The organism is Pseudomonas hormoni (assembly GCF_018502625.1).
GTDB lineage: Bacteria > Pseudomonadota > Gammaproteobacteria > Pseudomonadales > Pseudomonadaceae > Aquipseudomonas > Aquipseudomonas hormoni.
The window spans coordinates 5,912,444-5,969,055 of record NZ_CP075566.1 but is presented as its reverse complement, the minus strand read 5'-3'; the positions used below and the strand labels follow the sequence as shown (position 1 = coordinate 5,969,055).

Genomic DNA, 56,612 nt, shown 5'->3' with positions numbered 1-56,612 from the left:
TGCCGCACAGGCTTCGTCTTCACCGGCCTTGAACACTGCCAGTTCGTATTGCACAGAGCTGTTGCCCAACTTGCCCACCCGCAAACCGATCTCGATCCGGTCGGGGAAAGCGATGGAGGCAAAGTAATCACAAGCCGAACTCACGACAAAACCCACGACTTCGCCATCATGAATATCGAGGCCGCCGACTTCGATCAGATAGGTGTTCACCGCAGTGTCGAAAAAGCTGTAGTAGGTGACGTTGTTGACGTGACCGTAGGCATCGTTGTCGTGCCAGCGAGTGGTGATGGGCTGGAAGTGCGGGTAGTCGGTGCGTTGGGGCATCGGGTTGGACATCAATGTCGGTTCCTTGAGTTGGGTTGCGAGTTTAAGGCGAAAACCGCGTTATCGTTCATCGCGAGCAAGTCGAATCGTCGCACCGCCGCTCCCACATTGAATCTCGGCCGAACGCGAAATAAGTGTTCGACGAAGATCAACTGTGGGAGCGAGCCTGCTCGCGATGGCGTCATTAGAGACGCTACAAATCAGCAAACCCTTTACCCACCACCGCCAACTCCCCAATCAACCGCGCCGGCTGCCAGTGATCACCCTGCCGGGTTTCAAGCGCCAACAACCGCTGATGAATGTCCGCCAACCCCTGCTGATCCGCCCAGGCCATCGGCCCGCCCTTGTCCGCGGGGAAGCCATAGCCGTTGAGGTACACCAGATCGATGTCATGCGCCGATTCGGCAATCCCTTCCTGAAGGATCTTCGCCCCCTCGTTGACCAGCGCCAGCAAACAGCGCTCCAGAATTTCCTCAGGTCCGATCTCGCGACGCTGGAAGCCCAATCCTTCGCTGACTGCCAGCACCAGCGCATCCACCTCCACATCGTGCTCAGCCTGGCGACTGCCCGCTTCGTAGTGGTAATAACCGTTGCCACTCTTCTGGCCGAAACGCCCCAGTTCGCACAGGCGGTTATCCACCTGGACCTGCGGCGCATCCTGCCCGACACCGGCCAGTTCCCGAGCGCGCCATTGCAGGTCGATGCCGACCACATCGAACATGCGAAACGGCCCCATGGCGAAACCGAAGCCCTGCAGCGCCGCATCCACCTGATAGGGATAAGCGCCCTCAAGCAGCATCTTGCGCGCTTCGAGCACATAGGTATTGAGCATGCGGTTGCCGATGAACCCCTCGCAATTGCCCGACACCACGCTGACCTTGCCCATGCGCTTGCCCAGTTCCAGCGCGGCATCCAGCACCGTCGGCGCAGTCTGTGCGCCACGAACGATTTCCAGCAATTTCATGATGTGCGCCGGGCTGAAGAAGTGCAGGCCCAGCACTTGTTGCGGACGGCGAGTGGCCGCGGCGATCGCGTCGATATCCAGCGCCGACGTGTTGCTGGCCAGAATGGCTTCCGGTTTGAGCAGGCCATCCAGTTCACGGAAGATTTTCTGCTTGAGCTCGAGGTTTTCGTACACCGCTTCAATCACCAGATCGACATCGCGGATCGCCGCGTAATCGGCAGCGGCTGTGATCCGTGCAATACGAGCATCCGCCTCGGCCTGATCGATCCGGCCCTGACGCACGTTGTGCGCGCAGGTCTCGGCCACGGCGACCAGCGCCTGCTCAAGCATCTGCGGATTGTTATCCACCCACTGCACCGGCACCCCGGCGTTGGCCAGGCACATGACAATGCCACGGCCCATGGTGCCCGCACCGATGACGGCGGCGCGCTGAATGTTGAATGGTGTCTGGCTCATGGTTGTTCTCTTGTTGGCGATCCAAAGACAGCCCTCACCATAGTCAGCCACCGGGCTTTTTTGAAATTTATTCCTGTGATGGGGGACATTCAGCGGATGGATCTACATCTGCCAAACGCTGGGGTCCCTGTGGGAGCGAGCTTGCTCGCGATTGCGGACTGACATTCAACATTGATGCTGAATGTGATGACTTCATCGCGAGCAGGCTCGCTCCCACAGAGGCCCGGTTCAACCTGAAAGATGTTGTTCAGCCCAACTCCGCACTTCGCCATACGGATAATCCTCCAGCGCCGCAAACCCCGGAATCGACCGTGCCTTGAGCTTGGTAAACAGCGGCACGCTGATCCCGCACAAAAACCGTGTCACGCGTTCGGCAGAAGGAACACTGCCCACGTGCTGCTCATGCTTGTGGATAAAATCACCGCACAGCGCCTCGAAGTTTTTATCCACAAGCGCCGGTAACTCCGGTGGTGCGGGCAGTCGGGCCACATGCCCATAACACACCGAACAATGCCCGCACTGCTGCGGCGCGTTTTCGTCGCCGAAATACTCGGCCAGGCGATAACCCAGGCAGTGCTCGGTGGCGAACAGATCCAGCATGGCGTGGATTCGCGCGATCTCGGTGCGTTCATGCTGGGTGAAATAAGCATGCAGTTCGGCACTCAGTGCCTGACTGTCGAAGTCCGTTTGCAACAGGCTGTAGACCTCGGTCATCTGCTTGCTTTCCAGCTCGACCCAGCCCTTCTCCTGGAAATAATCCAGTGCCTTGACCACGCGATCGCGCTCGGCTCGATGCTGCTGGTACAACGCATCGAAGTTAACCGTGGCCCAAGTCCGCGCCCGAGTGGACGTCTGGATGATTGCCGCCACGAAATCCTTGCGCTCACCCTCGAAGCGGGCCAGCAAGTCTTCCGGCTCCTGCAAATACTTGAAGCGGTACTCGGCGTAGTAAGCGTAACGCGGCGCGATGATTCCACGCAGTTCCAACTGCACTAACAAGGTTTTGAGCGGTAACTGACGAATGTTGCTCTGATCGGCCAACGGCCCCAGCAGAAACTCCCACTGCCCCTCAGGCGCAGTGGCTTGCAACTCGTCGAGCACATGACGAATGCCGTCCAGTTCCGGCGTGTCGCCGTAGACGAAGTTTTCCAGCACGTTGAGGCTGTCGCGGTTGGCCAATACCAGACAGTCAGACGGCTGACCGTCACGCCCGGCGCGACCGATTTCCTGACTGTAGTTTTCGGTGGATTTGGGCAGGTCGAAATGCACCACGTTGCGGATGTCACTCTTGTCGATGCCCATGCCAAACGCGATGGTCGCGACGATGCAATTGGACTGCCCGCCCATAAAGCGCTTTTGAATCGCTTCCCGTTGTTCATGGGGCAAACCGGCGTGATAGGCCTCGGCCTGAATGCCATTGCGAACCAAGTGTTCGGCGATGTGCTCGGCGGTTTTCTGCTGGGTGACGTAGACGATGCTCGGCTGGCCGGGACGTTCGCTCATCCATTCAACCAGGCGCCGGCGTTTGTCCTGACCGCGAACCGGCTCGACCAGCAAGTTGAGGTTCGGCCGATAGAAACCGGTGGTCACCACGTCTTCAGGGGCGATGGCGAATTTCGCCTCCATATCCGCGATCACTTTCGGGGTCGCGGTGGCGGTCAGCAACAACGCCTGAGGGATGTTGAACTGGCGCTGGTAGTCCGGGAGTTTGAGGTAGTCGGGGCGGAAGTTATGGCCCCACTCCGAGATGCAATGCGCCTCGTCCACCACCAGCAGCGAGATCGGCACCTGCTGCAAAAAATTGCGGAAGCGCTCGTTCTTCAGGCGTTCCACGGAAATCATCAGAATCTTCAACTCGCCGGACTTGGCGCGGGCCATCACATCGCTGGCGTCGTCGCGGCTCTGGGCCGAGTCGATACTGCCCGCCGCGATACCGTGTCGCTGCAGAAACGCCAACTGATCCTGCATCAATGCCAACAACGGCGAGACCACCAGCGTCAGGTGCGGCAGCAACACCGCCGACATCTGGTAACACAGGGACTTGCCTGAACCCGTGGGGAAAATCGCTGCCGCCGAGCGCCCGGCGAGCACCGCGCTGATCGCCGCCTCCTGGCCGGGCCGAAACTGTGGATAACCGAAAACCTGTTCCAGGGTGTTGTGCATAAGCTGTCACTCCGTTGACCGCTGCGAAGCCCAAAGCCTAGCCGGTGATCGCAGCGAGTCGAGAAAAGGTCGGGGGCAAAAACGATACGGAATGATACAGCGGATGGTGCGGGGGGATGGCAGGGTGAAGACAGTTGCTCCCACATTTGATCTTCAGTGAACCTGAATTTTGTGCACAACCGAGAACAAATGTGGGAGCGAGCCTGCTCGCGATGAGGCCAGCCCATTCACCACAATAATCATGAAACTACTCAGGGCACCAACACCGCCACCCGCAGCTGCTCATTCAACGCCTGCTCATGAAACACCTGGCTCTTGCTCGCCCACGCCGCATGGGCCGGGCTGATTTCACCGGTGAACGCCGCCGCCAACTGACGCAAATCAGCGACGCTTCGCACACGCGGGCAGAACGGTTCACCGTCGCAGTTTTGGCTGGCGTTGCGGTAGGTGGTCAGCAACCGATCCCAAAGCCCGTCACGCACCTGTCGCACAGACTTGAGTTTCACCGCCTGCACGCCCAGACGCTGTTTCAGACCCTGCTCATCCAGCGCTTCACTGGCCAACAGCGCCTTGCCGAACATCAACACCTCGGCGCGGGAGGCGGTGTCCATGTTCGCCTGAGTGGTGAGCGCGTCCGGCCAGCCAGTGCGGTCCATGTTGGCCAGCACCATCGAGTTACCCGCGTCGGCCGCGCCGGTCAAACGACAAGCACCCGCCCATAACAACAAAACCGAGGCCATACGTAGCCACTGCATACCTAATTCCCTTTAAGTGCTTAACCAGGCATTTTCGAAATGCCCTACAGATTCTGGCGCGCACGATACAGAGGTTTGCTGCGCTGCGCCTGACAAACACGTAGGAAATTTCACCTGTAAGGGTTTTGATCAAAAAATCTCGGGAAACGCGTAGGGCTAATACCCGAAGACCAGTAAATCCCCTACAAGCTGTGTCGATTGCGGCCGTATTGCCGCAACGCGTCGTCCGCTTCATAGTTTTCGGCGCGGCTGAAACAGTGTCGGCCTGCCAGACTTCCTACAGGACTGACCCAGATGCAAGACCGCTATCGCCCACTCAAAAGCCGCTACAGCGACACCCCGGTCCTGGTCATTGACACCGAGGCCGACCCGCACGAAATCCTCGACGCCGCCCGACAGCGCATCCGCGCCGCCAGCGACCTGCTCGAAACGCTGTACTGCCTGTGCTTCAAACAGGCGGACGCAAGCGACATTCCCAACATCGTCAACGCCCTCTACCTGCTGACCCAGGACGGCAACGAACTCCTCGACATCGCCCGCCAACGCCTCCCAAAAATCACCGCTGGTTAATGCCCACCACACATCCCTGTAGGAGCGAGGCTTGCCCGCGAAGAACGACAACGCGGTGTGCCTGGGAAGAAGTAAACGAAGAAATTCACTTGGGGATGAGTCCGTAGGCAACGCCCTATCAAAGCTTCATCCCGGTCCTACAACAGAAGACACCTTGTCGCCTATCGCCAACCGGCGGCTCGTATCTATAGTCGGACTGTCGCTGCCAAATCAGCGACTCGGGTTTGGTCACCTGAATTTGAGAGAAAACTTACGCATGCCCTTGTATGCTGCCGACTTCTTTTGTGTCGGCACGCTTTATGGCGGCTGTGTTTGGGACGCTTCCGCGTACCCGGGTTTTCTCTCCCTGGTTGACCAACCTGAACACAGTCCGCCACCCATCGTTTGGTCACGATGGCAGCGGTTCTCCAGATAAATAAAAGAGAACAACCAAATGAATAAACTTAATCCATTCCCCGATCGCTACCGCCCACTCAAAACCAACCTAACCGATACCCCGGCCCTGATCATCGACACTGAGGCCAACCCCCAAGACCTCCTCGAAGCCGCCCTCCAGCGTGTCCGAGCCTCCAGCGAACTGCTCCGAACCCTGCACTGCCAATGCTTCGAGCAAGGCGATCTCGAAGACATCCCCCACATCACCCACGCGCTCTGCCTGTTGGCCCAAGACGGCTGCGACCTGCTCAAAGTCGCCCAACAACGAATGATGGGCTGGAAAGCCCCCGCCTGACGTCGAGTGAACTGATCGTTCTCACGTTCTGCGTGAGAACGGTCAAACAGCGCTGAAAGCCGCCATCAAACACCGGAGACAACCATGAGCAAGTTTTTTGATGAGCTGATGGAAAGCGCTCAACAGATGGACGAGATCTTACTGGGTGAGCGTCAACCTTCCCGCGAATCCCACGTTGATGCGTTGCAAGCCAAACAAAATCGCAAGCATATCGATGTGACCCAGGCCAATAAGGGACAACGCACCATGAACCTCGCCCCCAACTTCCCCGACGACCACACCATGCACCTGCTCATGCAGCTGCTGCACGAAGAACTCGGCCTGCCCGAACGCAAAGCCATCAGCCTCACCACCTCGATCAACTTCGACTTAGGTTGCGATGGCGCTGATGCGCGGCATTTGATGGAAGCGCTAGAAGAACAGTTTGGGATCGACTTCATCGACTACGACGCTTATCGCTATTTCCAACCGGAAGGGTTTGATGTGTTTCAAAAGCGCCGGGCGAAGGGGCGCGGTGACAAAGTCCCGCTAACCATCGGAATGCTTTACCAAGCGATCAAAGTGCAACGGTGGGAGACACAGGAATTGGAAGCCATCTAGCCGAGCGCGTAAGTGCCATTATTCTGGTCGTTTAGTGCCTTTTCGACTGGAATAATGGCAGTTACGGTGTGCCTGACAGCCTGAATTGCACCTACAAAAAAGCCGCCCCAAAGGGCGGCTTTTTCATTACATCAAACCAGTCTTACAACTTCGGCCCAGCAGCCTTGATCGCGTCGCTCACTTCGAACTTCTTGAAGTTCTCAACAAACAACCCGGCCAGTGCTTTAGCGGCTTCATCATAAGCAGCCTTGTCGGCCCAGGTATTACGTGGGTTCAACAGGCCAGTCTCAACGCCCGGTACGGCCAGTGGCACGTCGAGGTTGATGGTGTCGAGGTGTTCGGTTTCAGCACCGATCAACGCGCCGCTCTGGATCGCTGCGATCACGCCGCGAGTGGTCGGGATGTTGAAGCGTTTGCCGACGCCGTAGCCGCCGCCGGTCCAGCCGGTGTTGACCAGGTAGACCTTGGAGCCGAAGCCGCGGATGCGTTTGATCAGCAGTTCTGCGTATTCGCCGGCCGGACGCGGGAAGAACGGTGCGCCGAAGCAGGTGGAGAAGGTCGACTTGATGCCGCTGCCGGACCCCATTTCGGTCGAGCCCACCAGTGCGGTGTAGCCGGACAGGAAGTGGTAGGCCGCTTGTTCTTCGCTGAGGATCGACACTGGCGGCAGAACGCCGGTCAGGTCGCAGGTCAGGAAGATCACAGCGTTTGGCTCGCCACCGAGGTTTTTCTCGGAACGCTTGGCAACGTGCTCCAGCGGGTAGGCGGCGCGGCTGTTCTGGGTCAGGCTGACATCGGCGTAGTCGGCGTGCTTGGCGTCGTCGATCACGACGTTTTCCAGGACTGCGCCGTGCTTGATGGCTTTCCAGATGACCGGCTCGTTCTTCTCGGACAGGTCGATGCACTTGGCGTAGCAGCCGCCTTCGATGTTGAAGACAACGCCTTCGCCCCAGCCGTGCTCGTCGTCACCGATCAGGTAACGGCTTTCGTCGGCGGACAGGGTGGTTTTACCGGTGCCGGACAGGCCGAAGAACAGGGTCACGTCGCCCGCTTCGCCGATGTTGGCGGCGCAGTGCATCGGCAGTACGTCGGAAGCCGGCAGCAGGAAGTTCTGCACCGAGAACATGGCTTTTTTCATCTCACCGGCGTAACGCATGCCGGCGATCAGCACTTTCTTCTGTGCGAAGTTGAGGATCACGCAACCGTCGGAGTTGGTGCCATCACGCTCTGGAACGCATTCGAAGTTGGCAACGTTGAGCACTTGCCACTCATCACGGCCAGCCGGGTTGTACTTTTCCGGGTTGATGAACAGGCAACGACCGAACAGGTTCTGCCAGGCAGTCTGGGTGGTCATCTTCACGGCCAGGTAGTGGTCTTCAGACGCACCTACATGCACGTGGGAAACGAAATGCTCTTGCGCGTTGTTGAACGCCTCAACGCGAGCCCACAGGGCATCGAACTTGTCGGCCGGGAACTTGCGGTTGATCGGGCCCCAGGCGATTGCGGCCTGGGTAGTCGGCTCTTCAACGATGAAACGATCGACTGGCGAGCGGCCGGTACGGTGACCGGTGCGAACAACCAGCGCGCCGGTATCGGCAAGCTCGCCTTCACCGCGATTCAGGGCTTCTTTAACCAGATCATCAACACTCAGATCGGTGTACACGGCGTTATTGGCTTGCGTCATGAGGTTCCCCGTCGGCCAGTGGCCGAGTGCTCCAAACGTTTTGTAGTAGAAAGTCGTGCACTACTACCGCGAAAAAAGTGGGCCGGATTATGCCAGAAAAGCCCAAAAAAAGTAGGGCCCTCCCGTCGTAACGGCGTTATTCCGGCACTATCCAGTGAATTTACCTGCGCTGAACCGTTTTAGTGACGGGTATCTGACGGCGTCTCGACACCCGCGCCAGCGAACAATTGACTGATATCGGCGGCATCGAACAGGTAACGCTGATTGCAGAACTGGCAATCGATCTCGATGTGGCCACCGTGTTCGATGACCAATGCCTGGGCATCTTCCTGACCCAAACTGACCAGTGCATTGGCAGATCGTTCGCGCGAGCAGCTGCAACGGAAGCGTAGCTTCTGCACATCAAACAGCCGAACCTGCTCTTCGTGGTAGAGGCGATGGAGCACGGTTTCGTTGTCCAGGCTGAGCAATTCATCGGCGGTCAGGGTGCTGGCGAGTGCAGTGACATGCTGCCAACTGGCGGCGCGTTCTTCTTCGTCTTTCAGACGGTCGGCGGGCAACTGCTGCAGCAACAGGCCACGGGCGCGACGGCCGTCGGCGTACAGCCAGAAACGCGTGCCCACCTGCTGGGACATGACGAAGTAATTAGTGAAGCACTCCGACAGGGTTTCGCCATCCAGGTCGACGATGCCCTGATAGCGCTGGCCTTGGGTCGGGTCGACGGTCAGCGCCAATACGCCGTTGGGCATCAGGTCGGCGAGGGTCGCGTCGGGGGCGATCTGGTCGGCCTCGTAACGGGCGAGGCCACGGATTTCGCGCTCACTGGAGCATTCGATCATCAGCAACGGCACCGGGCCGTCGGAGCGGGCCTGGAGAATCAGCAAACCATCGAACTTCAACGCGCCGACCAGCAACGACGCCGCGGCCATCAGTTCGCCGAGCAGTTGTTTTACCGGCTCCGGGTAAGCGTGTTTGGCGAGGACTTCGGCGTAGCTGCGCTCCAACGACACCAGTTCGCCGCGAGTGTCGCTGTCATCGAAGATGAAGCGTTGGGTGTAGTCGGTATCCGGTAGATCGGTCATAGGTCTGGGTATCTGAAGTGATGACAAAATAATTACAAAACTTGAAAATTGCGCCTCCGCGGCACTGTTTTGGTGCGCGATGTTCAGCCAAGGAGGCATTTTATGAACAATCCGGGTTTGTTCCAAGCAAGGTGGAACGCCCGCCGGTTGGCGTTCTGCAATGTTGTGCCTCTGGCACTGCTGGCCTTCTGGTTATGGCCTACGGGTCAGAGGCTGTGTGTGATTTTCGACGAGTGGCTGTTTCACCACCTCAATTCGCCGCTGGCGAATAACCCGATATGGCTGCACATCTGGGCAATTGCAAGTCTGCGACTGGTGATCTGGGGGCTGGCGTTGTTTGGGCTGCTGGGGAAATGCCTGTGGTTTCGCGGATGAGTGGTGCGGCTGCAAGCTAATGACTTGATGCCATCCCTGTGGCGAGGGAGCTTGCTCCCGCTCGGCTGCGCAGCAGCCGCAAATCCAGGCGACTGTGTTCTTGTTGTAAGAATGCGGTTGCCAGGATCAGGAGTCCTTCGCCTTGTAGCGCTAGCCCGGTCCAGCGGGAGCAAGCTCCCTCGCCACAAAAGCGATGACTACTCGTCGTTACTGCTCCCACGAAACTTAAACAAATCCCGCCGCTGTTTCTTGCTCGGCTTGCCATCGGTGCTCACGCCCAGCGAGCCGGCCTTGCGCATGGCGGCCGCCGCTTCGCGCTTGGCGATGCTGGCTTCGGTTTCGGCGTACAACGCCTGAGCCTCCGGCGCACCACGGCGCACAATCGATAGTGCCTGGACCACCACCGTGCGTTCCTCAAACCCTGCGCGAATCTGAAACTCGTCACCGATCCTCGGTTCCTTGCCCGGTTTGCAGCGCTCGCCCCGGCAATGCACCTTGCCGCTCTCAATAGCCGCTTTCGCCAAAGCGCGTGTTTTATAAAAACGCGCGGCCCACAACCATTTATCGAGACGGACCTTGTCGTCCTCTTCCTGTTTTTGTGCCACTTGAATTCCTCTTTCCGCCAATAGTCGGAACTGTACTACCGTTTCTGTCGGGCGCAAGAACCCGGCCCTCCAGATAGAATGTGATCAAGGCCGGCTCACCGGCATGGAGTGATCGAGTGACTATATTTCCGGCTTCATTGACCTCGCCTCAGGGCGGTTGCCAGGGCTGTCAGCAAAGTGAACCGCTGGGCTTCGATTTTGCCTTTGCCTACCAACCGATCGTCGACTTGCGGGATCAGTCGATTTTCGCCCACGAAGCCTTGGTACGCGGCGTGTCCGGGGAAGGAGCAATGTCTGTGCTTGAGCAGATTACAGAGGCGAATCGCTACCGCTTCGACCAGCTCTGCCGGACTCGAGCCATTGAGGGAGCGGCCCGTCTAAACATGCAGACACACTTGTCGATCAACTTCATGCCCAACGCTGTATACCGCCCGGAACTCTGTATTCGCAGCACGCTGGAGGCCGCGAAAACACACAACTTCCCCATCGACCGTCTGATTTTCGAAACCCTGGAAAGCGAGCACGTAGATAACTATCGCCATTTGACTAATATTCTGCGTGAATACCGCGAATTCGGCTTCAAGACCGCCATCGACGATTTCGGCGCGGGCTACTCGGGGCTCAATCTGCTGGCTGATTTCCAACCGGACCTGATCAAACTCGACATGGCACTGATCCGCGATGTTGACCGCGATCGTGTTCGTCAGGCTATCGTTCGGGGGATTGTCACAATCTGTGCGGAGTTGGACGTTACAGTCATCGCCGAAGGCATTGAAAGCGCTGGAGAACGGGATTTCCTGGCGGACTGTGGAATTTTTCTGATGCAGGGTTACTGGTTCGCCAAACCTGCATTCAAAGCGTTGGCTCAGGTATCGCCTGAAGCCTGGACGCGATAATCGCCGGTTTTTCCTATTGAAGACATTTGACCATTTGACCGTTATCGGTCTGCGCGAGTGGGTGGCGCTCCCGGATTTGGGAGTCGCGGGCCTGCGGGCAAAAATCGATACCGGGGCCAGCACCTCCAGCCTGCACGCCACCGACATCGAACCGTTCGAGCGCGAGGGCGAGAGCTGGGTGCGCTTCACCGCGCACCTGGGCACGGTCGTGCAACTGCGTCACCGCCGCTGCGAAGCACCGCTGGTGACGATGAAAACCATTAAAAGCTCCAACGGCCATGCGCAGAAACGCTACGTGGTCAGCACCACCCTGGCCCTCGGTGATCGGGTCTGGCGGGTCGAGTTCACCCTCGCCTGCCGCAAGTCCATGCGTTATCGCCTGTTACTCGGTTCCAAAGCCCTGATCGACGGCCAGCTGGTGGTCAATCCGGGCATTAAATATGTACAAGACAAGCCGGTGTTCCCGGTATCTACCTCTTCCACAGGTGTTGCATGAAGATCGCTGTGCTGTCGCGGAACCCGCGTCTGTATTCCACTCGTCGTCTGGTCGAAGCCGGTACCGAGCGTGGCCATGAAATGGTGGTGATCGACACCCTGCGCGCCTACATGAACATCGCCAGTCACAAGCCGCAGATCCACTACCGCGGCAAACCGCTGGAAGGTTTCGACGCGGTGATCCCGCGGATCGGTGCCTCGGTGACGTTCTATGGCTGCGCGGTGTTGCGCCAGTTCGAAATGATGGGGGTGTTTCCGCTCAACGAATCGGTGGCCATTGCCCGGTCGAGGGACAAACTGCGTTCGCTGCAATTGCTGTCACGCCGTGGAATCGGTTTGCCGGTCACCGGATTTGCGCATTCCCCGGACGACATTCCCGACCTGATCGACATGGTCAACGGCGCACCGCTGGTGATCAAGGTGCTGGAAGGCACTCAGGGCATCGGCGTGGTGCTGTGTGAAACCGCGACAGCGGCGGAATCGGTGATCGAGGCGTTCATGGGCCTCAAGCAGAACATCATGGTTCAGGAATACATCAAGGAAGCCGGCGGTGCGGACATTCGCTGCTTCGTGGTTGGCGACAAGGTGATTGCAGCGATGAAGCGTCAGGCCAAGCCTGGGGAGTTTCGCTCCAACCTGCATCGCGGTGGCAGCGCCAGTCTGATCAAGATCACGCCGGAAGAACGCATGACCGCGTTGCGTGCGGCGAAAGTGATGGGTTTGGCGGTGGCGGGTGTGGATATCCTGCGCTCCAATCACGGGCCGTTGGTGATGGAAGTGAATTCTTCGCCGGGTCTGGAAGGGATTGAAACCACCACCGGGAAAAATGTGGCCGGGATCATCATTGAGCATCTTGAGAAGAATGGTGGGCCGAATATGACGCGGACCAAAGGCAAGGGCTAAACCGGTCCCCTGTGGCGAGGGAGCTTGCTCCCGCTCGGCTGCGCAGCAGCCGCAAAAACCAGGCAACCGTGTTTCAGCTACAAGAACGCGGTTGTCGGGGTAGGGAGTCCTTCGGCCTCCAGCGGGAGCAAGCTCCCTCGCCACAAGGTTTATCTGTGCTGCTTAGACCGCGTCTCTAGGCAACATCAACCCAAGCGGCAACCGCACCCGCGCTTCCAGCCCGCCACCAGACCGATTGCGCAACTCAACATTCCCGCCATGCATCGAAGCAATCCGCTTCACGATGGCCAACCCCAAGCCGGTCCCCTTGCCACCCCGAGCACGATCCCCCCGGGTAAACGGATTGAAGATCGCCTCCAGTTCCGACGGGTCAATCCCCGCCCCACGGTCCATGACGCTCAGCACCACATACGGAGCGCTGACATCGCCGGACACATAAGCCGCCACTTCAACACCGCTGCCGGCGTGATGCAGCGCATTGCCGATCAAATTGTTCAATAGCCGCTTCATCGACACCCGACGCAACGGAAACGGCTGAATCGGCTCCAGTCGCAGGCGTACTTTTTCTTCATTCTGGTTGTACGGCGCGGCAACTTCGCGGACCAGATCAGTCAAGTCCACCTCTTCTACCGATTCATCGCGGCCATCGCGAATGAACGCGAGGAACTGATCGAGAATCGCGTCCATGTCTTCGATGTCGCGGACCATGTCGTCCGTCAGGTCGCTGTGGTCGCCCATCAGTTCCAGTGACAGCCGCAATCGCGTCAGTGGCGTACGCAAGTCATGGGACACCCCGGCCAGCATCAGCTCGCGCTCGCGGCCAGCCTGTTCGACGTCTTCAGCCATCTGGTTGAACGCGCGATACACCTCGGTCATCTCGCTCGGTGTGTCGCTGATCGGCAGGCGCACGCTGCGTCCCTGGCCAAGCTGCCTCGCGGCATAGACCAAGCGTTTCAAAGGTTGATTGAGCTGACTGACGAAGATCCACGCCGAGGCGGTGGACAGCAAGCCGATGGCAAGGAACCAGCCGAGCACGTTCCAGATTTTCTGACCACGCAAAGGATGCGGGTACAGCGGCACTTTCAGCCAGCCATCGCCCAGGCTCGGCGCCCGAACCCACAGCGCCGGCGGTGAGTGCATACGCAATCGCACCTCGGTGTCGGCGCCCAGTTCTGCCTGCATCTGCCGCTGATAGATCTCGCTGTAAGGCCAGTGTTGCTCGCCTTCCGGCACACCCGTGCCCACCACCCGGATCAGGGTCGCGGCTTCGGCAATCTTGTCGCGGTTGTTTTCATCCGCCGCCCAATAGGCGCGCAGCGTCAGGGCGACGCCGTGGCTGTATTGGCGGTCCACCAGCACGTCTTCGTTCATCAACAGATAAACCAGGGTCAGCGCCTTGGAGAACAGGACGACGATCAGCACCAGCCACAGGGTGCGGGAGAAGAAACTCTGGGGGAACCACACGGGGGTTTTCATGGATAACCGCTACACACTTGCAGGAGCGAGCGATGCTCGCATATTGCGGATCGCGAGTCTGCGGACAATCGTCCGCAAGACCCGCTCCTACAAATCGCCGATCACTTGGTGGCGGCGCCATCCGGAACGAACACGTAACCCACGCCCCAGACGGTCTGGATATAACGCGGCTTGGATGGATCGGGTTCGATCATCCGGCGCAGACGGGAGATCTGCACGTCGATGGAACGCTCCAGGGCATCCCACTCACGGCCACGGGCCAGGTTCATCAGTTTGTCGCGAGTCAGTGGCTGACGCGCGTTCATGACCAACGCCTTGAGCACCGCAAACTCACCGGTGGTGAGCATGTGCACTTCGTCACCGCGTTTCAGTTCGCGAGTCGCCAGCGATAATTCGTAGTCGCCGAACGTCACGCTTTCGTCTTCGCTGCCCGGCGCGCCCGGCACCGGAGCGGACTGACGACGCAGGACGGCTTTGACACGCGCCATCAGCTCGTCAGGGTTGAACGGTTTGGCCAGATAATCGTCGGCGCCCAGTTCGAGGCCCTTGATACGGCTCAACTCGTCGCCCTTGGCGGTGAGCATGATGATCGGAATCTGATTGTTCGCGCCGCGCAGACGGCGGCAGGCGGTCAGACCGTCTTCGCCGGGCAGCATCAGGTCGAGGACGACCAGGTTGAACACTTCACGCGCCAGCAGGCGGTCCATTTGTTCCGTGTTCGGTACGGCGCGGGCGCGGTAGCCCTTGCTGACGAAAAAGCGTTCCAGCAGGCTGCTGAGCCCCGGATCGTCGTCAACGATAAGAATTTTTTCGCCTTCAGCAATGTTTGCAGTGCTGCTCATTAGATGCTCCTTTGATCTCGGCGCGCATTATGGCGTAGCTGCCGTTATACGCACCGTGTGCATTGTTAGCAGATTTTTCCTTGATCGCCAGAAATCCGGGCATTGTGCCTACAGCCTGTGATGCCCCCGAATGACAGAACGCTGGTTATAATGCGCGGCCTTTTGTGTCAGGCAACGTCTGATCGTTACCTAAGTTGCGGCTTTTTATTTTCATCGCCGTGGCAGTAATTGTTCGATTTCACGGGTCAACGGGAAGCCTGTTGATCCAGGTAGCGGCGCAGGCCAGGCCGCTCAACCAGACTCGCCGAGCCTCTATCCCTGCGCCCGCGAGCCTGCTTTCACAATTTGTCAGGTGGTTTTATGGACAGCATCAACAGCCGCATCGCCGAGGAACTCGGCGTACGCCCACAACAGGTCGAAGCGGCCGTCGCGCTACTCGATGAAGGCTCTACCGTTCCCTTCATCGCCCGTTACCGGAAAGAAGTGACCGGCAGCCTCGATGACATCCAGTTGCGTCATCTGGAAGAGCGTCTGCGCTACCTGCGAGAACTCGACGAACGGCGCATCAGCATCCTCGCCAGCATCCAGGAGCAAGGCAAGCTGACCCCGCAACTGGAACGCGACATCAAGCTCGCCGACACCAAGACCCGCCTCGAAGACTTGTACCTGCCGTACAAGCAGAAGCGCCGCACCAAGGGCCAGATCGCCCTGGAAGCTGGCCTCGGCGAGCTGGCCGACGGCCTGTTCAACGACCCGACCCTGACGCCAGACACCGAAGCCGCGCGCTTCGTTGATGCCGAAAAAGGCGTCGCCGATGTGAAGGCCGCCCTCGAAGGCGCCAAGTACATCCTGATGGAACGCTTCGCCGAAGACGCCGGCCTGCTGGACAAGCTGCGCAACTACCTCAAGCAGGAAGCCACCCTCAGTGCCCGTGTGATTGCCGGCAAGGAAGAGGAAGGCGCCAAGTTCCGCGATTACTTCGAACACGACGAACCGCTGAAAAGCATGCCGTCGCACCGCGCGCTGGCGATTTTCCGTGGCCGCAACGAAGGCATTCTCAGCTCCGCGCTGAAAGTCGGCGACGAACTGCCAGGCACCATGCACCCATGCGAAGGCATGATCGGCCAGCAGTTCGGCATCCAGAACCAGAACCGCGCCGCCGACAAATGGCTGGGCGAAGTGGTGCGCTGGACCTGGAAGGTCAAGCTCTACACCCACCTCGAAACCGACCTGTTGGGCGAGTTGCGCGATGGTGCGGAAACCGAAGCGATCAACGTGTTCGCGCACAACCTGCATGACTTGCTGCTGTCGGCCCCGGCCGGCCCGCGCGCCACGCTGGGCCTCGACCCGGGCCTGCGCACCGGTTGCAAGGTGGCCGTGGTCGACGCCACCGGCAAGCTGCTGGATCACGCCACGGTTTACCCGCACGTGCCGCACAACAAGTGGGACCAGACCCTCGCGATTCTCGCCGCCCTGTGCGCCAAGCACTCGGTGGACCTGATCGCCATCGGCAACGGCACCGCCAGCCGCGAGACCGACAAGCTGGCCGCTGAGCTGATCAAAAAATACCCAGCGATGAAAATGACCAAGGTCATGGTGTCCGAGGCCGGCGCATCGGTTTACTCGGCGTCGGAACTGGCTTCCAAGGAATTCCCGGACCTCGACGTGTCGATCCGTGGCGCGGTGTCCATCGCTCGTCGCTTGCAGGATCCACTGGCCGAGCTGGTGAAGATCGACCCGAAATCCATCGGCGTCGGCCAGTACCAGCACGACGTGTCGCAGCTGAAACTGGCGCGCGGCCTGGACGCGGTGGTCGAAGACTGCGTGAACGCCGTTGGCGTGGACGTGAACACTGCCTCCGTGGCGCTGCTGGCCCGCATTTCCGGCCTCAACGCTACCCTGGCGCAAAACATCGTCAGCCACCGCGACGAGCACGGCGCGTTCAAAACCCGTGCGGCGTTGAAGAAAGTGGCGCGTCTGGGCGAGAAAACCTTCGAACAGGCCGCTGGCTTCCTGCGCGTCATGAACGGCGACAACCCGCTGGATTCGTCTGCGGTTCACCCGGAAGCCTATCCATTGGTGCAGCGCATAGCCGCTGAGACCGACCGCGACATTCGCTCGCTGATTGGCGACGCCAGCTTCCTCAAACGCCTCGATCCGAAGAAGTACACCGACGAGACTTTCGGTCTGCCGACGGTCACCGACATCCTGCAGGAACTGGAAAAACCGGGCCGCGACCCGCGTCCAGAGTTCAAGACCGCCGAATTCCAGGAAGGCGTCGAAGACCTCAAGGACCTGCAACTGGGCATGATCCTCGAAGGCGTGGTGACCAACGTGACCAACTTCGGCGCGTTCGTCGACATCGGCGTGCATCAGGACGGTTTGGTGCACATTTCCGCGCTTTCGGAGAAGTTCATCAAGGATCCGCGCGAAGCGGTGAAGGCCGGTGACGTGGTGAAAGTGAAGGTCATGGAAGTCGATATCCCGCGCAAACGCGTCGGCCTGTCGATGCGCATGAGCGACACCCCGGGCGAGAAAATCGACGGTGCCCGTGGTGCGCGTCCGGGATCGGCGCCGCGCCAGTCCCAGAACACTGCACCGCGCAAGGAAACCACGGCAGCGGCCCCGGCCAACAACGCCATGGCTTCGCTGTTCGCCAACGCCAAGCAGTTGAAGAAACGCTGATGGATATCCCGGCCGGGCTGACCGAAAGCGCTTTTTTCAAGCTGCTGGGGTGTCGCTTGCACAGTCTGGAGGCCGGGGTGGCGCAAGTCGCCCTGGCGCTGGAACCAGAACTGCGCAATCGCGGCGGCAAGCTGCACGGCGGAGCCTTGTTCAGTCTGGTGGACATTGCCATGGGGCTGGCCTGTTCCAGCACCCACGGCTTTGACCAGCAGAGCGCGACCATCGAGTGCAAGATCAATTACATCCGCGCCGTCGCAGACGGTGAGGTCATGTGCACGGCGCGGGTGATCCACCCAGGCCGCCGCACGCTGGTGGTCGAAGCCGACGTGATGCAGGGCGACAAACTCGTCGCAAAAGCACAAGGCACGTTCGCTGTCCTGTAGATGAATGCCATCATTTTGAGTTAATTTCAGCGCTACGAATCCTGTGGGAGCGAGCCTGCTCGCGATGGCGGTGTGTCAGACACTCATATGTTGACTGACACACCGCCATCGCGAGCAGGCTCGCTCCCACAGGGATTGTGCAGTTCTTTACTGACCGGCATGGCTTGCGCGGTTGCAAAAACCAGGCGAAAACGCCAGTTTTAACTTCACCCTTGTAGACCGTCTTGCCCACCCCCATATTGGGGCGACTGACGCGTGAAGGAATCCAACTTGAGCGAACTTCTCAACCGCCGCCTGGCTCTGCTCGGCGAGCGCGCTAACCTCTCTCTGCTCGAACAGTGCCTTCACGGCATCGAACGTGAATGCCTGCGCGTGACCGGCGAAGGTCGCCTGGCGCAAACGCCGCACCCGGAAGAATTGGGTTCCGCGCTGACCAACGAACAAATCACCACCGACTATTCCGAGTCGCTGCTGGAGTTCATCACACCCGCCCTGCCCGACCCGGCCGACACCCTGGCGAGCCTGGACAGCATTCACCGTTTTGCCTACAGCAAGCTCGGCAACGAGTTCCTGTGGAGTCCGTCGATGCCGTGCCCGTTGCCGGCCGAGGAAGATATCCCGATCGCCTATTACGGCACCTCCAACATCGGCAAGCTCAAGTATGTCTACCGCAAGGGCCTGGCCCTGCGCTACGGCAAGACCATGCAGTGCATCGCCGGGATTCACTACAACTTTTCCCTGCCGGAAAAACTCTGGCCGCTGCTCAAACAGGCTGAAGGGTTTGTCGGCACTGACCGCGACTATCAGTCGTCGGCCTACATCGCGCTGATCCGTAACTTCCGCCGCTACAGCTGGCTGCTGATGTACCTGTTCGGTGCATCGCCAGCGCTGGACGCCGGTTTCCTGCGCGGTCGTTCGCACCAGTTGGAACAGCTGGACCCGGACACCCTGTACCTGCCGTACGCCACCAGCCTGCGCATGAGCGATCTGGGTTACCAGAGCAACGCCCAGGCCGGTCTGACGCCGTGCTACAACGACTTGGCGAGCTACACCGACAGCCTGCGCAAGGCAGTCGCCACACCGTATGCGCCGTACGTGGAAATCGGTACGCATCAGGACGGTGAGTGGGTTCAGCTCAACACCAACATCCTGCAGATCGAAAACGAGTACTACTCCAACATCCGTCCGAAACGCGTGACCTACACCGGCGAACGGCCGATCCAGGCGCTGGTGGCCCGTGGCATTCAGTACGTCGAAGTGCGTTGCCTGGACATCAACCCGTTCCTGCCAATGGGCATCGACCTCACCGAGTCGCGTTTCCTCGATGCGTTCCTGCTGTACTGCGCGTTGAACGACAGCCCGTTGCTGACCAATACTTCGTGCGGCAACGCGACCTCGAACTTCCTCAGCGTGGTGAAGGAAGGTCGCCGTCCTGGCCTGCAACTGCAACGCAACGGCCAGCCAGTGGACCTGAAAGAGTGGGCCAGCGAATTGCTGGAGAACATCGCTCCACTCGCGGCCTTGCTGGATCAGAGCCATGGCGGCGATGCGCACAGCAAGGCGCTGGATGCGCAATTGGCCAAGGTCAAGGATCCTTCCCTGACGCCGTCGGCCCAGGTGCTGGCGGCGATGGCCGAGCACAAGGAAAGCTTCAGCCAGTTCTCCCTGCGCCAGAGCCAGGCCCATGCGGAGTATTTCCGCAACGAGCCGCTTTCAAGCGAAGACCAGGCGAAATTTGAAGACCGGGCGCGTTCGTCGCTGGCTGAACAGGTCGAGCTGGAGCAGAACGAGGTGGGCGATTTCGATGTGTTTGTCGGGTCGTATCAGGCGAGCATTCTGGCGATCAGCAACTAACGCAAACCTCCCTCAGTCACTGCCAATCATTGTGGCGAGGGAGCTTGCTCCCGCTCGGCTGCGTAGCAGCCGCAAACCAGACAACCATGTTTTACCTTCAAGAATGCGGTTGTCTGGATTGGGAGTCCTTCGGCCTCCAGCGGGAGCAAGCTCCCTCGCCACAAAAGTGATCTACCACTACTCCCTCTTAGAATTTTCCGCTCATAAGCTCATTCGAAAAAGTTATTTATTTTCGGATTCTTATATCATTTAGTCTCCTTTTCACGCCGACTCTCGGTCCGCCTGACAAGGAGCTTCCCAATGAAACTGAATTTCCCTCTTCGCCTCCTGGCGGCCGCGTCTTTGGCGGCAGCGAGTTTCTTTGCCCAGGCGGCTGACGTGACCGTCGCCTACCAGACAACCGTTGACCCGGCAAAAGTTGCGCAGGCCGACGGCGCGTATGAAAAAGCCACCAACGCCAAGATCGACTGGCGCAAATTCGACAACGGTGCCGACATCATCGCCGCCATTGCGTCCGGCGACGTGCAGATCGGTTACCTCGGTTCCAGCCCCCTGACGGCTGCAATCACCCGCAAAGTACCGGTAGAAACCTTCCTCATTGCCACGCAGATCGGCGCCGCTGAAGCCCTGGTCGCCCGCGACGGTTCCGGCATCAAGACCCCGCAAGACCTGATCGGCAAGAAAATCGCCGTGCCGTTCGTTTCCACCGGTCACTACAGCCTGCTCGCCGCGCTGAAGCACTGGAACATCGACCCGTCGAAAGTCACCATCCTCAACCTCGCCCCGCCGGCAATCATCGCTGCGTGGAAACGCGGTGACATCGACGCCACTTACGTTTGGGATCCGGCGCTCGGTGTGGCCAAGGAAAACGGCAAAGTGCTGATCACCTCCGGCGAACTGGCCAAGTTCGGCGCGCCGACCTTTGATGCGTGGATCGTGCGCAAAGACTTCGCCGAGAAACACCCGGAAATCGTCACCGCGTTCGCCAAAGTCACCCTCGACGCCTACGCCGATTACCGTAAAGACCCGAAATCCTGGCTCGCCAATCAGTCCAACGTCGACAAACTGGTGAAACTCTCCGGTGCCAAGGCCAGCGACATTCCGCTGCTGCTGCAAGGCAACGTCTACCCGCTGGCGGCTGATCAGGTGATCACCCTCGGCGCGCCGACCACCAAAGCCATCACCGACACCGCCGTGTTCCTCAAGGAACAAGGCAAGGTCGAGGCCGTACTGCCGGACTACGCGCCATACGTCAGCGCCAAGTTCATCACCAACTGATCGGGAGTTAATAGCGATGGCTTTGCTACAGCTGGAGCGCATCAGCGCACAGTACCCTGGCAGCCCGGAACCGGTACTGGCGGATATTTCCCTGAGCCTTGGGCCCCAGCAATTGCTGGTCGCCCTCGGCCCGTCCGGCAGTGGCAAGACTTCGCTGTTGAACCTGATTGCCGGCTTCGTCGAGCCCAGCGCCGGACGCATCACCCTCGATGGCGTGCCGGTCAAAGGCCCCAGCGCCGAACGCGGCGTGGTGTTCCAGGACGACGCCTTGCTGCCTTGGCAGGACGTGCTGGCCAACGTTGGTTTCGGTCTGGAACTGGCGGGTGTTTCCCGGGACAAACGTGAAATCCGCGCTCGGGAAATGCTCGCGCTGGTGGACCTTTCCGGTTTCGAAAATCGCCGAATCTGGCAGCTTTCCGGTGGCCAGAAGCAGCGTGTCGGCCTGGCCCGCGCACTCGCCGCAGATCCCCGCGTGTTGCTGATGGACGAACCTTTCGGCGCCCTCGACGCCTTCACCCGCGAACAGATGCAGGAGCTGCTGTTGCAAGTGTGGAAGCGCACTGCCAAACCGGTATTCCTGATTACCCATGACATCGAAGAAGCGGTTTTTCTCGCCACGGACCTGATCCTGCTGGCGCCGAACCCGGGGCAAATCGTCGAGCGCCTGAGCCTGGATTTCGGTCAGCGTTACGCCGCCGGCGAATCTGCACGGTCGATCAAATCCGACCCGCGCTTTATCGAAACCCGCGAACACGTGCTCGCCAAGGTGTTCTCCCAACGCAGCGCCGCCACGTGGCAGGAGCGCGCATGAGCAGCTATGAAATTCCGGCCGTGACGGTGAAACCGGGTTCGACGGTCATTCCTGTTCGTCGCAGTTTGAGCACCCGCTGGATCAGCGTGCTGACCCTGGTCGCGTTGGTCGCTATTTGGTGGGCCGTTACCGCCACGGGAATGATCGAACCGCTGTTTCTGCCACCGCCGTCTGCCGTGTTGCAAAAAGGCTGGCTGCTGGTGACCACCGGTTACATGGATTCGACGTTGTGGCAGCACTTGGGCGCGAGCCTCGGCCGCATCGGTCTGGGCCTCGGATTTGCCGTGCTGACCGCCGTGCCGGTCGGCATTGCGATCGGTGCCAACCGTATCGCGCGCGGCATTCTCGATCCGCTGATCGAGTTCTACCGCCCGATTCCTCCGCTGGCCTATCTGCCGCTGATCGTGATCTGGTGCGGCATTGGTGAGTTGTCGAAAGTCTTGCTGATCTACCTGGCGATCTTCGCCCCGATTGCCATTGCGACCGCCACCGGCGTGCGCACCGTCGACCCGGCCAAATTGCGCGCGGCTCAGTCGTTGGGCGCTACCCGGGCACAGTTGATTCGCCATGTGATTTTGCCGAGTGCCTTGCCGGATATTTTGACCGGTGTGCGCATTGGGTTGGGTGTGGGTTGGTCGACACTGGTCGCCGCCGAGCTGATCGCCGCCACCAGCGGCTTGGGCTTCATGGTCCAGTCAGCTGCGCAATTCCTGGTCACCGATGTGGTGGTGCTGGGGATCCTGGTGATTGCGTTGATCGCCTTTGCCATGGAGATGGGCCTGCGCGCCCTGCAACGCAAACTGGTGCCGTGGCACGGCCAGGCTCACTAAAGACTTGTCATTGACCATGCCGACAGCTCGGCACCCCGGATTGAAGAGAAAGACCATGAGCCACCTGACAATCGTCCCCCTCAGCTCCGCGCTCGGCGCGCAAATCAGCGGCATCGACATCAGTCAGCCGCTGAACCTGGAACAGCGCGATGCCATCGAGCAGGCACTGCTCAAGCATCAGGTGCTGTTTTTCCGCGACCAGCCGATCACGCCGCAGCAACAGGCGCGTTTCGCCGCCAATTTCGGCGACCTGCATATTCACCCGATCTACCCGAATGTGCCGGAACAACCGGAAGTGCTGATCCTCGACACCGCGGTCACCGACGTACGCGACAACGCCATCTGGCACACCGACGTGACCTTCCTGCCGACCCCGGCGATGGGCGCGGTGCTCAGCGCAAAATTGCTGCCGGAGTTTGGTGGCGACACGTTGTGGGCCAGCGGTATTGCGGCGTATGAAGCGCTGTCTGCACCGATGAAAACCTTGCTCGAAGGGCTGACGGCGACTCACGATTTCACCCGCTCGTTTCCGCTGGAACGCTACGGCAATACGCCTGAGGCGCTGGCTCAGTGGGAAGAAGCCCGCCGGAAAAATCCGCCGCTGTCGCACCCGGTGATCCGCACGCACCCGGTAAGCGGGCGCCGGTCGCTGTTCGTCAATGAAGGGTTCACGTCGAAGATCAATGAGCTGTCGGAAACCGAGAGCGAGACCATTCTGAAGTTTCTGTTCGCCCATGCCACGCGGCCGGAGTTCACCATTCGCTGGCGCTGGCAGAAGGATGATGTGGCGTTCTGGGATAACCGCGTGACGCAGCATTACGCGGTGGACGATTACCGACCGGCGCGGCGGGTGATGCAGCGGGCGACGGTGTTGGGGGATGTGCCTTTCTTCCGGTGAGTCCCTGACTTTTTTGTTGTTTGTAACGGCCCCATCGCGGGCAAGCCCGCTCCCACAGGGTTTATGTGTTGAACCAACATTCTGTGGCCAACCGATAATCCTGTGGGAGCGGGCTTGCCCGCGATGAGGCCAAAGCAGGCGCCTGATCATCCGGCGCCTGACACTTACTCAGCCGTCGAAGGCTTCTCCCAAAGATTGATCCCGCCCTCCTGGGCAAACCGGTCAATCTCCGCCAGCTCCTCCGCACTGAAGCTCAGGTTCTTCAACGCCCCGACGTTCTCGATGATCTGCTCCGGCCGGCTCGCACCGATCAGCGCCGAGGTCACACGCGGATCGCGCAGCGTCCAGGCCAACGCCAATTGCGCCAGACTCTGACCACGACGCTTGGCGATTTCGTTGAGCCCGCGCACATGGGCGATGTTGGCCTCCGACAGGTGCGCGGATTGCAAAGAACCACCGCCCGGACGATTGACCCGCGCATCCTTCGGAATGCCGTTGAGGTATTTGTCGGTCAACAAACCCTGCGCCAACGGTGTGAACGCAATCACACCGGTGCCCAGTTCGTCGGTGACCTCCAACAGGTCTTTTTCCACCCAGCGATTGAGCAGGTTGTAGGCCGGCTGGTGAATCAGCAACGGCACTTTCCACTCTTTCAACAGCGCCGCCATCTCACGGGTTTTCACCCCGGAATACGACGAGATGCCGATGTACAGCGCCTTGCCCTGCTGCACGGCAGTGGCGAGTGCGCTGGCGGTTTCCTCCAGCGGAGTGTCCGGATCGAAACGGTGCGAATAGAAAATATCCACATAATCCAGGCCCAGGCGCTGCAGGCTCTGGTCAAGACTGGCCAGCACGTATTTGCGCGAACCGCCGCCCTGTCCGTAAGGACCGGGCCACATGTCCCAACCGGCCTTGCTGGAAATGATCAGCTCGTCGCGATACTGCTTGAAGTCTTCGCGCAGCAAACGGCCGAAATTGATTTCGGCGCTGCCGTATGGCGGGCCGTAGTTGTTGGCCAGGTCGAAGTGGTTGATCCCCAGATCGAACGCCGTGCGCAACAACGAACGCTGGGTGTCGATCGGCGTGCTGTCGCCGAAGTTGTGCCACAGGCCCAGGGATAACGCCGGCAATACCAGACCGCTGCGACCGACGCGGCGGTAAGGGATGGAGTCGTAGCGGTTTTCGGCAGCGGTGTAGGTCATCGAATCCTCTCTTGTCTGTCTTGAAGTTGGCATCGACTGCTTCGCAAGTTGCCCAGCATACGCCCAGACAAACGCCGATAGACCTCGGACTTGAGGAAATGCTGAAACGTTTCACATATTTTCAATCGGACCGACCCTGGAGCAAAAATCCGCATAGCGTTTATTCCGACAGCTCACGCAATGCGGCCGCAGCCAAAAAACCGGATCTTGAGCTGTATCGCTGATCCCGCCTGACCGTTTGGTCGATACGCTCAAGCAACTGCTCAGGCAGCGTGGCGTTGAAGCGCACCGACTTGCCGAAGTAAGGCGTGATATCGAAGTCGACCACCCCCCACACACCACCGGCGTAATCAGGGTTATCAATATGAGCGTCAATCTCACGCACTTGCGGCAGTGGATCACCATCGGCGACCAACCCTTCATAGTGCAAGGAAAGCGCTTCCTTCACGTTTTCGAATGCCTGCGCCACTGTAGCGCCGGCAGAGAAACAACCCGGTACGTCCGGGATAATCACTCCGTATTCTGAGTCGGCATCCTTGTGCAGAACGACCGGGAATTTCATTTCGGTAAGCCCTTCCTGTGCTGTGGCCCCTTCGAGGCTCTCGTTTCCAATGTCGGGCGTCATTTCAGACCCGCCTGTTTCAAAATGCTGTTGATCGTTCCTTTGGGCAGATCCGAATCAGGGTGCTTGATCGTCACCCGGCCTGCCTTGTACGAATGCTTGTACTGATGGTGGCTATCTTTCACGGCGACCAAATACCAACCATCCTCCTCGATCATCCTGATCATTTCCCGACTTCGCATCACCTTCGTCCTTGTGGGCAGCAACCTGCCGAGCACATTACGCGATGAACGCAGGTGTAATACACACCATACACACTCTGATAAATATTAGCCCAGTGCAAGGTCGCCCGACATGCCTGAAGACCAGCGGTTACTGCGCCCCCGCAAACACCTCGCCCAACCAATCCACAAACACCCGAACCCGTGGCGACATGTGCCGGTTGTGCGGATACAGCACTGAAACCGGCATCGGCGGCGGTGGGGTGTCGTTAAGGATTTCCTGTACCACCCCCTGAGCAATCAGCGATTCCATTCGGTAATACGGGCACTGGATCAAACCCAGCCCGGCAATGGCCGATGCGGCATAGATTTCCGCGCCGAATACCGAGATCGCGCCGTCGATGGCCACTTCCTTCAGCTCGCCATCAACCATGAATTCGAACGGGAACAATTTGGCGGTGGTGCGCGAGACGTAGTTCACCGCGCGATGGTGTTGCAGGTCTTCGAGGGTTTTCGGTTCGCCGTATTTGCGCAAGTAAGCCGGGCTGGCGCAGGTGATCTGACGCAGGTTGGCGACACGTTTGCCGATTAGCGCCGAATCGCCGAGGGTGCCGGCGCGCAGTACGCAGTCGACACCTTCGGCAATCAGATCGACAAAGCGGTCCGCCTCGCTGATGGACAGTTCTATATCCGGGTAACGGGCCATGAACTGCGGCAACGCAGGGATCACGAAGTGTTTGGCCAGGGTGCCATGCAAATCCACGCGCAATCGCCCCTTCGGCGCCACGCTGCGAAAGGCCAGTTCGGCTTCTTCCAGCTCCGCCAGCAACTGCACACAACGCAGGTAGTAAGCCTCGCCGTCCAGCGTCGGACGCACCTTGCGCGTACTGCGCTCCAGTAAGCGCGTGCCCAGCCAGGCTTCGAACTGATTCAGCGTGTGGGTCAGGGTTGCCCGCGGCAGGTTCAGGTCTTCGGCGGCCAGGGTGAAGCTGCTGCGCTCGTAGATCCGCACGAAAACCTTCATTGCCTTGACTTGATCCACGCTGCGCTCCGGGCCTTCGATTGTTGGCGATTATTGAACAGTCAAGGCAACTCTCGTGCATTTATCGGCCTGAGTAAACATGTGAATCTGGCTTCACCCCAAGCACACACCTTCAAAGGAATCACCGCCATGACTACTCAAACTTCGAAAGTTGCCATCGTGACCGGCGCCTCTCGCGGCATCGGCGCTGTCATCGCCAGACAACTGGCCAGCGAAGGGTTCGCCGTCGCCATCAACTACGCCAGCAGCGCCACTGAAGCCTCAAAGCTGGTTGTTGAACTGCGTCAGGCCGGCCATCAAGCCATAGCGATCAAGGCTGACGTGGCCAATGCCGACGACGTGCGCCGGATGTTCGATGAAGCCGAAACGCAGCTGGGCAAAGTCGATGTGTTGATCAACAACGCCGGCATTCTCAAAGTGATGCCGCTGGCGCAGCACACGGACGAACTGTTCGACCAGAACTTCAATATCCACGCTCGCGGCACGTTCAATACATTGCGTGAAGCGGCGACGCGCCTGAACGCTGGCGGGCGGATCATCAACTTCTCCAGCAGTACGGTCGGCATGAACTTGCCGGGTTACGCGGTATACATCGCCAGCAAAGCGGCGGTGGAATCCCTGACTCAGGTGTTCGCCAAGGAAATGCGCGGTCGCAACATCACCGTCAACGCTGTGGCTCCAGGCCCGGTGGCGACCGACCTGTTCCTGCATGGCAAGAGCGAAGAACAGATTCAGACCTTCGCCAAGATGCCGCCGCTGGAACGCCTTGCTCAGCCGGAAGACATCTCCCGCGTGGTGTCCTTCCTCGTCGGCCCTGATTCGGCATGGGTCAACGGGCAAATCCTGCGGGTCAATGGCGGGTTGGTTTAACTATGCTCGATGTGTAGGGTGAAACAGTCAGACCACCTTCGCGGGCAAGCCTCGCTCCTACAGGTACTGTGTCGGACATGAATCCGTGAACGACATAGCACCTGTAGGAGCAAGGCTTGCCCGCGAAGACGGCCGCTCAGGCGAAGCGCATCTGAAGGGAGGAACACACCATGCACACCACCATCATCATCTTCTTCGGCCTGGTCCTCCTGGCGCTGATGCTGTTCATCGGCGAGAAAATCGGCTTCGGTCGGCAGACCCTGACCTACAGCTTCATCGTACTGTGGCTGGCCCTGACGATGATCAACGGCGCCATCGGCGTGGTCACTGCCGGCCAGTCCCTGACGACGGAGCTCGTGGTCGGCAGTGTGGTGTTTGGCGTGCCGGTGGCGGCGCTGGTGCTGTTCATGGCGTTGAGCAGCGAGACCTGACTTCAACGCACCAAATGCAAGAACTGCATGTGCCGCTCGTACTGATCGAGGATGTCGTTGATGACCTGCTCCTTGGTGTAACCCACCAGATCGTAGTCCTGACTGCCCTCGCTCAAATGCACTTCGGCCCGGTAATAACGACGGTTGTTGAGTTCCTTGGAACCCATGCCGCCACGGGCGAAGGACGGCGTGAAGTAGCCGCGCATCTGCACCTGATAGATGAATGGATGCTGCTCGCCGTGACCGATTTCCAGGCTGACGCTGTCATTCGCCGGATCGGGTTGAGCCACCACGTGCAAACCCTTTTCGACGAACACCGCCGTCACTTCTTCAATCGCCGGGCGCACCGTCGTGTCGAGGAAGCGATAGACCTCATCCCGTGACGGAAAATGCACCGCCTGACTCAAGCGTTGTCGCCATCCGCCACGCCGGGAACCGGACACCGGCGCCAGGGAATGCAACTGCGCGATCTGCTTCTGCGACTCCAGATAAAACGCCTTGTGCAGCCCCCACATCATCAACAACAAAATCATCGAGAACGGCAATGAGGTCAGCACCACCGCCGACTTCAGCGCGTCGATGCTGCCGGAGAACAGCAGCGCACTGGTTACCAGCGCCGTCATCGCGCCCCAGAACACCCGCAGCCATTTCGGCCCGTCTTCATCCGGGTTGCCGCCCTTGGCCGAGAGCGTCGACAGCACCACGGTGCCGGAATCGGCCGAGGTGACGAAGAACACGAAGCTGATGAACACCGTGACTGCAATGACGGTTTTGCTCCATGGGTAGGTTTCCAGCAGCAAGTACAACGTCATCGACGGGTTGTCGATGGCCGACATGCCGAGGGCGCTCATGCCGTGATTGAGTACCTGGTCGATGGCGCTGTTGCCGAAAATCGACATCCACGCCAGGGTGAAACCGAGCGGGATCAACAGCACGCCGAAGACGAATTCGCGGATGGTGCGGCCACGGGAAATCCGTGCGATGAACAGGCCCACGAACGGCGACCACGCGATCCACCAGGCCCAGTAGAACACCGTCCAGCCACCCAGCCAGTCACTGGGTTTGTCGTAGGCGTAGAGGTCGAAACTCTTCATCGGCAAGGCGCCGAGGTAGTCGCCGATGTTCTGGATCAAGGTGTTAAGCAGGTGCTGCGTCGGCCCGGCGAACAACACGAACAGCAACAGCGCACAGGCCAGCAGCATGTTGATGTCGGACATCACGCGCACGCCTTTATCGACGCCGGACACCGCGACAATGATCGCCGCGCCCATCATCAGCGTGATCAGACCGACCTGAATCCACTGGGTGTGCGCGACGCCGAACAGGTAGTCGAGCCCCGAGTTGAGGTGCAACACGCCGAAGCCCATGTCGGCGCCGAGGCCGAACACCGTGGCAATGATGCCGAAGCCATCCACCGCGTAACCGATCGGGCCGTTGATGCGCTTGCCAATCAGCGGATAGAGCGCCGAGCGCAGGGCCAGCGGCAGGTTGTGACGGTAGGCAAAGTAAGCCAGCGCCATGCCGACGAAGGCGAACACGCCCCAACCGTGCAGGCCCCAGTGCAGAAACAGAATCTGCATCGCCTGGCGCGCCGCGTCTGCCGTGCCTGCCTCACCTTGCGGCGGTTGCGACAAGTGGGTCAGCGGTTCGGACACGCAAAAGAAAAACAGCGTGATGCTGATCCCGGCAGCGAACAGCATGCCGGCCCAGGACAGGTAACTGAATTCGGGCTCGTCGTGGTCGGCACCGAGCTTGATCTTGCCATAGCCGGACAAGGCGGTGACCACCACGAAGACCAGATACAGGGTCATCGCGAGCATGTAATACCAGCCGACCGTATTGGCCGCCCAGTTTTGCGCTTGCAGAAGCCAGGCGCCGGCCTGTTCAGGCATGGCAATGACGACAATGCCGAAGAGCAGAATGAAGGTCGCCGCGAAGTAAAACACCGGCGGATTCATGCGGACCTGGCCGCTGGCGGGGGTGGACGGTGCACTCATGAAAGGTGCGCCTCAAGGGGGTGAAACCGGGCAATCAGTAACGGACTCGGCAAGGGCAAGCCTCCTGTTGTGAGCGGGCAGCAAACCGGTGGTTTAACTTGAATGAGCGTTCAAGTTAAACATGAATAGGGTGCTAAGGACTAATCCCAGGGCTCGGCGGTACTGTGTGGCGAGAGAGCTTGCCCCCGTTGTGTCGCGAAGCGGCACCCCGGTTTTCGCCAGGAATCCGGCTGCTTCGCAACCGAGCGGGAGCAAGCTCCCTCGCCACAAAAACCTGTTGTGTACGCTAGCTCAAGGATGGGTATGACGGAGGTTTTGGAGGATTCGTTCAGAGGGAAATTAGCGACATGCCATTATCTCGGTTCGGCTTGAAACCAATCGCGGGCAAGCCTTGCTCCTACAGGTTATGTGTCGAACAGTAGATCCGTGAACGACACAAAACCTGCAGGAGCAAGGCTTGCCCGCGAAGAGGCCGCCTCACTCAGCGAAGATTTCAGGCCTTACTTCTGCGTCCCATCATCATGCTGCAGATTCGCCTGCGTCAGGTTGCATCCCGCCGGCACACTGCGCGTCAGCCAGACGTTACCGCCAATGGTCGAGCCCTTGCCGATGGTGATCCGCCCCAGAATCGTCGCGCCGGCATAGATCACCACATCATCCTCGACAATCGGATGCCGCGGATGGCCCTTCTGCAACTGGCCGTCTTCATCCGACGGGAAGCGTTTGGCGCCCAGGGTCACGGCCTGATAAATCCGCACACGCTCGCCGATGATCGCGGTCTCGCCGATCACCACGCCCGTCCCGTGATCGATGAAGAAGCTGCGGCCGATTTGCGCGCCCGGGTGGATGTCGATACCGGTCGCCGAGTGAGCGATTTCTGCACTGATCCGCGCCAGCAGCGGCAAACCAGCACGGTACAAATGATGCGCGAGGCGATGGTGAATCACCGCCAGAATCCCGGGATAGCACAGCAACACTTCATCGACGCTGCGGGCCGCCGGGTCACCGTGATAGGCCGCCAGCACATCAGTGTCCAGCAGGCTGCGCAGCCCCGGCAGGGCGAGGGCGAAGTCCTGAATGATCTGGATCGTTTTGGCTTCGACTTCGGTCTCGGCCTCGGCGCTGTGGCGGGCGGCGTAACGCAGTTCAAGTCGTGCCTGCCCCAGCAACGCGTTCAGCGCAACGTCCAGCGTGTGGCCGACGTAGAAGTCTTCACTCTCCTCGCGCAGGTCCACCGGGCCGAGGCGCATCGGGAACAACGCACCGCACAGCGCTTCAAGAATCTCCGCCATGGCCGCTCGGGAAGGCAACTCGCGACCGCCCTGCTCGCCACTGGCGCGGCCGTTTTGGGCACGCCACTGATCGCGCGCCGTGCGCAGCTGGCTGACGATGGTCTGCAATTGCCAATGGCTGGAACGCTCGCTCACGGTAAAAACTCCACACGGGCGGCCGGACTGTCTGGCCGCGCTAACGGCGATTACTTTACGGCAAGGTCTGGAAGCCGAATTAAGAACCGATTGTGCTGTGCTCAGCACGTTTGGCTATAAGTCACCTTGCCGGTTGCTCGCACTTATAGCCGTGCCTATAGTCCTGACATCCCCCACCGCCAGTACGGACCCATGATCAAACAACAGCTCGCCCGTTTCGCCCGCCTCGACCTACTCGGCCACCCGACCCCTCTGGAAAAACTCGAACGCCTGTCGGCCTGGCTCGGCCGCGACGTGTACGTCAAACGCGATGATCTGACGCCGCTGGCGATGGGCGGCAACAAGCTGCGCAAGCTCGAATACCTGGCCGCCGATGCGCTGGCCCAGGGTGCGGACACGCTGATCACCGCTGGCGCGCTGCAATCCAACCATGTGCGCCAGACAGCTGCTCTCGCAGCGAAACTGGGCCTGGGTTGCGTCGCACTGCTGGAAAATCCGTTGGGCACCGACGACGCCAACTATGTCGGCAACGGCAATCGGCTGTTGCTCGACCTGTTCGATACCAAGGTTGAGTTGGTGGAAAACCTCGACAACGCTGACGAGCAACTGGAAGCCTTGGCCGCACGCCTGCGCAGCAACGGCAAAAAGCCGTATCTGGTGCCGATTGGTGGCTCGAACGCCTTGGGCGCTTTGGGTTATGTGCGCGCCGGGCTGGAACTGGCCGAGCAGATCAAGGACACCGGCCTGACTTTCGCTGCGGTGGTATTGGCCTCGGGCAGCGCCGGAACTCACAGTGGCCTGGCACTCGCGTTGAGCGAAGCATTGCCGGATTTGCCAGTGATTGGCGTGACGGTGTCTCGCAGCGATGAAGATCAGCGGCCCAAAGTCCAAGGCTTGGCCGAGCATACCGCGGTGCTGTTGGACGTGAGCTTGCCGGACAGCTTCAAGGTCGAGTTGTGGGACGAATATTTTGCTCCGCGCTATGGCGAGCCGAATGCCGGAACGCTGTCGGCGGTGAAGCTGGTGGCGAGTCAGGAAGGTTTGCTGCTGGACCCGGTGTACACCGGCAAGGCCATGGCTGGTTTGCTCGACGGGATTGGTCGTCAGCGTTTTGATGAAGGGCCGATCATCTTCCTGCATACCGGCGGGGCGCCGGCGTTGTTTGCCTACAAGGATTCACTGATTGGCTGAAGGGCTTTTGTGGCGAGGGAGCTTGCTCCCGCTGGGGCGCGGAGCGCCCCCAAAATCTGGCGCCGCGGTGTTTCAGATGAATCGCGGTGACTGGGTTTGCGACTGCTGCGCAGCCGAGCGGGAGCAAGCTCCCTCGCCACAGGGGATTGAGTTGTCCGTATATGCAATTAAAGAATAACAAATAGAATATTTATTATTTTCCTATCTAAAAGCACCGTCATATAGTCACGCCGCAGGCGAATTTGCAGCGAGACGCATACGCTGCTTTAGGGCAGGATATTGCAGTCGTCCAAATCCCGATTTTGCCAACATTCCTAAAAGCGTCTTCATAAGAAAACACAGGGGCTTGTCATGAATTTTTCCGCACTACGTCGAAATCTGCTGGTAGGTTCGCTGGGCCTGGCGCTGAGCGCCGGCCTGCTGGGGCAAGCGGTTGCCGGTGAGCAACTGCAAAAAATCAAGGACGCGGGCGTGATCAACGTCGGTCTGGAAGGCACTTACCCACCGTTCAGTTTCGTCGACGCCGACGGCAAACTGGCCGGCTTCGAAGTCGAGTTCTCCGAAGCCCTGGCCAAAGAGCTGGGGGTGAAGGTCAAACTGCAACCGACCAAATGGGACGGCATCCTCGCGGCGCTGGAATCCAAGCGTCTGGACGCGGTGATCAACCAGGTGACCATCTCCGAAGAGCGCAAGAAGAAGTACGACTTCTCTGAGCCGTACACCGTTTCCGGGATTCAGGCGTTGGTTCTGACCAAGAAGGCTGCGGAGCTGAACATCAAGACTGCTGCCGACCTGGGTGGCAAGAAAGTCGGCGTAGGCCTGGGCACCAACTACGAGCAATGGGTGAAAGCCAACGTGCCGACCGCTGACGTGCGCACCTACGAAGATGACCCGAGCAAGTTCGCAGACCTGCGTAACGGCCGCACCGACGCCATTCTGATCGACCGCCTCGCCGCTCTCGAATACGCCAAGAAAGCCAAGGACACCTCCGCTGCCGGCGAAGCGTTCTCCCGTCAGGAAGCCGGTATTGCCCTGCGCAAAGGCGAGCCTGAGTTGCTGGCTGCGGTGAACAAAGCCATCGACAAGCTGCGTGCCGACGGTACGCTGAAAAAGCTTTCGGAAAAATACTTCAGCGCTGACGTCACTCAATAATGGAAGAAGCTTTCCAACTTGCGCTGGACTCCGCGCCCTTCCTGCTGAAGGGCGCGTACTACACGGTAATCCTCAGTCTGGGCGGGATGTTCTTCGGTCTGGTGATGGGTTTCGGCCTGGCGTTGATGCGTCTGTCGCGCTTCAAACTGGTGAGCTGGATTGCCCGCATCTACGTGTCGTTCTTTCGCGGCACGCCGTTGCTGGTGCAACTGTTCGTGATCTATTACGGCTTGCCGCAATTGGGTATCGAACTTGATCCACTGCCGGCGGCCCTGATCGGCTTCTCGCTGAACATGGCTGCCTACGCCTGCGAAATCCTGCGTGCCGCGATCAGCTCCATCGAGCGTGGCCAGTGGGAAGCCGCGGCCAGTATCGGTATGACCCGTGCGCAAACTCTGCGCCGGGCCATCATCCCGCAAGCGATGCGCACGGCATTACCGCCGTTGGGCAACAGCTTCATTTCGCTGGTCAAGGACACGGCGCTGGCCGCCACCATTCAGGTGCCGGAACTGTTCCGTCAGGCGCAGCTGATTACCGCGCGTACCTTCGAAATTTTCACCATGTATCTTGCCGCCGCACTGATCTACTGGATTCTGGCCACGGTGCTTTCGCACCTGCAGAACAAGTTGGAAGAGCGGGTCAATCGGCACGACCAGGAGTCCTGACCCCATGATTGTCGTGGAAAAACTGACAAAGCAGTTCAAGGGTCAAGTCGTGCTCAACGGCATCGATCTGGAGGTAAAGGAAGGCGAGGTCGTCGCAATCATCGGGCCGAGTGGCTCGGGGAAAACCACGTTCCTGCGTTGCCTGAACTTCCTGGAAGAACCCACCAGCGGCCGGATCAAAGTCGGTGACATCGAGATCGATGGCAGCCGCCCGTTGAACCAGCAGCAGAGCCTGGTGCGACGCTTGCGTCAGCACGTCGGCTTTGTGTTCCAGAGCTTCAACCTGTTCCCCCACCGTACCGCCCTGGAAAACGTCATCGAAGGCCCGATCATCGTGAAGAAGATCCCGCACGCCGACGCCGTTGCCCTGGGTAAAAAGCTGTTGGCCAGGGTTGGCCTGGCGGGCAAGGAAGACGCTTACCCGCGGCGCCTCTCAGGTGGGCAGCAACAGCGTGTGGCAATTGCCCGTGCGCTGGCAATGGAACCGGAAGTGATCCTGTTCGATGAACCCACCTCAGCGCTCGATCCGGAGCTGGTGGGTGAAGTGCTGGCGACCATCCGCAGCCTGGCCGAAGAGAAGCGCACCATGGTCATCGTGACTCACGAAATGGGTTTTGCCCGTGACGTGGCCAACCGCGTGGTGTTTTTCGACAAGGGTGTGATCGTCGAGCAAGGCGAAGCCAAGGCGCTGTTTGCCAATCCTAAAGAAGAGCGCACAAAGCAATTTCTCAGCAAGTTTCTGAACAACGCTCACAACTGATCTGTAATGACAAAGTGTTAACTTCCACGGATGGAAGTAACATTGCACGGTGATAATCCTCCTTACGCAAACTCGAATAATTTATCTTTCTTTCAATATCGTGTGCGGTACATATCTATGTCCTGCTACAGATAAACCTCGCCTAAAATCCTCGAAACTCTTCACCCTCAGAGCGCGCGCGGTTTGCATGCACACCCTACAAAACCCGCCTATTCAGTGGTCATGTTCGACAGCACGATGCGGTTTCTTAACCTGAAAGCGTAGGAGCTTTCTGAATAACATCAGATGCATTAATTAACCAACTCATTCCATTGACAGTTATTCATGCGCACTCTTATCTAGTCTCCAGCCGATGTAAGCATTCACGCTCAATCATTGTTTTCATACGAAGTAATGACCCGTTTGTTACTTGGCAATTCAGCTCTTTCAGAAACGGACTTCGCTGCAAGACTTCAAGGAGAAACCCATGAAAAACACTTTGAACAAACCCGAACTTGCGGCGCCGACCGTGGGGCAATCACACAAGAGCGGCATCAACATCACCTCGGCAGCTCATCTGCTGATCAACGTCGCGCCTTACCCCGGCATGGACGACGGCGACTTGATCGAGCTGTTCTGGGACAACTGCTACGTGGCCTCCAGGGTGCTGAATACCCAGGACGTCGGTAAAGCGATCAGTCTGCGAGTGCCGGAAAGCTTCATCGCCAATGGCTGCTCACGCCTTCACTATCGGCTCATGCAGGTCGGCCATGGGCCTGCGCTGTCACCGGCAACCCGTGTACAGGTCAAGCTCGACTGCCCGGGTGGCCAGCCATCCGCACTGTGTGGTGACGAAAACCAGTGCCTGGCACCGGTGAGCATTCCCGAAACCATCCGTCGTCAGGGCGTCAACCCGAACCAGATCAAGCGCGGCGTTCCCCTGACCATCGAGCCGTACCTGAACATGGCCGCCGACGATGAAATCACCTTGCGCTGGGGCGATGTACGCATGGACCTGCCACGGCTCAAGGCGAGCGACGTGGGCGAGCCGATTCAGGTCTGGGTGCCGCCAGCGATCATTCTCGAAGCAGGCGAAGACCTGCGGCTGGAAGTGACCTACTGCATCCTCGACCGGGTGGGCAACAACTCGCGCTGGGCACCGGCACGGACGTTGAAGATTGGTTGTGCGAATCCCTATTTAAAGGTCCAGCCAAAAGAAATGCTCATGGCCGCAGAACCCCGAAAACATTGAGATCTACGCCTCCCCTTGTAGGAGCGAAGCTTGCTCGCGAAAGCGTCAGTTCTGACACACCGAGTCATCGTTCTTCGCGAGCAAGCTTCGCTCCTACAGAAAGATCTCGGGCGGTGTCTGTTGCTACAAAAACAAAGTGTTGCCCTGCAAACAGTTGCTCACGACACACTTCTATCCATATTCCTAAAAGTTAGTTTATTAATTTTTTATACACGCTTAGGGTATATGAACCGGACCACCGGACATTCTTGTTTTTACTTCGCCGCAACCCTCGCGGCGTTCCATGAGATGTGAGGTAGGTATGGTCCGGAACACAATCACCCCAGTGCAGATCGCCAGGGCATTGCGTGCAGCCAAGGAGCGGCACTGATGTCCAGTCTGGCAGAAGCTACCCTCCAGAGTGATCTGGATGTCGCCCCCCTGTTGTTGCCCGCGCAGGTTTTGCGCAACGACGCACAAGCCATCAAGGCCGCCCACGAACTGGCGCACGTCGCCCGCCTGCAAGCGGCCAGACGCGACCAGCAGCGCAAGTTGCCATGGTCGGAAATAGAACAGTTCACCCGCAGCGGCCTGGGCAGCATTGCCATCCCGCGCGAGTACGGTGGCCCCCAGGTTTCCTTCGTCACACTGGCCGAGGTGTTCGCGATCATTTCCGCGGCCGACCCGGCATTGGGACAGATCCCGCAGAACCAGTTCGGCATTCTCAACCTGGTGCTCGGCAGCGCCACCGAAGCGCAGAAAAAGCAGCTGTTCAAAAGCGTGCTGGAAGGCTGGCGCATCGGTAACGCGGGCCCTGAACGCGGCACAAAAAATACCCTCGAACTCAAGGCACGGATCACCGCCGACGGCGACGGTTTTGTCATCAGCGGACAGAAGTTCTACTCCACCGGCGCCCTGTTCGCCCACTGGGTCGCGGTCAAGGCGCTGAACGACGACGGCAAGCAAGTGCTGGCCTTTGTCCGTCGCGGCACACCGGGCCTGCGCATCGTCGATGACTGGTCCGGTTTCGGCCAGCGCACCACCGCCAGCGGCACCATTTTGCTCAACAACGTGCGGGTCGACGCCGAGCTGGTGGTGGATAACTGGAAAATCAACGACAAGCCGAATATTCAGGGCGCGGTGTCGCAATTGATTCAAGCGGCCATCGACGCCGGCATTGCTCGCGGTGCCATCGACGACGCCATCGAATTCGTGAAAACCCGCGCACGGCCGTGGATCGACGCCAAGGTCGAACGCGCCAGCGATGACCTGTACGTGATCGCCGACATCGGCAAGCTGAAAATCGAACTGCACGCCGCCGAAGCGCTGCTGCGCAAGGCTGGGCAAGTGCTTGATCAGGTCAATGCCGCGCCGCTCACCGCCGAGTCCGCCGCGCGCGCTTCGATTGCCGTGGCGGAAGCCAAGGTGCTGACCACCGAGATCTCGCTGCTGGCCAGCGAAAAACTCTTCGAACTCGCCGGCAGCCGCGCCACCCTTGCCGAATTCAACCTCGACCGCCACTGGCGCAACGCCCGCGTGCACACCCTGCACGACCCGGTGCGCTGGAAGTATCACGCGGTCGGCGCTTACCACCTCAACGGCACGCTGCCGGCTCGCCATTCCTGGATCTGACGACCAGACATCTGGAGAAACCTATGACTCTTTCTCACCACGTCGCGGTCATCACCAGCGATGAGCAAGCCCTGATCGTCGCCACGGATCTGGCTGAAGATTTCAAACGCGACAGCGCCCTGCGCGACCGCGAACGCCGTTTGCCGTACCCGGAACTGGAAGTGTTTTCCCGCTCGGGTCTGTGGGGCATCAGCGTGCCGAAGGAGTACGGCGGCGCTGGCGTTTCCAACGTCACGCTGGCCAAGGTGATTGCCTTGATCGCCCAGGCTGACGGCTCCCTCGGACAAATTCCGCAGAACCATTTTTATGCCCTCGAAGTGCTGCGTGTGAATGGCAGCACCGAGCAGAAAAAACGCCTCTACGCTGAAGTTCTCGCTGGTCAGCGCTTCGGCAATGCGCTCGCCGAACTCGGCACCAAAACCGCCCACGACCGCGTCACCAGTCTGACGCGCGATGGCAACGGCTATCGCATCAACGGCCGCAAGTTCTACGCCACGGGCGCGATCTACGCACAACGCATCCCGACGTCGGTGGTGGATGAAAACGGCGTGCAGCAACTGGCGTTCGTCCCGCGCGACAGCAAAGGCCTGAGCGTCATCGACGACTGGAGCGGCTTCGGCCAACGCACCACTGGTAGCGGTTCGGTGGTGTTCGAAGACGTCCACGTCGCCGCCGAAGATGTGATCCCGTTTCAAAGCGCTTTCGAACGCCCGACGACCGTCGGCCCATTGGCGCAGATTCTTCACGCCGCCATCGACACCGGCATCGCCCGCGCTGCCTATGAAGATGCGCTGCATTTCGTGCGGACCAAAACCCGGCCATGGATCGACGCCACGCACGAAAAAGCCATCGACGACCCGCTGACCATCAAGAGTTTCGGCCATCTGAGCATCCGTCTGCACGCCGCCGAAGCCTTGCTGGAGCGCTCCGGCGAATTCCTCGACAAGGCCCAGGCCGAGACCAACGCAGAGACCGTCGCCGCCGCATCGATTGCCGTCGCCGAAGCCCGCGCCATCAGCACCGAAATCTCCCTCGCCGCCGGCAGCACGCTGTTTGAACTGGCCGGCAGCCAGGCGACCCTGATCGAACACGGTCTGGATCGCCACTGGCGCAACGCTCGGGTGCACACGCTGCACGACCCGGTGCGCTGGAAGTATCACGCCGTGGGCAACTACTACCTCAACGATGAAAAGCCGCCGCTGCGGGGGACCATCTGATGGCCGACGCCAAAAAGAAGATCCTGCTCAACGCGTTCAACATGAACTGCATCGGGCACATCAACCATGGTTTGTGGACGCATCCACGGGACACCTCCACCCAATACAAAACCATCGAATACTGGACCGAACTGGCGCAGTTGCTGGAGCGTGGACTGTTCGACGGCTTGTTCATCGCCGACATCGTCGGCGTGTACGACGTCTACCAGAACTCGGTGGACGTGCCGCTGAAAGAGTCGATCCAGCTGCCGGTCAACGACCCGTTGCTGCTGGTCTCCGCAATGGCGGCGGTCACCAAAAACCTTGGCTTCGGGCTGACCGCCAACCTGACTTACGAACCGCCCTATCTGTTCGCCCGACGCATGTCGACGCTCGATCACCTGAGTCGCGGTCGGGTCGGCTGGAACATCGTCACCGGATACCTCGACAGCGCCGCCAAAGCCATGGGCCTGAGCGAACAGGTGGAACACGACCGTCGTTACGACCAGGCTGATGAATACCTCGAGGTGCTCTACAAACTCTGGGAAGGCAGTTGGGAAAACGGCGCGGTGCTCAACGATCCGCAGCAGCGGATCTACGCCCAACCCGAGAAAGTGCACAAGGTCGAGCACAAGGGCGAGTTCTATCAGGTCGAGGGTTATCACCTCTGCGAACCGTCGCCGCAGCGTACGCCGGTGCTGTTCCAGGCCGGCAGTTCGGATCGTGGTTTGCTGTTCGCCGGGCGGCATGCCGAGTGCGTATTCATCAGCGGCCAGAACAAACCGTCGACCAAGGTTCAAGTGGACAAGGTCCGCGCCAGCGCCGTCGAGGCCGGGCGCAATCCTGAGGACATCAAGGTGTTCATGGGGCTGAACGTGATCGTCGGCGCCACCGAAGAGCTGGCCTGGGCCAAGCATGCCGAGTACCTGAGCTACGCCAGCGCCGAGGCCGGCGTGGCGCATTTCTCGGCGTCGACCGGGATCGATTTTTCCGAGTACGAAATCGACGAGCCGATCCAGTACGTGAAGAGCAACGCGATTCAGTCGGCCACCAAGAACCTGCAAAACAACGACTGGACGCGGCGCAAATTGCTCGAGCAACACGCCCTCGGTGGTCGCTATATCACGGTGGTGGGCTCGCCGGAGCAAGTGGCGGATGAGCTGGAATCCTGGATCGCCGAAACCGGGCTGGATGGCTTCAACCTGACGCGGATTGTCACGCCGGAGAGCTATGTGGATTTCATTGAACTGGTGATTCCGGAGTTGCAGCGGCGCGGGTCGTACAAGACCGAATATGACAACGGCAGTTTGCGGGAAAAACTGTTTCACGCAGAGGCGCATTTGCCTGAGCAACATACAGGTTCGGCTTACCGACACTAATCCCCTGTGGCGAGGGAGCTTGCTCCCGCTCGACTGCGCAGCAGTCGCAAGACCTGCAACCGAGTTGTATCTGACACACCTCATCGAATGGCATTGGGCTGCTCCGCAGCCCAGCGGGAGCAAGCTCCCTCGCCACAAATGCGTTCACACATTTGTTAATTGACTGGAAATAACCATCATGACCAAGAACTACCTCTCTCACCCAGTCAAAGCACTGGCCCTGGCCCTCGGCCTCTTCAGCTCCATCACCTTCGCCGCCGACGCGCCGCTGAAAGTCGGCACCACCGCCGCTTTCGCCATCCCGCTGGAAGCCGCCGTCGAAGAAGCCAACAAACAAGGCCTGAAGGTCGAACTCGTCGAGTTCACCGACTGGATTGCCCCCAACGTCAGCCTCGCCGCCGGCGACATCGACGTGAACTACTTCCAGCACGTCCCGTTCCTGGAAAACGCCAAGGCCGCCTCCGGTTTTGACCTGGTGCCGTTCGCGCCGGGCATCATCAACAACGTCGGTCTCTACTCGAAAAAATACAAAAGCTTCGACGAGCTGCCGGAAGGCGCCAGCGTCGCCATCGCCAACGACCCGATCAACAGCGGTCGCGGCCTGCAACTGCTGGCCAAGGCTGGCCTGATCACCCTCAAACAGGGCGTCGGCTACAAGGCCACCGAAGAAGACATCATCGCCAACCCGAAGAAAATCAAAATCCTTCAGGTCGAAGCCGTGCAACTGGTGCGCGCCTACGATGACGCCGATCTGGTTCAGGGCTACCCGGCGTACATTCGCTTGTCGAAAACCTTCGATGCTGGCTCGGCCCTGCTGTTCGATGGCCTCGACCACAAGGAATACGTGATCCAGTTCGTGATCCAGCCGAAAAGCAAAACCGACCCGCGCCTGATCAAATTCGTCGACATCTACCAGCATTCGCCAGCCGTTCGCGCTGCCCTGGACAAGGCTCACGGCAAGCTCTATCAAGCCGGTTGGGAAAGCTGAACATGACGGCCGCTATCCAACAGCGACTGGAAATTCCAGAGCCTCAGAAAGCCGAACAGACCGAACTGCACCCGGACCTGAACCGTGCTCATGTGCGCTTTATCGGTCTGGGCAAAACCTACAACGGCCAGCAAGGTCCGGTGGCGGCGCTGCACGGCATCGACCTGGCGATCCAGCGCGGTGAAGTGTTCGGCATCATCGGCCGCAGCGGCGCCGGCAAGTCGTCGCTGATCCGCACCATCAACCGCCTCGAACAACCGAGCACGGGCCGCGTGCTGATCGATCAAGTGGACATCGGCGAGTTCGATGAAGACCGCCTGGTAACACTGCGTCGCCGCATCGGCATGATCTTCCAGCACTTCAACCTGATGTCGGCCAAGACCGTTTGGCAGAACGTCGAGTTGCCGCTGAAGGTCGCCGGTGTGCCGAAGGAAAAACGCGAGCAGAAGGTTCGTGAACTGCTGGAACTGGTCGGCCTGCAAGAGAAACACAAGGCATACCCGGCGCAGTTGTCCGGCGGCCAGAAACAGCGCGTCGGCATTGCTCGCGCGCTGGTGCATGACCCGGCGATTCTGCTGTGCGACGAAGCCACCTCGGCACTGGACCCGGAGACCACGCAATCGATCCTCGGCCTGCTGCGCGAGATCAATCAGCGCCTGGGTTTGACCATCGTGCTGATCACTCACGAGATGGCAGTCATCCGCGATATCTGCGACCGCGTCGTGGTGTTGGAGCATGGGCGCATCGTCGAGCAAGGGCCGGTCTGGGAAGTGTTCGGCAACCCGCAGCATGAGGTCAGCAAAACCTTGCTCGCACCGTTGCAACATGCGTTGCCGGAGGAGCTGCAAAGTCGCCTTCAGGCGCAACCACAGTCGTCTGACGCCGCCGTGGTCCTGCGTCTGCAATTCACCGGCAGCGCCACGGACGAACCGGATCTGGCCGCGTTGTTCGCCGCACTCGGTGGCCGTGTGCGTTTGCTGCAAGGCGGCGTGGAACGGATTCAGGGCCATGCACTGGGGCAACTGCTGCTGGCGGTGGCCGGCTCGTCGCTCGGTGCAGAAGAACTGCGCCAGCGCGCCGGTCACTGGGCACAACAGGTGGAGGTGCTGGGTTATGTGGTTTGATCGCTTGCTGCAAGGTTTCATCGACACGTTTTTGATGGTGGGCGTGTCCTCATTGATCGCGCTGCTGGCGGGCATTCCGATGGCGGTGATTCTGGTCACCAGCGACAAGGGCGGAATCTACGAAGCACCGGTGCTGAACCGTGTATTGGGCGCGTTCGTGAACCTGTTTCGCTCGATTCCATTCTTGATTTTGATGGTGGCGCTGATTCCGTTCACACGGTTGATCGTTGGCACCACTTACGGTGTCTGGGCCGCTGTCGTGCCGCTGACCATTGCGGCCACGCCTTTCTTTGCGCGTATCGCGGAAGTCAGTTTGCGTGAAGTGGATTTCGGGTTGATCGAGGCAGCGCAGGCGATGGGGTGCCGGCGTTGGCACATTGTCTGGCATGTGTTGTTGCCTGAGGCGCTGCCGGGGATTGTGGGTGGTTTCACCATTACCTTGGTGACAATGATCAACTCATCGGCCATGGCCGGGGCGATTGGTGCCGGTGGGCTTGGGGACATCGCGTATCGGTACGGGTATCAGCGGTTTGATAGCCAGATCATGCTGACGGTGATTGTGTTGCTGGTGGTGCTGGTGGCGGTGATTCAGTTGGGTGGGGATCGGTTGGCGCGGGGTCTTAATAAGCGTTGAATCCGGCTGAAGTCTTTGATCGACAGTGATACCGCTTTCGCGGGCAAGCCTCGCTCCTACGGTAGTTGCATCGTCCAAACGATCACAAAACTCTGCAGGAGCGAGGCTTGCCCGCCAATGGCTGCCCAGCAGCCACCGGCGTCATGGCGTATATTCGGCGAACTCACATTGCCTGCGTAGCCCGACCATGAAACAGACTCCCGCCGACCTCGAGCAGATCACCTCTACCACACTGAGTCATTACAACTCGGTGGCCGAAGGTTTTCGCGAAGGGACGCGTGACCATGACGTCAGCCAGAACATCGATGCGCTGTTGCGGCATATCCAGGGCGAGGCGCCGTTCGACATTCTCGATTTTGGCTGCGGGCCGGGACGTGATTTGCAAACTTTCACGCGCATGGGCCACACAGCGGTCGGGCTCGACGGTTCGGAGAAGTTTGCGCAAATGGCCCGCGAGGACAGTGGTTGTGAGGTGTGGCAGCAGGACTTTCTGAAGCTTGATCTGCCGGCCGGGCGTTTTGACGGGATCTTCGCCAATGCCGTGCTGTTCCACATTCCGCGTCAGGAATTACCTCGGGTGTTGAAGGAGTTGTATGAGGCATTGAGGCCGGGTGGGGTGTTGTTCAGTTCGAATCCGCGTGGCGAGAATCAGGAAGGCTGGAACGGGCCGCGTTATGGGGCGTATCACGATCTCCAGGCGTGGCAGGAACGGCTGACCGAGGCTGGGTTTGTGGAGCTTGAGCATTACTATCGGCCAGCCGGGCTGCCGAGGGAGCAGCAGCCCTGGTTGGCGAGTGTCTGGCGCAAAACAGTGTAGTCAATGCCGACGCCTTCGCGGGCAAGCCACGCTCCCACAGGTTTTGCGTCTAGCACAACGCCAAGATCGACAAAAAGCCTGTGGGAGCGGGCTTGCCCGCGATGGTCTTCAGCGCACCGAAGAAACCTGATAATTCATCACCGTCCCGTCCAGGCCAAACGCCGTGACGCTATGCCCCGCCAACCGTTTGCCTTCAACCTCACGCTCGCGCGAATCAAAATTGGCCACCAGCCGTGTGCCATCGGCAAACGTGGTTTGCTGCACCTGGCGGTCCTCGCTCAACCAGCGGAAATCCGTCATCGCCTCAGCCGCCAGTCGCTCATGCAGCGGCCGAAAAAAAGCATCCTGTCGTGCAATCACTGGAAGCCGCTGCTTTAACGTATCGGCGCTCAGGTGATAAAGCGGCGGCACGTTATAGAGCAACTGCGTCAGTTCGTTCTCCGCCCGCACATTGCTCAGCTTCAGGCTGTCGAATAACCAGTGATGGGTGGTGATCACCGACCCGTGGAACACTGCCTGATACAGCGGCAAGCGCGTCTGCGGGGCAAAGTGCGCCGTGCGATAGGGTTCCTTGAGCGGCACCGTTTTGAAAAAAACCTGAGGCTTTTCGTTGGGAAACCAGCGGCCCAGGTAATAGGGTGATTCAGGGTTCTTGCTCATGTCCGGATCGCCCCAGCCGATCACCGGTGTCTGCATACCATGAGCAAAAAGCACGCCCCGCGCGGTGGTGGCGTTGCCGTCCTCGGAGCCGGCCGGCAGTTGCAATGCCTCATTCAACCAACGCGAAGCGTCGATATTGCCCTCGGCATTTTGCGCCTGGGTCATGGTGGCGCCGGGGCGATAGCTGTCGAACAACATGCCCGTGGCGTAGGCGTCGAGAAACCAGCTATTGAACCCGGCCTTGGCCTGCACGGCGCGGATTCGAGCCTCAAGCAATGGCCGTACACAACGCGGATCGGTGTAATGCCCCGACTGCTGGAAACCGCTTTTGAAGGCGCCGCTGTTCAACACAATCGCGCATTCAAGGTTGGCCCGTGAGCCGAGGTGCGCGGTGGTCCAGTCCGGGTTTTCAATGGCGGTCAATGCGGTTTCGTAAGAATCGTAAGGCGCCACCAGATAACCGGCCGCCACGCCTTGGCTCACCGCTTCAGGATGCCAGAGTCCGCCCTCCCAGCCCTCGCCGAGGCCTAACCATAAACGCGACAACCCAGCGGCCTGCAGTTGTTCAAATGTTCTCGGCGACAACGTGCTGCCCCAGCGTTCCGGGGTGGCCGTCAGCGCCTCGGCGAACGCTTTCGCCACTTCCGTGCGCAGCCGGCCAAAACCCTCAGCCAGTTTTTGCATGTCCGGCTCAACGACTGATTGCCAGCCACTTCGCGCCTTTTGATTGAGCGCGCCGTTGAGGCTGCGCAACAACGCAGTTTGCTGGTAAGGGTCGAGAGAAGGTTGGGCGCGACTCAGGATCTGCCGGGTTTCAGCGTCGAAACTGCCACGCAACTCTCTGGCCAGGCCGCCAGTGCCCCGCAGCAGTTTCAGCAATGCCGGCCAACTGCGCACATCATCGGACCCGAGCAGGTCATTGCCCCACAGATAAACATGGCTGGCCCCCAACAGCTTTTTCGCCTCGGGGGTATTCAGCAGTTTGTCGCTCAAGGGCTCGTATTGCCCGTTGTCGATCAACCATTGTCGATAGCGTTTGGCACTGGCCAAGGGATCGGCATCGCCCAACGACAGCGTGAAGGTCAACGGTGTACCGGGCTCAAGCGAGGTGAACTCGTGACGGGCGGCCAGCGCCAGGGTCTTGCCTTCGGCGCTGAACGTGAGGCGATTGTTGTATGGATTGGTCATTAGCCAGTTCAGCGTGAAACTGCCGTGATCGACGCCCCACAGCGGCAGGCTCAGGTCCTGGGTGGTATTGAACTCGCCTCGATCGAGCAAAAAGGACTGCCACAGCGGATCCCCGGTCGGCACGTAATGCCCCTCCGCCAATGGCCAGATCAAGCCCTTGCCCATGGCGATACCCGGTTGTTTGAGAAAGCTCAACTCACCAGGATCGCGGGCCGTTATGGTCAAGGAGAGGTCGCGCTGGTCGAGGGTGGCACTCAACGCCCAGGCGCCATCGTCCCATTGCCAGTTCATGTGAGTGTCGCTCTGTACAAGATGGCTGACCTTGTGCACGGACACACCGACCGACACCTGCACGGGCGCAATTTGCGCAGGAGTGGCGCGAATCGCCAGCGTCGCGGGGTCGAGTTCGACACGCCACAGAGGGTTTTCGAGCACGCTATCGGCCAGCGTCCAGCGCGACAGCAACAGGCCAGCGATCAGCAACACTAAGCGAAACATCAAGTGTCCCTTCTTCAGATGAAAAGGGACACTAACGCATTGCGCCAGTCGTGTAAGTCAGACCGTTCCTAAAATACCAGCCACATGAATCAACGCGTCGGCACCGATGCCTCTTTCTTCGGCTCGCGAATCTTGTACCAGGCCACATACAGCGCCGGCAGAAACAACAGCGTCAGCAACGTCGCGATGATGATGCCGCCAATCATCGCGTAAGCCATCGGCCCCCAGAACACTTCGCGGGCAATCGGGATCATCCCCAGGCTCGCCGCCGCGGCCGTCAGCAGAATCGGCCGGCGACGGTGTTCCGTGGCTTGTGCCACTGCATCCCACGGGGCTAGTCCCTCTTTCTCCAACTCTTCGATCTGCGTCACCAGAATCACCGAGTTGCGGATGATGATGCCGATCAGCGCCAGAATCCCGAGGATCGCCACGAAGCCCATCGGCGTACCTGTCGGGATCAGCGCCAGTACCACGCCGATCAGGCCCAGCGGCGCGACGCTGGCCACCAGGAACAGCTTCTGAACGCTGTGCAACTGGATCATCAGGAAGGTCGCCATCAGGAAGAGCATCAACGGCACAACCTTGGCAATCGGCCCCTGGGACTTGGCACTTTGCTCAACCGTACCACCGGTGGCGACCGTGTAACCCACCGGCAAACTGGCGGCGAATTTGTCGATGGCCGGCTTCAGTTGCTTGACCAGATCGGTCGGCTGAATCTCGTCGCGCACCGCCGCCTTGATGGTGATCGTCGGTTTTCGGTCGCGACGCCAGACCAGCGGCTGCTCCAGTTCATAGCGTACGGTCGCGAAGGCCAACAGCGGAATCGAGGTGCCGCTCGGCGTGACGATCTGCAGGTTCTGCAAGGTTTCCGGCGTACCGCGCTCCGCGTCCACCGCGCGGCCAACGACGTTGATCAGGTAGATATCGTCATCGACCTGCGTCACCGGCGCACCGACCACAATGCTGTTCATCAGGTTGGCCACGTCTTCCGACGACAGCCCCAGTTGCCGCACCTTGTCCTGGGCGATGTCGATGCGCAGGACTTTGCCCGGCTCGTTCCAGTCGTAAATGATCTCGCCGATGTGCGAGTTCTTGTCCAGTTCGGTGGCCAGGGCGATGGCGTGTTTACGCACCTGGTCGATGTCCTTGCCGCTGACCCGGTACTGAATCGGCCGCCCGACAGGCGGGCCCACTTCCAGCGCCTGGACGTAGCTGCCGATGCCAACGAAATCCTTGCGCAAGCGCTCGCGCAAACGCTGACTCAGGGCTTCTCGCGATTCCGGGCCCTTGCTGACGATGACCAATTGCGCGTAGTACGGATTCTGCAATTGCTGGTCGAGCGGCAGGTAGAAACGGATCGCCCCCTCGCCGATGTAGGTGCTCCAGCGCACGATGTCCGGATCGTCCTTGAACGTGGCTTCGAGCTTGTCCACCACCTTGCGGGTTTCGGCAATCGAGGCGTTTTGCGGCAGGTTCAGGTCTACGAGGATTTCCGGGCGGTCGGAGGACGGGAAGAACTGGTTCTGCACGAACTGCATGGAAAACACCGATGCCACGAACAAGGCAATGGTGATGCCGATGGCCCACCAGCGATTGCGCATGGCCCAGAGCATGCTGTAATTGAAGGCACGGCCAATGCGCCCAGGCTCGGTGTCGTGGGCTTTCACGTTGGCGCTGAGGATGTGCACGCCAATCACCGGCGCGAACAACACCGCGACGACCCACGACACAAGCATCGCCACTGCAATCACCGCGAACAGCGAGAAGGTGTACTCGCCCGCCGAACTGGCGTTCAGGCCGATCGGCACAAAACCGGCCACCGTCACCAGCGTACCGGTGAGCATCGGGAACGCGGTCGAGGTGTAGGCGAAGGTGGCCGCCTGCTCCTTGGTTTCGCCCATTTCCAGGCGGGTGACCATCATCTCCACCGTAATCATCGCGTCGTCCACCAACAGGCCAAGGGCGATAATCAACGCGCCGAGGGAAATCCGCTGCATGGTGATGCCGCTGTACTCCATGAAGACGAAGACCAGCGCCAGCACCAGCGGAATCGAGCACGCCACCACCAAACCGGCGCGCACGCCGAGGCTGACGAAGCTGACGATCAGCACGATCACCACCGCTTCAAACAGTGCGCTGGTGAAGCCGCCGACGGCCTTTTCCACAACGGCAGCCTGGTCGGAAACGTTGTACACACCAACGCCCACAGGCAAGTCAGCGGTAAAGTCGGTCATGCGCTCGTGCAGCGCCTTGCCGAAATCCTGAATGTTGCCGCCCTTCTTCATGGCGATGGCGAGTCCGATGCCCGGGTGACCGTTGAAGCGAAACTCCGGCGTCGACGGGTCGACATAACCCCGGCTGATGTCCGCAATGTCAGCCAGACGATAGAAGCGATCGTTGAGCCGCAGGTTGACGTTTTCCAGGTCTTTTTCGGAAGCGAACTGCCCCGTGGTGCGCACGGAAATCCGCTCCGGCCCGGCTTCAATGACCCCGGCCGGCGTCACGGCGTTTTGCGATTGCAGGCTCTCCACGACCTGGCGCTGATCGATGCCCAGCGCCGCCAATTTACGGGTGGAAAAGTTCAGGTACAGCACTTCATCCTGCTCGCCGACCATCTCGACCTTGCCCAGACCCGGCACCTCACGGATCTCGGCGCGGACCTGCTCGACGTAATCGCGCAACTGGCGCATCGACAAGCCGTCGGCGGTGAAGGCGTACACCGAACCGAACACATCACCGAATTCGTCGTTGAACCCCGGCCCTTGCAGGCCCTTGGGGAAGTCGCCGCGGATGTCGTTGATCTTCTTGCGCACCTGGTACCAGATTTCCGGAATGTCCTTGGAACTGGTGGTGTCGCGCAGGTTGACGAACACCGTCGATTCGCCGGGACGGGTGTAGCTTTTCACATAGTCGAGGGAGTCGAGCTCTTCGAGTTTTTTCTCGATGCGGTCAGTGACCTGCTTGAGGGTTTCTTCCTGGGTCGCACCGGGCCAGCGGGTCTGGATCACCATGGTCTTGATGGTGAACGAGGGGTCTTCTTCGCGCCCCAGGTTCATGTACGAAAACACGCCCATCAGCAGCGCGATGAACATCAGATACCAGACAAACGACTGATGTTTGAGGGCCCATTCGGATAAGTTGAAACTCCCTTTCATTGTGGGTTGTCCTCGTCGATTTTCACTTTTTGCCCAGGTTTCAGGCTGTTCACACCGGCACTGACGACGCGCTCGCCGGATTTCACGCCGCTGGCCAGGACCATGGTGGTGTCGGTGCGACTGATCAGGCTGATGTCTCGCGGGGAAACGGTCTGGTTCTGCGGGTCGATGACCCAGATTCGCGATTTGCCATCGACTTCCTGGAGCGCGGTCAACGGCAGCTCAATGCGCGGTTTGATGGCTGAACTGAGCGTCACGCTGATCGCCGTGCCCAGGCGAAAGCCCGGTGGCGTATCGGTCAGCGTCAGGCGGGCGCGACGGGTGCGGGTGGCGCTTTGGGCCTGGGGTTCGATTTCGCGAACGATGGCGGTGGTGGTGATGCTCGGGTCCAGTTGCACGGCGACCTGAAACACCACGTCCGTCGGCAACTGATCGACCAGCGTGTCGGGCAGGTCGATCACCGCTTCCTTGATGTCCGGCTGCGCCAACGTCACCACTTGCTGGCCGGCGGTCACCACTTGCCCGGCTTCGGCATTCCACGCGGTGACGATGGCTTTGTGGTCAGTGCGCAGTTCGACGTAACCGAGTTGATCCCTGGCCTGATCGACCGCCGCCTTCGCTTGATCGAGGGAGGCCTGAGTGGTTTTCAGATCGGTCTGGGCGATGTCCAGCTGGGCCTGCGCACCGACCCCGCGATCGAACAGTTCCTGCTGACGCCGGGCGTTGGCCTGAGCGTTGATCAGTTGCGCCTGAACCTTCGCCAGATCGCCCTCAGCCGAGCGCAACTGATTTTGTTGATCCGTGGGATCGAGCGTGGCGAGCAAGGCACCTTTCTCGACTTCGGCGCCGACATCTACGTTGCGACTGGCGATCCGCCCCGGCACGCGGAAACCGACATTGGTTTCGTAACGGGCCTGGATGCTGCCGGCGAAGCGGCCGAGCGTTTCCTCGTCCAGCGCCTGGACCTTGATCGACAGCACCGGGCGTACCGGTTCCGGCGGCGGCTCTTTTTCCGAACAGGCCACCAGCATCACACCGGCAAACACCAGCAACAGGCGCTTCATGGCTGGGCTCCTTCGGCCAGGTCTTTATAGGTGTTTTCGGCGATTTCCACTTTCACGCCTGGGTGCAGCAACTGGCCGCCAGCAATGATGACTTTTTCGCCGCCCTTCAGGCCGTCGCTGATGATGACTTTGCCGGTCAGGTAACGACCGACCGTGACCGTATGCAACTGCGCCTTGCCTTCGTCGTCCACCAGCCACACGGCCGGGTCGTTGAGGTTTTTGGTCAGGGCCGACCACGGCAGCTCAACCGCCGACTTGCCCGGCGTCTTCGCCGTGGCGCTGACCACCGAACCAAGCTGCATGCCCTCCGGCAGACCGTTAAGGGTGACTTTGACCTGCACCGTGCCGGTCTGCGCGGAAACGGCCGGGGTGATTTCCCGAACCGTGCCCGTGGTCTTGATGGACGGGTTACCGAGCAGGCTGACCACGATCGTTTTGTCCTCGGGAGCCTCCGCCAGCAGCGATTCGTAGACGTTGAACACTGCGTCACGCTCACCGTCCCGGGCGAGGCTGAAAATCGGCATCGTGGCTTGCACCACCTGGCCGACTTCGGCCTGACGGGCCGTAATCACCCCCGGCGCGTCGGCGATTAGCGCGGTGTAACTCAGTTGCTCACGGGCATTGGCCAGTTGCGCCTGGGCGGCTGTCAGCGCGCTCTGGCTGCTGCGCAATGCGGCCTGGGCAGAGTCGAATTCGCTTTGACTGGTGTAGCCCTTGGGCAGGAGTTTTTGCTGGCGAACGAAGGCCGCAGCAGACTGTTTGACCCGCGCCTGTTCGGCGACGACCTGCGCCTGGGCCGAGTCGACGTTGGTCTGCAAGTCTTTCGGATCGAGTTTGGCGAGCACTTGTTTGGCCGACACCCGGTCACCGACATCGACCATACGCTGGATGATCTTGCCGCCGACGCGAAACGACAGCTCAGTCTGGACGCGAGCCTGAACATCGCCGGTGAGGGTCACGGATACGGCGTAGTCCGCCGGTTTGACGGCTTGCACGAAGACCCGTGGACGGTCCTTTTCGACCTGGGGTTTTTCGCCGCAGGCGCTCAACAGGACAAGGAGGCTCAGGCCAACCACTCTTTTCAATCCGGGACCAGCCATGCAGACTCCTTTGCGTTGTACGAACGTGCCAATGGCGATACGACTGTGAGCTTAGAACAGGGTTCAACAGGTGCACAGGATTGCTGCATCCTCTTTGCCAAGAGGCTTACCTGTGGCGAGGGAGCTTGCTCCCGCCGGCCGGTCCGCGCTTGGGCGCAGCAGTCGCAAACCCTGCAATCGCGTTTTGCCTGACACACCTCACGAATGCTTTGGGTCTGCTTCGCAGCCCAGCGCGAGCAAGCTCGCTCGCCACAAAAGTTCGCTCGCCACAGGGGATCACGGTGTTCCCGACAATAAGGCAAACTGGCGGACCATGCAGCAGGATGCTTCCCATGCTCAAAACCCTCGCGGTGGCCAATTACCGCTCGATCAATAAACTGGTGATTCCGCTGGGTCGTTTGAACCTGATCACAGGGCCGAACGGCAGCGGTAAATCCAACCTCTACCGCGCGTTGCGCCTGCTGGCGGAAACCGCCCAAGGCGGCGTGGTCAATGCGTTGGCCCGCGAGGGTGGGCTGGATTCGACCTTCTGGGCCGGACCGGAAAACATCACCCGGCGCATGCGTAACGGTGAAGTGCCGATCGAGGCGACCGTGCGTCACGGCGTCAAACGCCTGCGCCTGGGGTTTGCCGGCGAAGATTTCGGTTACTCGATCAGCCTGGGGCTGCCCGATTCCAACGGTCATTTCATGTTACCCGGACACAGTTCACCCATTCCGTCACGGTTCAGCCTCGATCCGCAAATCAAGCGCGAATGCCTGTGGGCCGGGGCGTTCTATCGTCCAGCGAGCCTGCTGGTGGATCGCGACGGCCCGATGATCCGCACCCGAACCAACCGCAACTGGGACGTGCTGGCTCAACACACGCCGACTTTCGACAGCCTGTTCGATCAGGTCGGCAGTCTGCGTACCTCGCCGGAGGTTCTGGAGATGCGTGAGTTCATCCGCCGCTGGCGCTTCTACGATCACTTTCGCAGCGACGCCGACGCACCGGTGCGTCAGCCACAACTGGGCACCCGCACCCCGGTGCTGCACCACGACGGCAGGGATCTGGCGGCGGCATTGCAGACCATTATCGAAATTGGCGACCCCGAAGCTTTGCGCAACGCCATCAGCGATGCGTTTCCCGGTGCACGGCTGCATATCGAGCCGCTGGCCGGCGGCCGGTTCGCCATCGAGTTTTATCAGGAAGGGTTGTTGCGACCGTTGTCAGCGGCGGAGTTATCCGACGGGACGTTGCGGTATTTGCTGTTGGTGGCAGCGCTGTTGACGCCGCGCCCGCCGACATTGATGGTGCTGAACGAACCGGAAACCAGCCTGCATCCGGACCTGTTGCCGGCGTTGGCGCGCTTGATTATCCGGGCGTCGGAGCAGTGTCAGGTGTGGGTGGTGTCCCATGCGCGGCGGCTGATCTCGGCGTTGCAGGAAGACCCGGAATGCAACTGTATTGTGCTGGAGAAAAACCTCGGCCAGACCGGGATTGTCGGGCAGCGGATGCTGGATGAACCGGCGTGGTATTGGCCGGATTGATCGTCCCACCCTCTGTGGCGAGGGAGCTTGCTCCCGTTCGGCTGCGCAGCCGCCGCAATGCGTTGCCTCAGGCAAATCGCATACACAGGTTTTAGGGCCGCTGCGCGCCCCAGCGGGAGCAAGCTCCCTCGCCACAGGTGGGAACAATCAGACTGGGCGAATCAACCCTGCCACTTCCCACCCTCGACAATCACGCTCTCAGGCTTGGTGTCATCGCTCAGCTCCTTGCGCACGTACTGGTCGTACAGCTTGAGCAAATATTTCTCTTCACCCAGCTTCGCCAACTCGGCGTTCACCCAGTCACGCAGTTCGATATTGCCCTTCTTCACCGCCGGTGCAATCGGCGCTTCGGCGCCCAGTGTCTGGCTCAGCACGCGATAGCCTGGGTTCTGCTTGGCCCAGCTGAACAGCACCAGATTGTCTTGCGCGTACGCATCGCCACGACCATTGGCCAACGCTTGCAGGGACTCGGAGTTTTTCTCGAACTTCAGCAGTTTCCAGTCCGGATGGTTTTTGGTCAGCCAGATGTCCGCCGTTGTGCCGGTGGTAACGATGGTGGTGCGGGTTGCCAGGTCATCGAGGTTTTTCACGTCGCTGGCCTGTGGCACCAGCGCCTGCACCGCGACTTTCAGGTTCGGGTTGGTAAATTCCACCGCTTCCTTGCGCTCCGGGGTCACGGTCATGTTGGCCAGGATCAGGTCGACCTTGTCGCTTTGCAGAAACGGAATCCGGCTCGCCGGCTCCACGGCAACGAACTCGACCTTGTTTTCATCGCCCAGCAGGTCCTTGGCGAACTGGCGGCCGATGTCGGTATCGAAACCGACGTAACGCCCGGCTTCATTGACGAATCCAAACGGTGGCTTGTCGGTGAAGACGCCGACGATCAACTTGTCCCGTGCCTTGATTTTGTCCAGGTAGCTGGCCGGCGCGGTGCTTTCGCTGGCGACTTTCGGCTTCGGTGGTTCTTCGGTTTTGTTGCAGCCGGCCAGCAGTGCGAGGCCGAGCAGCGGGAGTAGCAGCAGAGAAGACTTGGCAGTTTTCATGGCAGTTCCAGTTCCTTTGTTTGAGTCGTTTTGGGTAGTGCGGCGACGTAGGAGAACTTCTCCAGGAACTGCTGCGCTCGTGCGGTTTGCGGGTTCGTAAAGAAAATCTCGGGTGGGTTTTGTTCAAGGATTCGTCCGGCATCCATGAACACGATTCGGTCAGCCACGGCGCGGGCAAAGGCCATTTCGTGGGTGACGATCAGCAGCGTCATGCCTTCGCGGGCCAGGCCCTGGATGACTTCCAGCACTTCCTTGACCATTTCCGGGTCGAGGGCGGCGGTGACTTCATCGAACAACATGACCTTGGGGTTCATGCACAGCGAGCGGACGATGGCGATGCGTTGCTGCTGGCCGCCGGAGAGCTGGCGCGGAAACGCATCGCGCTTGTCCGAGAGGCCCACGCGCGCCAGCAACGCTTCGGCCTGATCCCGGGCTTCGCGGCGTTCGCGTTTCTGCACCTTGACCGGGCCCAGCAGCAGGTTGTCGAGCACGCTCATGTGCGGAAACAGGTGATAACTCTGGAACACCATGCCGATCTGCTGCCGCACTTCGCGCCAGTCGGTGCCCTTGTCCAGCAACTCGCGGCCGGCCAGTTTCAGGCTGCCGCTGTGGGCGACTTCCAGCCCGTTGAGGCAACGCAGCAACGTGCTTTTGCCGCAGCCACTGGGGCCGAGGATGACGATCACTTCGCCGGACTTCACTTGCAGGTCGATACCGTTCAGCACCTGCTGTTCGCCGAAAAACTTGTTGAAACCCTTGAACTCGATCAATGCGCTCATGCTTGCGTCCAGCGCCGCTCCAGCACGCGCGAGGCGGCCGAGAGCGGGTAGCAGATGAAAAAGAAAAACAGGAACAGCGCGCCGTAGATCAGCACGGATTCGTAGGTGCGTTCGATGATCTGCTGACCGACCTTGACCACGTCCACCACACCGATCAGCACCGCCAGCGAGCTGGTCTTGATGATGCGCGTGTAGACGTTGATGGTCGGCGGCGTCATGCGTTTCAGCGCCTGGGGCAACAACACGTAGCCGTAGAGTTGCGGGCCGTTCAGGCCAATCGACAACCCCGCTTCACGCTGACCGCGCGGCAATGAATGCAACGCGCCGCGCACCACTTCGCCGACCTCGCTGGCGCCCCACAGCGACAGCACCAGCACTGCGCACCAGAAGCTCGGAATGCTCAGGCCGAAGAAGATCGGCAAACCGAAGAACAGCAAGTACAACCAGACCAGTACCGGGATCGCCCGGAACAGCTCCAGATACACCCGCAAAATCGCATGCAGCCACTTCGAATTCAGCGTGCGCAACACGCCGTAGAACACGCCGCCAACAGTGCTGATGGCGATGCTCAGGAAAGAAATCGACAGGGTTTGCGCAGCGCCCTTGCCCAGTTGCGGCAATGACACCCACAACAACTCAAGACCCGAACTGGCCATGCTGGAGCCTCCTTTCCAGACGGCTGAGCAACAGCGACAGCGGCAAGAACAGCAACACGCAAATCAGCGTCAGCACGGCGAGCATTTCGTAGGTTTTGTAGTAGAGCGCGATGTAGCTTTTGGTGGTGTAGAGAATCTCTGGCACCGCCACGGCCGAAACCACGGTGGTTTCCTTGAGCAGGAAAATGAAGTTGGCGAACAGCGACGGCAGGCTGAGGATGCCGGCTTGCGGCAGGATCACGTAGCGAAGTAATTGCCCATGGGACAAACCGATGGAGCGACCGGATTCCAGCTGCGCCTGAGGCACTGCGTCCACACCCGCTCGCAGTACTTCCGTGAGGTAAGCACCGCCCAGGAACGTCATGGTGATGATCGCTGCCGCAAACCCCGAGACCTTGATGCCCAGCGCCGGCAAGGCGAAGTAAACGAAGAACAGCTGGATAAGCAGCGGCGTATTGCGCGCCAGCTCCACGTACAGCCCGACCAGGCGTTGCAGGTAAGGCGTGCGGAACACCAGAATCGTCGCGTTGATCAGCGCCACCAGCATCGACGTGCCGATGGCGATGAAGCCGACCTGCAGCGTCACGCCCACGGCCTTGAGAAACGCCGGCAAGGTGCTGAGGATAAAAGCGTAATCGAAATTCATTGAACATCCTGGACGCCGCTCGGTAAGCGACGGTGGTGCGGTCCATGGGCGGTGGATAACCACCCGGCAGGTACCGACTTTAAAGGTATAAAAAGAAGAATTTAAATACCGTTAAAGCATATTGATATCACGCAA

Annotated in this window: 51 protein-coding genes and 1 pseudogene (1 of these 52 cut by a window edge); 29 read left to right on the top strand and 23 right to left on the bottom strand. The window is 59.8% G+C overall.

Features of this window, described 5'->3' with window-relative positions; all coding sequences use genetic code 11:
* The 4 genes from KJF94_RS27775 to KJF94_RS27760 all read right to left on the bottom strand — a co-directional run.
* Nucleotides 1–336: the 5' portion of an acyl-CoA thioesterase gene (locus KJF94_RS27775; protein ID WP_214380183.1), read on the bottom strand. The gene continues 96 nt to the left of window position 1, outside the view; only the first 336 of its 432 coding nucleotides appear in the window; the start codon lies at nucleotides 334–336; its stop codon lies off the left edge, out of view.
* 181 nt (nucleotides 337–517) lie between these two features.
* Nucleotides 518–1,744 (bottom strand): 3-hydroxyacyl-CoA dehydrogenase, encoded by a 1,227-nt coding sequence (locus KJF94_RS27770; protein WP_214380182.1) that lies wholly within the window; start codon nucleotides 1,742–1,744, stop codon nucleotides 518–520.
* A 228-nt stretch (nucleotides 1,745–1,972) separates the two neighbouring features.
* Complete coding sequence (locus KJF94_RS27765) at nucleotides 1,973–3,907, bottom strand: RecQ family ATP-dependent DNA helicase (RefSeq protein WP_214380181.1); 1,935 nt, start codon at nucleotides 3,905–3,907, stop codon at nucleotides 1,973–1,975.
* Between the two features lie 251 nt (nucleotides 3,908–4,158).
* A complete protein-coding gene (locus KJF94_RS27760) occupies nucleotides 4,159–4,662 on the bottom strand; it encodes a polysaccharide deacetylase (protein WP_214380180.1) in 504 nt (167 codons plus the stop codon).
* Nucleotides 4,663–4,956: 294 nt separating this feature from the next.
* Here KJF94_RS27760 and KJF94_RS27755 point away from each other — a divergent pair, with 294 nt between their 5' ends.
* The 3 genes from KJF94_RS27755 to KJF94_RS27745 all read left to right on the top strand — a co-directional run bounded on the left by KJF94_RS27755 (nucleotide 4,957) and on the right by KJF94_RS27745 (nucleotide 6,562).
* On the top strand, nucleotides 4,957–5,232 hold the full coding sequence (locus KJF94_RS27755) for a hypothetical protein (RefSeq protein ID WP_214380179.1): 276 nt from the start codon (nucleotides 4,957–4,959) through the stop codon (nucleotides 5,230–5,232).
* 433 nt (nucleotides 5,233–5,665) lie between these two features.
* Nucleotides 5,666–5,962 (top strand): hypothetical protein, encoded by a 297-nt coding sequence (locus tag KJF94_RS27750; RefSeq protein ID WP_214380178.1) that lies wholly within the window; start codon nucleotides 5,666–5,668, stop codon nucleotides 5,960–5,962.
* A 246-nt stretch (nucleotides 5,963–6,208) separates the two neighbouring features.
* Nucleotides 6,209–6,562 carry a DUF1493 family protein gene (locus KJF94_RS27745; RefSeq protein WP_214384966.1) on the top strand — a complete coding sequence of 118 codons (354 nt, stop codon included), beginning with the start codon at nucleotides 6,209–6,211 and terminating at the stop codon, nucleotides 6,560–6,562.
* A 142-nt stretch (nucleotides 6,563–6,704) separates the two neighbouring features.
* On the opposite strand, the gene KJF94_RS27740 is transcribed toward KJF94_RS27745, so the two are convergent.
* Both KJF94_RS27740 and hslO read right to left on the bottom strand, forming a co-directional pair.
* Entirely contained in the window at nucleotides 6,705–8,246 is a 1,542-nt protein-coding gene (locus tag KJF94_RS27740) for a phosphoenolpyruvate carboxykinase (protein ID WP_214380177.1), read from the bottom strand.
* A gap of 179 nt (nucleotides 8,247–8,425) precedes the next feature.
* On the bottom strand, nucleotides 8,426–9,328 hold the full coding sequence (gene hslO / locus KJF94_RS27735) for an Hsp33 family molecular chaperone HslO (RefSeq protein WP_214380176.1): 903 nt from the start codon (nucleotides 9,326–9,328) through the stop codon (nucleotides 8,426–8,428).
* 102 nt (nucleotides 9,329–9,430) lie between these two features.
* Here hslO and KJF94_RS27730 point away from each other — a divergent pair.
* Nucleotides 9,431–9,691: pseudogene (locus KJF94_RS27730) on the top strand (phosphatase PAP2 family protein); the annotation flags it as partial.
* A gap of 209 nt (nucleotides 9,692–9,900) precedes the next feature.
* Here KJF94_RS27730 and KJF94_RS27725 read toward each other — a convergent pair.
* A complete protein-coding gene (locus tag KJF94_RS27725) occupies nucleotides 9,901–10,308 on the bottom strand; it encodes an RNA-binding S4 domain-containing protein (protein ID WP_149631725.1) in 408 nt (135 codons plus the stop codon).
* Nucleotides 10,309–10,424: 116 nt separating this feature from the next.
* On the opposite strand from KJF94_RS27725, the gene rimA reads away from it, so the two are divergent.
* Genes rimA through rimK form a run of 3 tightly spaced genes read left to right on the top strand, consistent with a single transcriptional unit; the run spans nucleotide 10,425 to nucleotide 12,602 of the window.
* The gene (rimA, locus tag KJF94_RS27720) at nucleotides 10,425–11,204 is read left to right on the top strand and encodes a S6 modification regulatory phosphodiesterase RimA (protein WP_214380175.1); all 780 of its coding nucleotides are present in this window, start codon (nucleotides 10,425–10,427) and stop codon (nucleotides 11,202–11,204) included.
* A gap of 16 nt (nucleotides 11,205–11,220) precedes the next feature.
* Complete coding sequence (gene rimB / locus KJF94_RS27715; RefSeq protein WP_017335912.1) at nucleotides 11,221–11,700, top strand: retropepsin-like aspartic endopeptidase RimB; 480 nt, start codon at nucleotides 11,221–11,223, stop codon at nucleotides 11,698–11,700.
* Nucleotides 11,697–12,602, top strand: coding sequence for a 30S ribosomal protein S6--L-glutamate ligase (gene rimK / locus KJF94_RS27710; protein WP_007949201.1), 906 nt, complete (start codon nucleotides 11,697–11,699; stop codon nucleotides 12,600–12,602). Before rimB ends, rimK begins: the two co-directional genes overlap by 4 nt.
* Before the next feature lie 162 nt (nucleotides 12,603–12,764).
* Here rimK and KJF94_RS27705 read toward each other — a convergent pair whose 3' ends face one another.
* Together KJF94_RS27705 and ompR are read right to left on the bottom strand one after the other, a co-directional pair.
* A complete protein-coding gene (locus tag KJF94_RS27705) occupies nucleotides 12,765–14,078 on the bottom strand; it encodes an ATP-binding protein (protein ID WP_214380174.1) in 1,314 nt (437 codons plus the stop codon).
* Nucleotides 14,079–14,179: 101 nt separating this feature from the next.
* Nucleotides 14,180–14,920 carry an osmolarity response regulator transcription factor OmpR gene (gene ompR / locus KJF94_RS27700; RefSeq protein ID WP_008032260.1) on the bottom strand — a complete coding sequence of 247 codons (741 nt, stop codon included), beginning with the start codon at nucleotides 14,918–14,920 and terminating at the stop codon, nucleotides 14,180–14,182.
* Between the two features lie 360 nt (nucleotides 14,921–15,280).
* Between ompR and KJF94_RS27695 the strand changes: the two genes are divergently transcribed.
* From KJF94_RS27695 to tauD, 7 genes are all read left to right on the top strand, one after another.
* Nucleotides 15,281–17,605, top strand: a complete 2,325-nt coding sequence (locus KJF94_RS27695) for a Tex family protein (protein WP_214380173.1) — start codon at nucleotides 15,281–15,283, stop codon at nucleotides 17,603–17,605.
* Nucleotides 17,605–17,988, top strand: coding sequence for a PaaI family thioesterase (locus KJF94_RS27690; RefSeq protein WP_017335909.1), 384 nt, complete (start codon nucleotides 17,605–17,607; stop codon nucleotides 17,986–17,988). The genes KJF94_RS27695 and KJF94_RS27690 overlap by 1 nt, the downstream gene beginning before the upstream one ends.
* A 270-nt stretch (nucleotides 17,989–18,258) precedes the next feature.
* Nucleotides 18,259–19,842, top strand: a complete 1,584-nt coding sequence (gshA, locus tag KJF94_RS27685; protein ID WP_214380172.1) for a glutamate--cysteine ligase — start codon at nucleotides 18,259–18,261, stop codon at nucleotides 19,840–19,842.
* Between the two features lie 300 nt (nucleotides 19,843–20,142).
* Nucleotides 20,143–21,120: a taurine ABC transporter substrate-binding protein gene (gene tauA / locus KJF94_RS27680; RefSeq protein ID WP_214380171.1), complete on the top strand. Its 978-nt coding sequence runs from the start codon at nucleotides 20,143–20,145 to the stop codon at nucleotides 21,118–21,120.
* Between the two features lie 16 nt (nucleotides 21,121–21,136).
* Nucleotides 21,137–21,931, top strand: a complete 795-nt coding sequence (gene tauB / locus KJF94_RS27675; RefSeq protein ID WP_214380170.1) for a taurine ABC transporter ATP-binding subunit — start codon at nucleotides 21,137–21,139, stop codon at nucleotides 21,929–21,931.
* The gene (gene tauC, locus KJF94_RS27670; RefSeq protein ID WP_214380169.1) at nucleotides 21,928–22,761 is read left to right on the top strand and encodes a taurine ABC transporter permease TauC; all 834 of its coding nucleotides are present in this window, start codon (nucleotides 21,928–21,930) and stop codon (nucleotides 22,759–22,761) included. The genes tauB and tauC overlap by 4 nt, the downstream gene beginning before the upstream one ends.
* 55 nt (nucleotides 22,762–22,816) lie before the next feature.
* Entirely contained in the window at nucleotides 22,817–23,659 is an 843-nt protein-coding gene (tauD, locus tag KJF94_RS27665) for a taurine dioxygenase (RefSeq protein WP_214380168.1), read from the top strand.
* A gap of 164 nt (nucleotides 23,660–23,823) precedes the next feature.
* Here tauD and mgrA read toward each other — a convergent pair whose 3' ends face one another.
* From mgrA to KJF94_RS27645, 4 genes are all read right to left on the bottom strand, one after another.
* Nucleotides 23,824–24,861, bottom strand: coding sequence for an L-glyceraldehyde 3-phosphate reductase (gene mgrA / locus KJF94_RS27660; protein ID WP_214380167.1), 1,038 nt, complete (start codon nucleotides 24,859–24,861; stop codon nucleotides 23,824–23,826).
* A 160-nt stretch (nucleotides 24,862–25,021) separates the two neighbouring features.
* Nucleotides 25,022–25,486: a type II toxin-antitoxin system HicB family antitoxin gene (locus tag KJF94_RS27655; protein ID WP_214380166.1), complete on the bottom strand. Its 465-nt coding sequence runs from the start codon at nucleotides 25,484–25,486 to the stop codon at nucleotides 25,022–25,024.
* Nucleotides 25,483–25,665, bottom strand: coding sequence for a type II toxin-antitoxin system HicA family toxin (locus KJF94_RS27650; RefSeq protein ID WP_214380165.1), 183 nt, complete (start codon nucleotides 25,663–25,665; stop codon nucleotides 25,483–25,485). The genes KJF94_RS27655 and KJF94_RS27650 overlap by 4 nt, the downstream gene beginning before the upstream one ends.
* A gap of 130 nt (nucleotides 25,666–25,795) precedes the next feature.
* Nucleotides 25,796–26,686 (bottom strand): LysR family transcriptional regulator, encoded by an 891-nt coding sequence (locus tag KJF94_RS27645; protein ID WP_214380164.1) that lies wholly within the window; start codon nucleotides 26,684–26,686, stop codon nucleotides 25,796–25,798.
* Nucleotides 26,687–26,815: 129 nt separating this feature from the next.
* Between KJF94_RS27645 and KJF94_RS27640 the strand changes: the two genes are divergently transcribed.
* Together KJF94_RS27640 and KJF94_RS27635 are read left to right on the top strand one after the other, a co-directional pair.
* Nucleotides 26,816–27,556 (top strand): SDR family oxidoreductase, encoded by a 741-nt coding sequence (locus KJF94_RS27640; protein WP_214380163.1) that lies wholly within the window; start codon nucleotides 26,816–26,818, stop codon nucleotides 27,554–27,556.
* A gap of 170 nt (nucleotides 27,557–27,726) precedes the next feature.
* Entirely contained in the window at nucleotides 27,727–27,987 is a 261-nt protein-coding gene (locus KJF94_RS27635; RefSeq protein WP_214380162.1) for a hypothetical protein, read from the top strand.
* A gap of 2 nt (nucleotides 27,988–27,989) precedes the next feature.
* Here KJF94_RS27635 and betT read toward each other — a convergent pair whose 3' ends face one another.
* Nucleotides 27,990–29,945 (bottom strand): choline transporter BetT, encoded by a 1,956-nt coding sequence (betT, locus tag KJF94_RS27630; protein ID WP_214384965.1) that lies wholly within the window; start codon nucleotides 29,943–29,945, stop codon nucleotides 27,990–27,992.
* Nucleotides 29,946–30,484: 539 nt separating this feature from the next.
* Nucleotides 30,485–31,411 carry a serine O-acetyltransferase EpsC gene (gene epsC, locus KJF94_RS27625; protein ID WP_214380161.1) on the bottom strand — a complete coding sequence of 309 codons (927 nt, stop codon included), beginning with the start codon at nucleotides 31,409–31,411 and terminating at the stop codon, nucleotides 30,485–30,487.
* A 192-nt stretch (nucleotides 31,412–31,603) separates the two neighbouring features.
* Between epsC and KJF94_RS27620 the strand changes: the two genes are divergently transcribed.
* The 12 genes from KJF94_RS27620 (at nucleotide 31,604) to KJF94_RS27565 (ending at nucleotide 44,159) form a co-directional block, all read left to right on the top strand.
* Nucleotides 31,604–32,602, top strand: a complete 999-nt coding sequence (locus tag KJF94_RS27620) for a D-cysteine desulfhydrase (RefSeq protein ID WP_214380160.1) — start codon at nucleotides 31,604–31,606, stop codon at nucleotides 32,600–32,602.
* Nucleotides 32,603–32,953: 351 nt separating this feature from the next.
* A complete protein-coding gene (tcyJ, locus tag KJF94_RS27615) occupies nucleotides 32,954–33,754 on the top strand; it encodes a cystine ABC transporter substrate-binding protein (protein ID WP_213942036.1) in 801 nt (266 codons plus the stop codon).
* The gene (gene tcyL, locus KJF94_RS27610) at nucleotides 33,754–34,419 is read left to right on the top strand and encodes a cystine ABC transporter permease (RefSeq protein WP_214380159.1); all 666 of its coding nucleotides are present in this window, start codon (nucleotides 33,754–33,756) and stop codon (nucleotides 34,417–34,419) included. The genes tcyJ and tcyL overlap by 1 nt, the downstream gene beginning before the upstream one ends.
* Before the next feature lie 4 nt (nucleotides 34,420–34,423).
* Nucleotides 34,424–35,179, top strand: coding sequence for an L-cystine ABC transporter ATP-binding protein TcyN (tcyN, locus tag KJF94_RS27605; protein WP_214380158.1), 756 nt, complete (start codon nucleotides 34,424–34,426; stop codon nucleotides 35,177–35,179).
* Nucleotides 35,180–35,645: 466 nt separating this feature from the next.
* Nucleotides 35,646–36,410, top strand: a complete 765-nt coding sequence (locus KJF94_RS27600; RefSeq protein WP_214380157.1) for a hypothetical protein — start codon at nucleotides 35,646–35,648, stop codon at nucleotides 36,408–36,410.
* Nucleotides 36,411–36,779: 369 nt separating this feature from the next.
* Entirely contained in the window at nucleotides 36,780–38,021 is a 1,242-nt protein-coding gene (locus KJF94_RS27595; protein WP_214380156.1) for an SfnB family sulfur acquisition oxidoreductase, read from the top strand.
* A gap of 23 nt (nucleotides 38,022–38,044) precedes the next feature.
* Nucleotides 38,045–39,238 (top strand): SfnB family sulfur acquisition oxidoreductase, encoded by a 1,194-nt coding sequence (locus KJF94_RS27590; RefSeq protein ID WP_214380155.1) that lies wholly within the window; start codon nucleotides 38,045–38,047, stop codon nucleotides 39,236–39,238.
* Complete coding sequence (locus KJF94_RS27585) at nucleotides 39,238–40,596, top strand: LLM class flavin-dependent oxidoreductase (protein ID WP_214380154.1); 1,359 nt, start codon at nucleotides 39,238–39,240, stop codon at nucleotides 40,594–40,596. The genes KJF94_RS27590 and KJF94_RS27585 overlap by 1 nt, the downstream gene beginning before the upstream one ends.
* A gap of 178 nt (nucleotides 40,597–40,774) precedes the next feature.
* Entirely contained in the window at nucleotides 40,775–41,584 is an 810-nt protein-coding gene (locus KJF94_RS27580) for a MetQ/NlpA family ABC transporter substrate-binding protein (protein ID WP_214380153.1), read from the top strand.
* Nucleotides 41,585–41,586: 2 nt separating this feature from the next.
* On the top strand, nucleotides 41,587–42,708 hold the full coding sequence (locus tag KJF94_RS27575; protein WP_214380152.1) for a methionine ABC transporter ATP-binding protein: 1,122 nt from the start codon (nucleotides 41,587–41,589) through the stop codon (nucleotides 42,706–42,708).
* The gene (locus KJF94_RS27570) at nucleotides 42,698–43,342 is read left to right on the top strand and encodes a methionine ABC transporter permease (protein WP_214380151.1); all 645 of its coding nucleotides are present in this window, start codon (nucleotides 42,698–42,700) and stop codon (nucleotides 43,340–43,342) included. The genes KJF94_RS27575 and KJF94_RS27570 overlap by 11 nt, the downstream gene beginning before the upstream one ends.
* A gap of 187 nt (nucleotides 43,343–43,529) precedes the next feature.
* Entirely contained in the window at nucleotides 43,530–44,159 is a 630-nt protein-coding gene (locus tag KJF94_RS27565; protein ID WP_214380150.1) for a class I SAM-dependent methyltransferase, read from the top strand.
* A gap of 108 nt (nucleotides 44,160–44,267) precedes the next feature.
* Here the strand turns inward: KJF94_RS27565 and KJF94_RS27560 are convergent, their stop codons facing one another.
* From KJF94_RS27560 to KJF94_RS27545, 4 genes are all read right to left on the bottom strand, one after another.
* On the bottom strand, nucleotides 44,268–46,505 hold the full coding sequence (locus KJF94_RS27560; RefSeq protein WP_214380149.1) for a glycoside hydrolase: 2,238 nt from the start codon (nucleotides 46,503–46,505) through the stop codon (nucleotides 44,268–44,270).
* 89 nt (nucleotides 46,506–46,594) lie between these two features.
* Entirely contained in the window at nucleotides 46,595–49,660 is a 3,066-nt protein-coding gene (locus KJF94_RS27555) for an efflux RND transporter permease subunit (protein ID WP_214380148.1), read from the bottom strand.
* Nucleotides 49,657–50,724 carry an efflux RND transporter periplasmic adaptor subunit gene (locus tag KJF94_RS27550; protein ID WP_214380147.1) on the bottom strand — a complete coding sequence of 356 codons (1,068 nt, stop codon included), beginning with the start codon at nucleotides 50,722–50,724 and terminating at the stop codon, nucleotides 49,657–49,659. The genes KJF94_RS27555 and KJF94_RS27550 overlap by 4 nt, the downstream gene beginning before the upstream one ends.
* Nucleotides 50,721–51,824, bottom strand: a complete 1,104-nt coding sequence (locus KJF94_RS27545) for an efflux RND transporter periplasmic adaptor subunit (protein WP_214380146.1) — start codon at nucleotides 51,822–51,824, stop codon at nucleotides 50,721–50,723. The genes KJF94_RS27550 and KJF94_RS27545 overlap by 4 nt, the downstream gene beginning before the upstream one ends.
* Before the next feature lie 332 nt (nucleotides 51,825–52,156).
* On the opposite strand from KJF94_RS27545, the gene KJF94_RS27540 reads away from it, so the two are divergent.
* Nucleotides 52,157–53,353 (top strand): AAA family ATPase, encoded by a 1,197-nt coding sequence (locus KJF94_RS27540; protein WP_214380145.1) that lies wholly within the window; start codon nucleotides 52,157–52,159, stop codon nucleotides 53,351–53,353.
* 161 nt (nucleotides 53,354–53,514) lie between these two features.
* On the opposite strand, the gene KJF94_RS27535 is transcribed toward KJF94_RS27540, so the two are convergent.
* The 4 genes from KJF94_RS27535 to KJF94_RS27520 are packed head-to-tail and all read right to left on the bottom strand — an operon-like array spanning nucleotide 53,515 to nucleotide 56,477.
* Nucleotides 53,515–54,396 (bottom strand): transporter substrate-binding domain-containing protein, encoded by an 882-nt coding sequence (locus tag KJF94_RS27535; RefSeq protein ID WP_214380144.1) that lies wholly within the window; start codon nucleotides 54,394–54,396, stop codon nucleotides 53,515–53,517.
* On the bottom strand, nucleotides 54,393–55,175 hold the full coding sequence (locus tag KJF94_RS27530) for an amino acid ABC transporter ATP-binding protein (RefSeq protein WP_214380143.1): 783 nt from the start codon (nucleotides 55,173–55,175) through the stop codon (nucleotides 54,393–54,395). The genes KJF94_RS27535 and KJF94_RS27530 overlap by 4 nt, the downstream gene beginning before the upstream one ends.
* Nucleotides 55,172–55,831 (bottom strand): amino acid ABC transporter permease, encoded by a 660-nt coding sequence (locus KJF94_RS27525; RefSeq protein ID WP_214380142.1) that lies wholly within the window; start codon nucleotides 55,829–55,831, stop codon nucleotides 55,172–55,174. The genes KJF94_RS27530 and KJF94_RS27525 overlap by 4 nt, the downstream gene beginning before the upstream one ends.
* Nucleotides 55,812–56,477, bottom strand: coding sequence for an amino acid ABC transporter permease (locus KJF94_RS27520; protein ID WP_214380141.1), 666 nt, complete (start codon nucleotides 56,475–56,477; stop codon nucleotides 55,812–55,814). Before KJF94_RS27520 ends, KJF94_RS27525 begins: the two co-directional genes overlap by 20 nt.
* Nucleotides 56,478–56,612: the final 135 nt, after the last annotated feature.

Excerpts from the sequence above, each read along its gene's own strand:
- KJF94_RS27770 (WP_214380182.1), bottom strand. The coding sequence starts at position 1,744 with ATGAGCCAGACACCATTCAACATTCAGCGCGCCGCCGTCATCGGTGCG.
- KJF94_RS27765 (WP_214380181.1), bottom strand. The coding sequence starts at position 3,907 with ATGCACAACACCCTGGAACAGGTTTTCGGTTATCCACAGTTTCGGCCC.
- KJF94_RS27760 (WP_214380180.1), bottom strand. The coding sequence starts at position 4,662 with ATGCAGTGGCTACGTATGGCCTCGGTTTTGTTGTTATGGGCGGGTGCT.
- KJF94_RS27755 (WP_214380179.1), top strand. The coding sequence starts at position 4,957 with ATGCAAGACCGCTATCGCCCACTCAAAAGCCGCTACAGCGACACCCCG.
- KJF94_RS27750 (WP_214380178.1), top strand. The coding sequence starts at position 5,666 with ATGAATAAACTTAATCCATTCCCCGATCGCTACCGCCCACTCAAAACC.
- KJF94_RS27745 (WP_214384966.1), top strand. The coding sequence starts at position 6,209 with ATGAACCTCGCCCCCAACTTCCCCGACGACCACACCATGCACCTGCTC.
- KJF94_RS27740 (WP_214380177.1), bottom strand. The coding sequence starts at position 8,246 with ATGACGCAAGCCAATAACGCCGTGTACACCGATCTGAGTGTTGATGAT.
- hslO (WP_214380176.1), bottom strand. The coding sequence starts at position 9,328 with ATGACCGATCTACCGGATACCGACTACACCCAACGCTTCATCTTCGAT.
- rimK (WP_007949201.1), top strand. The coding sequence starts at position 11,697 with ATGAAGATCGCTGTGCTGTCGCGGAACCCGCGTCTGTATTCCACTCGT.
- KJF94_RS27705 (WP_214380174.1), bottom strand. The coding sequence starts at position 14,078 with ATGAAAACCCCCGTGTGGTTCCCCCAGAGTTTCTTCTCCCGCACCCTG.
- ompR (WP_008032260.1), bottom strand. The coding sequence starts at position 14,920 with ATGAGCAGCACTGCAAACATTGCTGAAGGCGAAAAAATTCTTATCGTT.
- KJF94_RS27695 (WP_214380173.1), top strand. The coding sequence starts at position 15,281 with ATGGACAGCATCAACAGCCGCATCGCCGAGGAACTCGGCGTACGCCCA.
- KJF94_RS27690 (WP_017335909.1), top strand. The coding sequence starts at position 17,605 with ATGGATATCCCGGCCGGGCTGACCGAAAGCGCTTTTTTCAAGCTGCTG.
- tauA (WP_214380171.1), top strand. The coding sequence starts at position 20,143 with ATGAAACTGAATTTCCCTCTTCGCCTCCTGGCGGCCGCGTCTTTGGCG.
- tauB (WP_214380170.1), top strand. The coding sequence starts at position 21,137 with ATGGCTTTGCTACAGCTGGAGCGCATCAGCGCACAGTACCCTGGCAGC.
- tauC (WP_214380169.1), top strand. The coding sequence starts at position 21,928 with ATGAGCAGCTATGAAATTCCGGCCGTGACGGTGAAACCGGGTTCGACG.
- tauD (WP_214380168.1), top strand. The coding sequence starts at position 22,817 with ATGAGCCACCTGACAATCGTCCCCCTCAGCTCCGCGCTCGGCGCGCAA.
- mgrA (WP_214380167.1), bottom strand. The coding sequence starts at position 24,861 with ATGACCTACACCGCTGCCGAAAACCGCTACGACTCCATCCCTTACCGC.
- KJF94_RS27655 (WP_214380166.1), bottom strand. The coding sequence starts at position 25,486 with ATGACGCCCGACATTGGAAACGAGAGCCTCGAAGGGGCCACAGCACAG.
- KJF94_RS27650 (WP_214380165.1), bottom strand. The coding sequence starts at position 25,665 with ATGCGAAGTCGGGAAATGATCAGGATGATCGAGGAGGATGGTTGGTAT.
- KJF94_RS27640 (WP_214380163.1), top strand. The coding sequence starts at position 26,816 with ATGACTACTCAAACTTCGAAAGTTGCCATCGTGACCGGCGCCTCTCGC.
- KJF94_RS27635 (WP_214380162.1), top strand. The coding sequence starts at position 27,727 with ATGCACACCACCATCATCATCTTCTTCGGCCTGGTCCTCCTGGCGCTG.
- betT (WP_214384965.1), bottom strand. The coding sequence starts at position 29,945 with ATGAATCCGCCGGTGTTTTACTTCGCGGCGACCTTCATTCTGCTCTTC.
- KJF94_RS27620 (WP_214380160.1), top strand. The coding sequence starts at position 31,604 with ATGATCAAACAACAGCTCGCCCGTTTCGCCCGCCTCGACCTACTCGGC.
- tcyJ (WP_213942036.1), top strand. The coding sequence starts at position 32,954 with ATGAATTTTTCCGCACTACGTCGAAATCTGCTGGTAGGTTCGCTGGGC.
- tcyL (WP_214380159.1), top strand. The coding sequence starts at position 33,754 with ATGGAAGAAGCTTTCCAACTTGCGCTGGACTCCGCGCCCTTCCTGCTG.
- tcyN (WP_214380158.1), top strand. The coding sequence starts at position 34,424 with ATGATTGTCGTGGAAAAACTGACAAAGCAGTTCAAGGGTCAAGTCGTG.
- KJF94_RS27600 (WP_214380157.1), top strand. The coding sequence starts at position 35,646 with ATGAAAAACACTTTGAACAAACCCGAACTTGCGGCGCCGACCGTGGGG.
- KJF94_RS27595 (WP_214380156.1), top strand. The coding sequence starts at position 36,780 with ATGTCCAGTCTGGCAGAAGCTACCCTCCAGAGTGATCTGGATGTCGCC.
- KJF94_RS27590 (WP_214380155.1), top strand. The coding sequence starts at position 38,045 with ATGACTCTTTCTCACCACGTCGCGGTCATCACCAGCGATGAGCAAGCC.
- KJF94_RS27585 (WP_214380154.1), top strand. The coding sequence starts at position 39,238 with ATGGCCGACGCCAAAAAGAAGATCCTGCTCAACGCGTTCAACATGAAC.
- KJF94_RS27580 (WP_214380153.1), top strand. The coding sequence starts at position 40,775 with ATGACCAAGAACTACCTCTCTCACCCAGTCAAAGCACTGGCCCTGGCC.
- KJF94_RS27575 (WP_214380152.1), top strand. The coding sequence starts at position 41,587 with ATGACGGCCGCTATCCAACAGCGACTGGAAATTCCAGAGCCTCAGAAA.
- KJF94_RS27570 (WP_214380151.1), top strand. The coding sequence starts at position 42,698 with ATGTGGTTTGATCGCTTGCTGCAAGGTTTCATCGACACGTTTTTGATG.
- KJF94_RS27565 (WP_214380150.1), top strand. The coding sequence starts at position 43,530 with ATGAAACAGACTCCCGCCGACCTCGAGCAGATCACCTCTACCACACTG.
- KJF94_RS27560 (WP_214380149.1), bottom strand. The coding sequence starts at position 46,505 with ATGTTTCGCTTAGTGTTGCTGATCGCTGGCCTGTTGCTGTCGCGCTGG.
- KJF94_RS27555 (WP_214380148.1), bottom strand. The coding sequence starts at position 49,660 with ATGAAAGGGAGTTTCAACTTATCCGAATGGGCCCTCAAACATCAGTCG.
- KJF94_RS27550 (WP_214380147.1), bottom strand. The coding sequence starts at position 50,724 with ATGAAGCGCCTGTTGCTGGTGTTTGCCGGTGTGATGCTGGTGGCCTGT.
- KJF94_RS27545 (WP_214380146.1), bottom strand. The coding sequence starts at position 51,824 with ATGGCTGGTCCCGGATTGAAAAGAGTGGTTGGCCTGAGCCTCCTTGTC.
- KJF94_RS27540 (WP_214380145.1), top strand. The coding sequence starts at position 52,157 with ATGCTCAAAACCCTCGCGGTGGCCAATTACCGCTCGATCAATAAACTG.
- KJF94_RS27535 (WP_214380144.1), bottom strand. The coding sequence starts at position 54,396 with ATGAAAACTGCCAAGTCTTCTCTGCTGCTACTCCCGCTGCTCGGCCTC.
- KJF94_RS27530 (WP_214380143.1), bottom strand. The coding sequence starts at position 55,175 with ATGAGCGCATTGATCGAGTTCAAGGGTTTCAACAAGTTTTTCGGCGAA.
- KJF94_RS27525 (WP_214380142.1), bottom strand. The coding sequence starts at position 55,831 with ATGGCCAGTTCGGGTCTTGAGTTGTTGTGGGTGTCATTGCCGCAACTG.
- KJF94_RS27520 (WP_214380141.1), bottom strand. The coding sequence starts at position 56,477 with ATGAATTTCGATTACGCTTTTATCCTCAGCACCTTGCCGGCGTTTCTC.